Here is a 57671-nt window from a genome sequence, read left to right on the forward strand (position 1 = left end):
ATGAAGGACCTGCGTAAGGCATTGGGGACGAGCTAAAGCCGGACGGCTTGGTATCTCGGCTGGCTGTGATCGCGGTTGCCGGCCGCACCAGCCGAGCGAAGGCGACCGTCCGGCAGCACCGCCCGGTGTGCCAGTCCGTCGCCCGGGCGGCGCCGGTGCCTATTCCTGTTCGCCGATTCCGGCGTTGGGCCCACGGCCGCGGACCCGTTGGACGTTCACGAGTGACTCCTTGAGCTCGTCGAGCCAGTCCCCGGTGTGGCGTTGCACCAGTCGAACGCACCAGAGCAGGGCGTCGCTGCGGCTTCGTGCCACACCGCCCTCGACGAGCAGGTCGAGCACCTGCCGTTCGGGCTGACGCAGCCTGGTCATCACCGGCGCGGAGACGTTGCTGTAGAGCCCGCGGGTGCCGCCGCACTCCACGCCCCAGGACACCTTCCGCCCGAACTTCGCCTCGGCCTCCCGGGCCACCTCCATCCGATCCTCGCGGGTGCGCTCCCGGAACTCCGCTACGCGGCCCTCGACAGCGGCGCGCCGTTCCGTGTCGGACACGCCCTCGGCGAGCTCAGGCGCCTCGATCCGGCCGACCACGGTGATCTCCTCGCGATCGACCGTCACCTCCACCAGCTCCTGGAACAGGGCCACCGGCAGACGGCCGGTGAACCAGCCACGTACTTCTTCTGTAATCATGTAATCAACCATACCTCGCAACAGGCCAGCGATGCCCGATGAACTCCGATCTGGCTGAGAGAGCCGCCAAGCGCGGCCCGGACCCGGCTCGGCGACGTGGCGGTGCTCAACCAGGTCGTCACCGACGTCGACCGTCACGGCGACGACTGGTGGCTCAGAGAGCTGCTGGCCGCGTTGGCCGAGCACCAGGCCGGTAGGCGGCTGGACCGGGTACCGGGCTGACGGCCGTCACAGGCCGCCTGCTGAGCCGCGCTGGTGTGCGGTTGGCCGGTAGATGGCGAACAGCCGGGACACCTGACCGGGTCCAGCGTCGCCGGCGGCCTGGACCGGTGCGGCGCTCACTATCCGTCAGTCCCGGTAACGAGCGGGCGGCGGCACGGGCGCCGGGCGCTTCAGGTCCTTCAACAGGCGCTGGTTGTAGATCCTGGTCCAGGTGCCATCCTGTGCGGCCGCCGCGAGCACGCCGTTGACGAACCGGGTGAGTTCCGGGTGCGCCTTGCTTATGGCGGCGGCCACCGGCACGTCATCGGGTCCCTGACCGACGATTTCGGTCTCCGGGTCCTGCGCGGCCATTCCGGCCAGCACGATCTCGTCGTTCACCACGGCGTCGACGGAGCCGTTCTGCAACGCCACGAGGCATTCGGCGACGGTGGAGACCGGTACCGGGACGGGCTGTGACGGCGCGTCGACGACCCGTTGGATCGACGTGGTGCCGCTGGCCGCGCAGACCCGGCGGCCGCCGAGGTCCTCCAGCCCGCGGAAACCCGACCCGCGCTGGACAAGGACCGCTTTGGAGGTGCGGAAGTAGACGGACGAGAAGTCCACCTGCGTCAGCCGGTCGCAGGTGACGGTGATCGTCGCGGTGGTCATGTCGACCTTCCCGCTCCGCACCGAGGAGATCCGCTCGGCCGCGGTCAGGGCGTGGAACTTCACGTGCTCGTCCACGTCCACGGGGCCGAAGATCGCCGCCGCGACCAGCTTCGCGACGTCGATCTCGAAGCCCTCGAACTGGTTGGTGTCCGGAGTGAGCGAGTCGAAGGGCGGCGTGTCCGGCCGCACCCCGACCGTCAGGTATCCCCGCTTGGCGATCGTCTCGAGGTAGGAGTCGGGTGGTATCGCGCCGGGGCCCGGAAGGACAGCCGGTGGCCGCAGACTGGCGGTCAGGTCCCCGCACCCGGGCGACGCGGTGGATGCTCCGGGGACCACGAGTGCCGGCGTCGCCGGCGCCGTCATCGGTCGGGCGGCGTCCGGGAGCGGGCTCGACACGGTCCYGCACGCGGCCAGCGAGGCAATGACGAACAGGCCCGTCACGGCCGCCGCAATGGCCCCGGTCTTGGATCTGGACCGCGGACCCATCCCCGGAGCCGGCCTCCCGCCCCGCCATGCTCGTAACGGTCGTCGCCGAGGGCGGCGTGCGTTACTCGCGGTGACCGCTGCCACGATGGAGATCGTAGGTGGCCGCCCAGACGCCGTGACGCGAATGTCGGATGGAGGTCACGACACTGTCGCGGGCGCTGTCAGGTGGAAGCCGGTGCTGGACGTGGCGGGGCGGAGCGGTGCCGGTTCAGATGACCTGGACGGGGTCCTACTAGGCGAGGACTCCGACGTCGAGGAACCCGCGTTCGGGCCCCCGTACGAAGAACGACGGCCCGAAATCCACTCCGCGCAGCCGGAACTCCGGCGCCAGACGGAGCATGGCCTGCAGCGCCACCCTGGCCTCGAGGCGGGCCAGCGGGGCGCCAAGGCACAGGTGCGATCCGTAGCCGAATCCGTAGTGCGCCTGACGCTCGCGACGCACGTCGAACTCCTCGGGCCGCCGCCAACGGAGGGGGTCGCGGTTGGCAGCGGCGATCATCGCGTAGACCATCTCGCCCGGCTTGATCTCGGCGCCGGCGAAGTCGAGGTCTCGGACAGCTATGCGCGGGATCATCTGGACGGTGCTGCGCCAGCGCAGGACCTCCTCGATCGCCGCGGGCATGAGGCTGGGGTCGTTCGCGACGATCGCGCGCTGCTCCGGGTTCGCCTCGAAGGCGAGCAGCGCATTGGAAAGGAGCTTGGCGGTCGTGTCGTAGCCCGCGACCAGCAGGAGCACCGCCGCGGCGCGCACCTCGTCGTCGGACATCGCTCCGCCGTCACCCGAGGCCTTGATCATGGCGGTGAGCCAGTCATCCAGCTGCTCGCGCTTGTGGCGCTCGATCTCCTCGCGCAGGTACTGGTTCAGCTCGGTCGCGGCGGTTCGCAGCGCGGAGCGGGCCTGCTCGTCCTCATGGCCGTAGGACAGATTGGTCACGATGGTGTTCGACCAGCGCCGGAAGTCGCCGTGGCGCTCCTCGGGCACGCCGAGCATCTCGGCGACGATGATCGTCGGCACCATGGTGAAGTCGGCGATGAGGTCGTAGGTGTTGTCGCYGGCGGCCAGGGGCGCGAGCAGCTGCTCGACGACGGCCTCGACGCGCGTTTCCCACTGATCGGTCGCCCGCCGGGTGAACATCGGCGTCAGGCAGCTGCGCAGGCGCTGGTGAACCTCGAGGTCCGTTGTGATCATGGTCGGGGCTTCGAACCACGGTAGGACGCCTGGATCCCGCGGCATCGCCGAGAACCGCTCACCCACATCGGTCAGCACTTCCCGGCAGTCGTCGAACCCCGTCACCATCCAGCCATGGATCACCTCGTTCCACACCGCCCGGCCGACTCCGCGGACCTCCTCGTATAACGGCCACGGATCCTCAATCGCGGCCCGGTCGAAGAAGTTGACGTCAAGCTGCTTCCGGCCCATGTGAACGTCCTCCGCAGGTCGGTGGCACGGTGGTTCCCGCGCACGTACTGGGCGACTGCCCAGCGGAAGGAGACTACCTCTGAAGTGAGCGCTCATCTACTACCCGCGCGGGCGCGGGAAGCGAAGCCTCAGCGCCCGTAGAGGATCTGCATGTTCTCGTAGGCGAAGACCATGACGTCATTCGGGTGATCTACGGCCCCGTCCTGGTCCACGATCTCGTCCCAGTGGTCGACGACGTCCTCGGCGGTCGGTGRCTCCCTGGAGACCCACCCCTTCGCCGTGGTGATGGTGGACCGGGCGAACCGCCCGCCCCAGGCACCCAGGATCTGCCCGGTGCAGGGGCAGGTGCGGTGGGCGAGCACGGCCACCATCGGGCTGACCCGTTCGGGGAGGAAATTGGCCCGGATGTCGTCACCGCTGACGCCCGGGATCTGGTCCATGAACGGGGAGGACGCCCCGGCGATGAGGGCCCCGGGGTTGAGCAGGTTCGCCTTGATCCCATACTGCGCGCCCTCGAGGGCGATGGTCCGGAACATCCCGACCAGGGCGGCGTTGGCCGCGGCGTAGTTGACCTGGGTCGCCATGCCCTGCAGACCCGCGCCCGAGGTCACTCCGACCAGGCGCCCGCCGCCGGCCTGCTTCATGTGCAGATAGGCCGGATGGAAAACGAAGTACGCCGCACGCAGTTTGACGTCGATGACGGCGTCGAAATCAGCCAACGTCATCTCGTCGAACGGCTTCATCAGATAGATGGTCGCATTGGTGACCACCGTGTCCAGGCGTCCCCAGGTAGAAAGAGCCAGGTCGATGATGGCCTGGCCGCCTTCCTCGGTCGCCACCGAGTGGGTGTCGATCGCGGCCTCGCCGCCGCCAGCCCGGATCTCGTCAGCGACTTCCCGAGCGCCGTTGATGTCGTTGACCACGACCTTGGCGCCGCGCCCGGCCAGCTCGAGGGCGTGGGAGCGCCCCATCCCTCGCCCAGCCCCCGTGACGACAGCGACCTCTCCATCGAACCTCAGCGGCTCCGCCATGCTGCGCCCTCCGTCTCGGGTACGCGCAGAACCTAGTGAACGCACGCTCAGCTGGCAATCGGTCGACGTTCGGCCGCCTCCTCCGTGGCCCGCGGATCGGYCGCGAAAACCGGGCGAGCGAGCGAGGGAACGGCGGGGCGGCTCGTCCGCTGGCCGGTCGATGTGCCTTGCGGTGCAGGGATGCCAGGGGGATGACGGCTGCGCTGTGGTCCGCGCTTGGAGGGCGCCCCGGCGGCGACGCCGACATTCCGTGGACTCCGATCAACGTCGTGGCTCATCTTTGGACGTCTGTCGCGCCGTGAGGAGCCCCCAGTGTGTGCGGAGCCGCGATGGCCTGGCGATCAGGCGGCGAGGCGTCCTCCGACATTTCGCTGGATGTGAATGGTCGGCCGTGCCGGATGGAKCGGGTGAGGGTGACGGCGAGCACGATGATCGCGGCAGTGGCGTAGGAGCTGACCCGCAGCGTCCAGGCGTCACCGGGCAGGTCGGTGAACAGGGAGACGTACAAGGGATAGGCGGCCGCGGCGACGGCGAGCCATTCCAGCCGGCCGGCCAGGACGGCGAGCGCGGCCAGCAGGATGCCGTACCAGGGCTGGGCGGGGGTCGCCGTCAGGAAGGCGGCGCCGACAAGCCACAACGCGGCTCGCTCGACCGGCACGCGATCCGGGTCGGAGCGCAGCACGGCGGCTGTGACGGTGGCGAGCACGCCCACCGCGACGGCCTTCGCGGCGGTCCCGTGAATACCGACCCCGGCGAGCAGCAGGAACCGGCTGCCCTGGTCGTATCCCTCGACGTTCAGATACTGCGGGAGGAAGCCGAGGACGCCGGTGCCCACCGCGAGGACGTGCGGAAGGTAGGTCAGCCCGATGACCGCGCCAGCGGCGCACAGCAGGCCGAAGGGCCGGGTCCGGCGCCCCCGCCCCCACCGCACCAGCGCCGGGAGCAGCAGCACCGGGTAGAGCTTCACCGCGACCGCCGCCCCGAGCAGGGCGCCGGCCATCCACACCCGTCCCCGGCTCGGGCGTGTGGTCGTGGTCGGCGGCGCCGCCGCGTCAGGGCCGCCCGCCACGTCCGCGGGCATGGCCGCTGGGGTGGCGGCGGACGTGGCCGCGGGAACAGGAGCGCCGCGCGGCGTCAGGACGGCGACGGCGCCGAGCGCGAGCAGCGCGCCCAGAACGTCCACGTGCGCGTCGGAGCCGACGTCGAGACCGGCGAGTGGCGTCAGGGCGTAGAAGGCGGCGAGGCGCGGATCCCGTCCGCGCGCCGCCAGCATTCTCATGAGCAGGCCGACCAGGGCGAGGGAGGTGAGCGAGGCGTAGAGCTGCAGTTTGTGCTCGCGGGGTGGTCCGCGCAGGAGGTGCACCGCCGTGAAGTAGGCCTGGGCCACCGGCGGGTAGATGGTGTGTGCCCGCGGGTAGTTCAGCCGGGTGCAGCGCGGGCGGGGATGGTCGGCGGTGCACCCGGCCGAGTCGGGGAACAGCCAGTCGTCCCGGACCCCGGCGAGTTCCGGGGCGAGCGGGCCGTAGCGGTAGGGGTCGACGCCGGCGGCCTGCACGCGGCCGTCCCAGGCATAGCGGTAAAGATCGTCGGACAGCCGTGGGCCATGCGTGAGCGCCAAGCCCTGGACCGCGACGGTGGCGGCGAGCAGGAGAACGAGGGCCAGCCGGCGGGGAGCGGCGAGGACGAGCAGGGCGGCCGTGAGCAGGCCGAGCGCCCACCACAGCATGGTCAGGTACAGCAGGGCTGGGCGGCTCACGAGGTAGCCCGGCTGATGCAGCACCGCCGCCTGGACGGCGAGCACGCCCGCGAGTCCCGCGGCCGCCCCGGCCAGCGCCGCCAGGCGCCATGGGCGCCCAGGTTTCCGTGAGTGTCCGGGTTTCCGTGGGCGCCCCAGCTCCCCTGGACGCCCCAGCTCCCGCGGGCGTGCCCGCGCCGCCCGCTCGTCCGGCGGGGTGGGAATGCCCTGGCTTCCGGTGTCGGTCATGGCACTCGGCATGCGGCGAGCCTGGCAGGCATTTCGACCGGYACGGGCCCGCCGGGCCTGGATTTCTCCGTTCCGTAAGGCCTCGCGGACCGTTTTGCCGGGCGATCGGGACCTACGGTGCGTGAGTGCGCGTGCTGACCAGACGATTTCCCCATCCGCCCGCGATCCTGCGGCAGGGCCCGCTGCGTGAGGGCACTTTCTCGAGCCGACTGCATGATCCTCGGGTCGCCGCGCTCCTGGGCATCTGGCTCGGGATCGCGTTCGGGGTGTGCTTCCTGACCGGTCTGGTCTCGCATTTCATGCAGCACCCGCCGTCCTGGCTGGACTGGCCCGCCCGTCCGGTCTGGCTGTACCGGACGACGCAAGGTCTGCACGTGGCCACCGGGCTGGCCAGCGTCCCGCTGCTGCTCGCGAAACTCTGGACCGTTTACCCGAGGCTGTGGGAATGGCCGCCGGTGCGCTCGGCCGCGCACGCGCTGGAGCGGCTGACGATCGTRCCGCTCATCGCGGGCGCCGTCTTTCAGCTCGCCACCGGAATAGCGAACATCGCCCAGTGGTACCGCTTCCGGTTCTTTTTCACGGTCACTCATTACTGGGTCGCCTGGATCACGATCGGCGCGCTGCTGGTGCACGTCGCCGCGAAGCTCGCGGTGGTGCGGGCGAACGTCGGCCCGGGCCGGGCCGGCCGCGCGGGCCTCACCGACCGGCGCAGCGAGCCGGAGCCGCCGGGGGACGGGCTGTCCCGGCGCGGCCTCGGGATCGCCGTCGGCACCGCGGCCGGAGTCATCACGCTGACCACCGCCGGCCAGTTCGTACCCGGGCTGTCCCGGCTCGACCTGCTCGCGCCGCGGCGGCCCGACCTCGGCCCGCAGCGGCTGCCGGTCAACCGGACCGCGGCCGCCGCGAGGGTCACCGCGATCGCCCGCGACCCGAGCTACCGGCTGGAGGTCGTCGGCCCGCGCCCGTTCACCCTCAGCCTCGACGAGCTGCTCGCGTTCGACCATCACACGTCGAAGCTGCCGATCACCTGCGTGGAGGGGTGGGCCGCCGACGCGACCTGGCACGGCCCGCGACTGCGCGATCTGCTCGACACCGCGGGCATCCCACCCGGGGCGACGGTGCGGGTCGAGTCGCTCGAGGCGCGTGGCGGCTACCGCGCCAGCGAGGTGAACCCGTCGCACGCCCGGGACCCGCTGACGCTGCTCGCGACCGGGCTGAACGGTGCCGCGCTCGATCTCGACCACGGATACCCGGCCCGGCTCATCGCCCCCAACCGGCCTGGGGTGTTGCAGACCAAGTGGGTACACCGGGTTGTGATGCTGTGAAGGCGCCGGTGGCCGCGGTCGTGCGCGTCCTGCTCGCGACCGCGGGTCTGGTAGTGATCGGGTACGGCATCCACGGGCTGTTCACRATGACGCGGGCCACGCACCCGCCGCAGGCGGCCCGGTGGCTGATCGGCGGCGTTCTTGTGCACGACCTGGTCATCGTCCCGGTGACCGCCGTGGTGGGGCTCCTGCTGACCAGGTTCGTGCGCGCGCCRTACCGAGCGGTCGTGCAGGGCGCTCTGCTGGTCAGCGCGGCCGTCGCCCTGGCCTCCCTCCCGCTCTGGCGCGGCTACGGTGGCTCACCGGACAACCCGACGGTGAACCCGTTGCCCTACGGGCGGAACCTGGCGATCGTGCTCGGCGCCGTGTGGGCTGCCGCGGTGGCCCTGATCGCCATCCGGGTGATGCGCGCCCGGCGGGCACAGCGGGCGCGGGACGCCACGCCGGCCCCGGCCCCGGCCCCGGTCCGGGACCGGGACCCGGACCCGGACCCGGCCTGAACCCGGACCGCGCGCGGCATCCGGACCGCGCGCGGCATCCGGACCGCGCGCGGTATCGGGAGCGCCGGAGGCTCGCGGCTCATCAGAGATCTACGGCCGGCCCAAGGCGGCGAAGGGCCTGCCCCTACTGCTCCAGGTCTCCGTGAGGACCAGCCCGGCGGCCGAGGCGTGGTGGCGGATCTCCCCGGAGCCGACGAACGCCCAGGGGAAAGATCTCGACATCTGTCCGTCCGGCCCTTCAAGCCGGATGAGCAGCTGACCGGGCGGTGCCGGGTGGGCCTGCAGCTCGACGAGCACCCGACCAGCCGGGCCGAGCAGCTCGGCCGCGCGGGTGAGCAGCCGGCCCGGGTCTCCGCCGATCCCGATGTTGCCGTCGGCCAGCACCAGCGTCGACCAGCGTCCCTCCGCCGGAAGCGGGCCGAAGACGTCGCGGCGCAGGGCGGTCGCCCCGGCCCGGCGGGCGAGCCGCACCGCGAACGCCGCCACGTCGATGCCGAGGGTGGGCACCCCGCGAGCGGCGAGGGCGGCGGCCAGCCGGCCCGGGCCGCAGCCGACGTCGAGGGTCGGACCGGCGCAGCGGCGCAGCAGGGACGCGTCACCCGGAGCCAGGTCGCCGCGCCAGGCGAGCACCGGCAGCAGGTCCCGGCGCCCGTCGGGGTGGCTCACCCACAGCCGGCCGTCCGCGGACCGCAGGGCCGCCTCGTACACCGCGGTCGGTGACCGGCCCTCCGCGCCCCCCGTGGTCGGCGAGCCGCTCCGCGCGACCGGCAGGCTCGGGCCGCCGAGCCGATCGCCCGCCGTGACGGCCGGCCGGCGCCCGGTCGTGGTCGCGGCCACCGCCGTTGTCATCGCCGGACCAGCGGAGGTCATCGCCGCACCAGCGGACGGGCCGCGTCAGTCCCGGCCTCGCTGGTCCGAGCCTCACCGGTCAGGACGGTCCGCACGGCCGCCGCGAACCGCCCGTGGGGGACGAGCCGCGCGACCTCGTCGGCGTCGGCGGCCGTGTCGACGTCCCGCAGGACAGGTAGCGCCGCGACCCGCAGGCCGGCTTGGGCCAGCCGTTCCCGCTGGCGGGCGCCGGTGTCCGGCCGGGAGGTGGCGACCCCGCGCAGCAGGCGGCCGTCGGGGCGGCGCAGGCCGAGCGCCCACCACCCGCCGTCGGCGGCGGGGCCGAACACCGCGTCGGTGCGGGCCAGGGCGCGGCAGGCGTCGGCGAGCAGCGCCGGGGTCACCTGCGGGGTGTCCATGCCGATGAGGAGCGCCGGGCCGGCGGCGGCGTCGAACGCGGCGGCAAGCCGGGCGTCGAACGGTCCCCGGGCTTGCGGGACCGACTCGATCGGCGTCCGCAGCCACGGCCCGACCGCGCCGTCGAGCACGAGGACGGCTCTGACCGGACCGATGCCGGGAAGCCGGGTAAGGCGGCTGACGGCGGTCAACGTGTCCGCGAGGGCGGCCTCGGCCACGGCGGCGGCCTGAGCCGAGGTGAACGGCGGCGTCAGCCGGGTCTTCACCCGGCCGGGGACCGGTTCCTTCGCCATCACCAGCAGCGTCACCGCGGGAGCCGGCTCCCCGGGCCACCGAGGAGAGGTCATCGCAGGCTCGCCAGCGCGGCCGTCATGTCCCGCACCGTGCGGGCCGTGCCGAGCGGCGTCCCGGTCACCTTCGACCGGCCGACCCGGGGGTGGTAGTCGACGTCCGTCTCGACGATGCGCCAGCTGGCCTGGGCGGCGCGCAGCAGGAGCTCCAGCGGGTAGCCGAAGCGGCGGTCGGTGATCGGCAGGCCCAGCAGCTCCTCGCGCCGGGCGGCTCGCATCGGCCCCAGGTCGTGGACTCCGACGCCGCGACGGCGCAGCCGCTGGGCGACGATCGCGTTGCCGAGGCGGGCGTGCGGCGGCCAGGCCCGGGCGGAGGTTGGCCGGCGGCGTCCCAGGGCCAGGTCGGCGCGTCCGGCCGTCAGCTCGGCGACGAGCCGGGGAAGCTGCGCGGGGTCCAGGGACGCGTCGGCGTCGCATACGCAGACCACGTCGGCGTCCGCCGCGAGCAGGCCCGCCTGCACCGCCGCCCCATAGCCACGCCGCGGCACGTCGACGACCACGGCGCCCCGCTCGCGGGCCAGCCGCGCCGAACCGTCGCGGGAGCCGTTGTCGGCCACGACGGCGCGATATCCGGGCGGTATCCGGTCGAGGACCCAGGGCAGTGCCTCGGCCTCGTCCAGGCAGGGGAGYACGACGTCGACCGACACCGACCCCTGGTGACTTTGCGTGATCATGGTCGCGACTCTAGTGACTGTCCGCCAACATCGACCCTTACCGAACGAGGAAATCGGTGGGCAGACGACCATCACCCCGGGGCCGGCCCGGATCTGCTTACGAACCCGTGACGGCCTGCCCAGCGCCGTCCGTATCGGGCGCCGGCGACCTATGGTGGCGGTGTGCCCCGTGTCCTCGTGGTCGATGACGACGCCACCGTGGCCGAGGTCGTCGACCGTTACCTGCGCAACGCCGGATTCGACGTCGACCGGGCCGCGGACGGCCCCGCGGCACTGCGGGCGGCCGAGGCCACCGCCCCTGACCTCGTGGTCCTGGACCTGATGCTCCCCGGTCTCGACGGCATCGAGGTCTGCCGCCGGTTGCGGGAACGGGCTCCCGTCCCCGTGATCATGCTTACCGCCCGCGGCGAGGAGGCCGACCGCATCGCCGGCCTCGAGTGCGGCGCGGACGACTACGTGACCAAGCCGTTCTCCCCACGGGAGCTCACGCTGCGGGTGCGGTCCGTGCTGCGCCGGGCGAGCGAACCATCGCCGGCCGGGTCCGGAGTCCTGCGTGCCGGCACCCTCGTCATCGACGCGGCCGCCCGCACCGCCACCCGTCACGGCGTCCCGCTCGGGCTCACCGTCCGCGAGTTCGACCTGCTGGTGTTCCTGCTGCGCCACCCCGGCCGCGCCCTTACCCGCGCTGAGCTGCTGGAACAGGTCTGGGGCTGGACCTACGGCGACCCGTCGACCGTCACCGTGCACATCCGCCGGCTGCGGGAGAAGATCGAGGACGACCCGACGGCTCCTCGGCTGCTGGTCACCGTGTGGGGCGTCGGCTACCGGTATGACCCGCCGGGCGCGGCCGACCCGGATCCGGCGCGCGGGCCCCTCGCCACTGATGCGTAGCCCCGGCTGGCCGGCCAGAGGGCTGCTCGGACCGATCGGACCGATGGGTGGACCCCGCCGGTCGGCCAGAAGGGAGACGCTGTCATGAGCGCGGACCTGCAGGTCGTCGGCATCGCCCTGGCCTGCTCGGCGGTGGCCGCGCTGACCGGCGTCCCGCTGCTTCGCCTGCTGCGCGCCCGGCCGCTGTGGGCCACCGCGGGCGTGCTCTGCGTCGTTCCGATCCTGGCCGTCGCGGCCGGCGTGGCCGGCACCGCCCGCGCCATGTTCCTCTCGCACCACGACCTACGGGTCGTGCTGATCGTCGTCGCCGTCTCCGCGGTGGTCGCGACCGCGTCGGCGGTGCGCCTCGGCCGGCCGGTCGTCGCGGCCACAGGTTCACTGACCCGCGCGGCGGACACGCTGGGCGACCCGGTCTACCAGCGAGCCGACCGGATTCCGACGGCCGAGCTCACCGCCCTGGCGCGCACGCTCGACGCGACCCACGTACGCCTCGTCGAGGCGCGCGCACGCGAACGCGCGCTGGAAGCCAGCCGACGCGAGCTGGTGGCCTGGATCAGCCACGACCTGCGCACGCCGCTGGCCGGGATCCGGGCGACGGCGGAAGCACTMTCGGACGGCCTGGTCACGGACGCGGGGACGACGGCGCGTTACCACCGGCAGATGCTCGCCGACGCCGAGCGGCTGACTGGCATGGTCGACGACCTCTTCGAGCTCGCCCGGCTCCAGGCCGGAGCGCTCCAGCTGGCGTTGGAGAAGGTCTCCCTCGCCGACATCGTGTCCGACGCCGTCGCCACCGTCGATCCCATCGCCCGCGCCAGGAGGGTCGTCGTCACCGGCAACGCCGACGACGCCGTCTACGTCGACGCGGACGCCACCCAGGTCAGCCGGGCGCTGATCAACCTGCTGGTCAACGCCATCCGCCACACCCCCGACGACGGCACGGTCGAGGTCCAGGTCGGGCGGACGGGCGGCGCGTCGCGCGCCGGCGACGGCGGCGGAAACGGGGGCGCGGACGGCGGCGGGGACGGAGCGGCGGCTGGCGGCCGGGCGATCGTCGCGGTCGCCGACCGGTGCGGCGGCATCCCCACCGAAGACCTGCCCCGGGTGTTCGACCTCGGCTTCCGGGGAGAGACCGCGCGTACCCCCGGTGACGGTGGCGATCATCCTCATCAGCCGCGGGTACGGTCCGGCATCGGGCTGGCGATCGTGCGAGGCATCGTGGAGGCCCACGGCGGCGACGTCACCGTCCACAACCAGCACGGCGGCTGCCGCTTCGTCGTCGCCCTCCCGGCCGCCTGAGCCCGTCGGCCTGCGTGAGCCCCTCGGCCTGACCTCCTCCGGAGGAGCAGGCTTCCGCGGCTCGTAAGATCCGGCCGGCCCCAGCGCGGCTAGCGTCGCGGACATGCGGGTTCTTGTCACCGGCGGTGCCGGCTTCATCGGTTCCCATGTCGTCGACGCGCTGGTCGGCGAGGGACATTCCGTTCGGGTGTTCGACGCCCTGCTTCCAGCCGTGCACCGCACGAAACCCTCAGTCAACGATGCCGCCGAGTTCATCGTCGGCGACGTGACCGACCAGGCCGCCGTGGACTCGGCGCTCCGCGGAGTGGACGCCGTCTGCCACCAGGCCGCCATGGTCGGTCTCGGGGTCGATCTTGACGACCTGCCCGTCTACACCACCCACAACGACCTTGGCACCGCGGTCCTGCTCGCCGCGATGGCCCGCCGTGGCGTAGGGCGGCTCGTGCTGGCCAGCTCGATGGTCGTCTACGGCGAAGGCGGATACCGCTGCGCGGCCGACGGGCCGGTGCGCCCGGGCCCCCGGCGACCAGCCGACCTGGACAGGGGCAGGTTCGAACCGCCCTGCCCGCGCTGCGGCGAGCCGTTGCGATCGACGCCCGTCACCGAGGACGCGCCGCTGGATCCGAGAAGTGTCTACGCGGCCACCAAGGTCGCTCAGGAACACCTCGCCGCCGCCTGGGCCATGGCCACCGGCGGCACCGTCCTGGCGCTGCGCTACCACAACGTCTATGGCCCCCGGATGCCTCGGGACACGTTCTACGCCGGCGTCGCGTCAATCTTCCGAAGCGCCCTGGAGCGGGGCGAACCGCCCCGGGTGTTCGAGGACGGCGGCCAGCTCCGCGACTTCGTCCACGTCCACGACGTCGCCCGCGCCAACCTGGCGGCGCTTGAGCACGGTTCGACGCCCGGCCGACTCACGCCTGGCCAGCTGGTCCCGGCCAACGTCGGCTCCGGCCGACCCCACACGGTCGGCGAGATGGCGTCCGCGCTGGCCGCCGCCTTCGGCGGACCCGCGCCCATCGTCACCGGCCAGTACCGGGCTGGCGACGTCCGGCACATAGTCGCCTCGTCCGACCGCGCCCACGATCTCCTCGGCTACCAGGCCGCGGTCACCTTCACCGAGGGCATGACCGCCTTCGCCCATGACCCGCTACGCGGGTGAAGCCCGAAGCCCGAAGCCGGAAGCCCGAAGCCCGAAGCCGGAAGCCCGAAGCCCGAAGCCGGAAGCCGGAAGCCGGAAGCCGGAAGCCCGAAGCCGGAAGCCGAGCGACTTCGACGCGGAACCATCAGTCCGCGTTCCGTCGGTGGATGCTGACGGCGTATCCGGCAGTGCCGACGAGCCTCAGGGGCTCGTCGGCACTGCCGGGCACATCCCACGTCGCGAGCCGCCGCTCGAGCGTCAGGCCGGCGGCCTGGCACCAGGCGTCGTACTCCGCCAGACCGAACGGGGCTTCGGGGAGAGGTAGATGAGCCGTGTCGAGACCGAACCCGGCGACGAGCAGACCGTGAGGTGCGAGCCGTTGGGCAAGGCCGCGCATCACCGAGGCTTCCGTTCCCGGCGACACCAGGGGGATCACGTTTCCGGCCGCGACGATGAGGTCGAACGGCCCATCGGCGGCGACGGGAGCGTGGGATGGGTCAGGCCGGTCTCGTCCGGCCGAGCGGTCCAGGGCCGCGAGGTCCGCGTGAATCCAGGTGACCTGCGTCGAACGAGCCCTGGCGGTGTCGAGCATCGACGGGTCATTGTCCACGCCTACGCAGTGGTAGCCCGACTCGGCCAGCCGGATGGCGACTCGTCCCGTGCCGCATCCGGCATCGAGGACGCGGGAACCTGGGGGCACCAGAGCGGCGCACAGCCGCGCTTCGCCATGGACGTCGGTGCCCTGGGCCGCGAGCCGGTCAAACCGGTCCGCGTAAAGCTGGCCTGACCTGCCGCCTGTCAACGACGACCAGCGACTCGGTCCACCTGCGCCAGCGCCGTCCGAGTCCATCCCTCAGCTATACAGCAACCGAGCCCAGCCTCGCGCCGGAGCGTCCTGTTCTCGAGCACCGCGAGGCCAAGGCCGCGGATCAGTCCTGCGGCTCGCCCGCCGCCGTGGCCGAGCGCGCGGCGACGATCCGGCCGAGCTCCCGTTCGACCGTCGCGGTCATCAGGCCGGACTGATCCGCCGAAGCGGCGGATCACCGGGCGCCGGAGGTCGTCGCACTCGGCACCTTGAAAGATTTCTCGGCCCCATGAGCATCAGGCCGAGCGCTGGCGCGTCGTTTCTGAAGTGCGACCACCACCGCCTTCCCGGGCGCCGGACCCAGCCTCGGGAGCCAGYGCCGCCGCGGTCACCGTGCCCGGTTCGGCCCTGTCCGGAGATCCTCGGTCTGTGCGGACCGGGGACGACGCTCACGACGAGGTCGCGGCACTGTTCCTGGAGCACAGGCGCGGGCTGCTGCGGCTCGCGGTGCTGCTGCTCGACGACGAGCGCGTCGCCGAGGACGTCGTCCAGGACGCGTTCGCCGGGCTGCTGCGGCAGTGGCCGCGGCTGCGTGACCGGGACCGGGCGGCGGGCTATCTGCGCACGAGCGTCATCAATCGTTCCCGCAGTCAGTTGCGCCGTCGGCTGGTGGCCCGCCGCACCGGGTTGCGGTACGAGCCGCCAGCCGCCTCGGCGGAGGCGAACGCGCTGCTTGGCGAGGATCGTCGCGCCGTGCTGGCCGCGTTGCGCCGGTTGCCGCCGCGCCGTCAGGTCGTGCTGGTGCTGCGCTACTACTCCGAACTCTCCGATGACGAAATCGCCGAAACGCTGGGGATCTCCCCGCACACCGTCCGCTCGACCGCGAGCCGGGCCGCCCGCGCGCTCGGCGAGCTGCTTGGCGAGGAGGACTGGTGAGCATCACCGAGGACCGGCTCCGCGACGCGCTGACCGCCCGAGCCGAACCGATCACGGGCGACCAGCTGACCCTCAAGGCCGGCCGGCCCGCCCCGCCCGCTGCCGATGGCCCTGCTTCCGCCTCGAGGCGCCCGCGCTGGCTGCTCCCGGCGGTCGCCGCGGCCGTCGTCCTGCTGCTCGTCGCGAGCGCCGCCGTGCTGCCTCGCCTGGTCGGCGGCCGGTCAACACAGGCTCCGGCCCACACCTTCAACGCCACGCCGACAACCACGCCGGCGGCCGCGCCCTCCGCCTCGATGCCCGCGGGGCCGAGGGCACAAGGGACGATAGGCATACCCACGCTCCCGGCCCTTGTGCCCGCGTCCGACCTGCCTCCCTCAACCGCCCGCTACCTCGTCAGGCTGGACGGGGCGGCGAAGCCCTCGCTCGTGGTGGTCGACGCGACGACCAGCGCGGTCAGCGCGAAGCACGCACTACCGACCGGAGGCCGTCCGGCGACGGTCGCGGCTTCACCGGACCCGCTCACGTTCTACGTCGCCACCACGGATCCGTTTCTTTACCGGCTGACCCTGGACGCGGCTGGCCGGGTCAGGTCACTGACCAGGCTCGATTTTCGTTTTCCGGCCGGCGCGGACGAGAGCTGGCTCGCCGTCTCGCCGGACGGCCGCGATATCGCGGTCCCTATGCGGCTCCAGCCCGCGGCCCCGAGCACTCGCACGGCCGCGGTGATGGGCATCGACGTCGTGCGCATCGCCGACGGGCAGGTCGAGAAGTCGTTCACGAACAGCTACCCCGGTTATATGACGGATCTGAGCTGGGCGGCGGACGGACGGCAACTCGCCTACCAGGTCGACGGGATCCTCCAGCCGCCCAGACCCGTCCCGCCGGCGAGTCCGCCGACAGCGCACGCCGGGGTGTGGATCCTGGACGTCAGCGGGGCCGGTGACCTGTTTGCCCGCTCCCGCCAGGTGGTGAACGGCCAGTTGGCAGTCGGGAACTCGGTGATCCGGCCGATCCTCAGACCCGATGGCCGTTCCCTTTACGCGATCGGTGCTTCGTTGCCCGTAAAGCGCTCCAGCGAGTTCCCCCACATGCCCCACCAGACCTGGCTGCTTGAGATGTCCGCGCCCAGTGGCGGAGGAATGACGAGGGTCATCTTCGGCGTGTTGTCGGACCCGGGCACGGCCGGGGCAGGGCCGGTGCTTCACGAGCTGGCGCTCGACCCGGCCGGCCGGCAGGTGATCATGATCGAGGACTCCGACCTCGGCCATGCCTACCGCGTCGACGTCGCCACCGGCAAGGGTGCTCACCTCGCGATCGACGCGGTCCCGGGCAACCAGCGGGGAAAGAACCTCTTCGCCTGGTGAGGTCCGACCGGTGGTCGCGGCGGGGCGGGCTCGCCGGGCCGCGACCGCCGAGCCGCCGGCGGGCTACTCGACGGTGACGGACTTCGCGAGGTTGCGGGGGCGGTCGACGTCGTGGCCAAGCGTCACGGCGGCGTGGTAGGCGAGTAGCTGCAGGGGGATGCCGAGCAGGATCGGGTCCAGTTCGCGCTCGTTGCGCGGGACGACGAGCACCTCGTCGGCGGACGCCTTCAGCTCGAGGTCATGGCCCACGGCGAGGACCTGGCCGTCGCGTGCCTTCACCTCGGCGACCGTTCCCAGGTTCTTGTCCCGCAGCTCGTCGTCGGGGATGACCGCGACGACGGGCCGGTCGGGGGAGATCAGCGCGAGCGGGCCGTGCTTGAGCTCGGACGCCGGATAGGCCTCGGCGTGCAGGTACGCGACCTCCTTGAGCTTCAGCGCGCCCTCCGAGGCCACGACCGCGCCGCGGACCCGGCCGACGTACAGCATTCCGGGGTAGGAGGCCCAGCGGGCCGCGACGTCGCGGATCCGCTCCTCGGACGCGAGGATCTCGGTGATCTGGCCGGGCAGCGCCCGCAGTCCGGCGATCAGCCGCCGCCCGTCGGCGGGGGACAGGTCCCGCACCCGGCCCAGGTGCAGCGCGAGAAGCGCGAACGCGACCGCCGTCGCCGTGTAGGTCTTCGTGGACGTCACCGACACCTCCGGCCCGGCGTGCAGGTAGATGCCGCTGCCGCACTCCCGGGCGATCGCGCTGCCGACCTTGCCGACGACGCCGACGACCCGGCCGCCCTTGCGCTGGACCTCCTGGACCGCGGCGAGCGTGTCGTAGGTCTCCCCGGACTGGCTGACCGCGACATACAGCGTGTCCGGCTCGATGACCGGGTTGCGGTAGCGGAACTCGGCGGCCGGCTCGGCGACGGCGGGGATGCGGGCGACCTCCTCCACGAGCTGCGCGCCGAGCCGGCCCGCGAGGTAGGCGGAGCCACAGCCGAGGATGACGACCCGGCGGATCTCCCGGGTCTCCCGTGGGGAGAGGCCGAGGCCGCCGAGGTGCGCGGTGGCGAACCGGTCGTCGATCCGGCCGGTGAGAGCCCGTTCGACGGCGGCGGGCTGCTCGTGGATCTCCTTGTGCATCCAGTGCGGGTGCTGGCCGAGCTCGTAGGCCATCGGCTCGACGTCGACTACCTCGGGCACCCGGCTCGCCGGCGCCCCGTCACGGTGGACCTCGTAGCCGCCGGCGCGCAGGACCGCCAGGTCACCGTCCTGCAGGTGGACGACGCGGCGGGTATGGGTCACCAGCGCGGACAGGTCGGAGGCGGCCAGCACCTCGCGGTCCCCGACGCCGAGCAGCAGCGGGCTGCCGTTGCGGGCGACGACGATCTCGTCGGGCCGGGTCGCGTCCAGCACAGCGATGCCGTAGGTACCGGCGATCTGGCCGAGCGTGACCCGGACCGCGTCGGCGAGTCCCCGCTCACCCGCGGCGAGCTCTCGGGCGATCAGGTGCGCGAGCACCTCGGTGTCCGTGTCGGAGGCGAACACGACGCCCTCCGCGGTGAGCCGGGTACGCAGCTCCACGGCGTTCTCGACGATCCCGTTGTGCACGACGGCGACCCGGCCCGCGGTGTCGAGATGTGGGTGCGCGTTGGCGTCGCTGGGCACGCCGTGGGTCGCCCAGCGGGTATGCCCGACAGCGGTCGTCGCCGTCAGCCGTTTCGGCAGCCGCGCGGCGAGGTCGTCGACGCGGCCGGCCGCCTTGTGCACCGCCAGCCTGTCGCCGCGGTCCGGGATGGCGAGACCGGCCGAGTCGTAGCCGCGGTACTCCAACCGCCGCAGCCCGTCGACGACGAGAGGAACGGCCGGCCGGCGGCCGATGTAGGCGACGATCCCGCACATGTGATCTGTCCCTTCCAGGGTGCTGGCGGACGTCGAGACGTCCTGAGCAGGGAGGTTCTCAGCCGTACACGAGGCGACGCAGCTGCCGCGCGGTCAGGCCGTCGGACCGGAACCGCTGGTCGGCCAGCTCCCGGCCGATCTGCCCGAAGATCGCGTCGTTGGTCAGTCCGTGGCGCTTCAGCTCGCGGTGCCGGCGGCGGACCCAGCAGTCGGGCGTCTCGTCGTAGTAGGCGAGAACATCGGCGACGACCCGGGCCGCCTCGGCCGGGCTCAGGTCCGTCGTCTGGGCCACGTGAGCGACGAGGTCGGCGGGCAGCGACACGGGCATGCGAGCCACGATGCCGGCCCGGCGGACGTCAGAGCCAGTTTCCTGCCCGGAATCGGGCAGGAAGTCGACCGAACGGGAGTCCTTCTCGCGAGCCGAGGCCCAAGCGGGAGGCCTGGGAGGCTGCTTTCACGTGGGTTTGGCCTGCGGCTCGGCCCGCGCCAGCGCCTGTCGCGGGGCTTCGGCGGGCAGGAGCCGACCGGTCGAGGCAGCCCGTGCCGCGCTCCATGATCTGGTGCGATTTCGGGAGCTACAGCGCCGAGGAATCCACCAGATCATGAACGGCTCGCGCGGACCGGCTCAGGGTGGACCCGCGTCCCCGGAACGGGCCTGGGCCGGCCGCGATCCGCGCCGCCCGATGGCCAGAACCAGCGCGGCGGCCGCCGCGACCAGCGCCACCACGAGCGGGACCGGGGTGCCCGCCGTGCCTGTCACGCCCGCTGCCCCTGTCGCGCCGGCCGCACGTGTCGCGCCGGCCGCACGTGTCGCGCCGGCCGCACGTGTCGCGCCGGCCGCACGTGTCGCGCCGGCCAGGCCCACCGGTCCGCCTTCCGTCGGGGAGGCTGCCGACGGCACATCCACGTACATCCGGACTCCGGCCCTGTTGACCGTCCGCACCCCTTCGGCCGTCGCCTCGCCAGGTGTCGGGGACACCCCCGCGGACTCGGCCCAGACGGCGCCGTAGCGCTCTCCGGGCGGGGCGTCCGGAGGCACGGCGATGGTCACCTGGACCGTGACCGGACGACCCCGCGACAGGGACACCTCGGACCGGTCGAGCGTCGTCCAGCCGGACAGGTCGTTCGCGGTCCGCTCGGGAGCGAGCTGGAAGTGCCCATTGGCGACGGTGGCCGCGGCGGGGTACATGGACAGCGGCAGGAGCTCGGCGGCGTCGGTGGACACCTCCACCTCGCGGGTCACGACCGCCCCGGGCCGGATGGTCTCCACGATGTACCGCGCCGCGCGTGGCCCGCCGGCCGCGGCGTCCTCGCCGGGCCTCGCGGGTCGAGGAAGCAGCGCGATCCCGAACGACGCCGCCGACGTCGCGGGCTCTGTCGCGCGCTCCGTGGTGGGCCCCGTCATGAGCCCAGACGCCGCCGCTCCCGTCGTGGTGCCCGCGGCCGGTCCGGCTCCGGCCCCACCGGTCCCACCGGCCGCGCTGGCCGGGCTGGAGGGGCCGCCGCCGGCGAGCAGGACGGCGAGCAGGACGGCGAGCAGGACGAGAGGTACCGCGGCGGGGGCGCAGAGACGGACCGCGCGCCACCTCCGCGACACCCAACGGGCGTGTATCCGTGGTCCTTGTGCCACACCCACCACCTCCAGTAACAATCTGAAGTCATTGGTGGACGAAGCGTGAAGACGACGCGCCACGGCACCCCGACTTCTCCGGGGCGAAGACCRCGGTTCAGACCGGGGCTGGGGGCTGGAGGATGGTGCGGACGGCCAGAGAACCGACCGGGCCGCGTGGCGTGGCCGTGCCACGTGGCGTGACCGCGCGACACGGCGTGACCGTGCCACGTGGCGTGACCGTGCTGACCCACTCGGTGGCCTGATTCCCAGCTCCGGCCCCGCGGGGTCAGCCTGGGTCGCTCGGGGTGTCCCGTGCGCCCGGGACTGGCCGCTGTGTCGTGAAGAGCTGGTACGCGGGGCGCAGCGCCTCGCGGAGGTCACCGAACGGTTCCACCGCCAGCGGCCCGCACAGCTCCAGCAGGATGTCGGGGCGCGCCGCCGGCGCGTGTCGATCAGGTGTGGCGCCCCGGCGGTCGGCGGGGGCAGGTGATGACCAGAACGCGGAGACGGACCGGGGGAGCGGCTCCGCGCCCTGGCCGGCGAGGCCCGTGGCCGTCGCTGTCGCCGGGGTGTCCGTCGCACCGGGGAGGCCCGGTGCCGTCCGAGACCATCCCGGTCCCGCCGGCCAGGAAAACGTGTCGGTGCCGCGCCCTGGGCGGGTGGCGGGGTGTGGGCGAAGGCGTCGGATCTCTCCCAGGAGGGCGTCGCGCTCCCGGCCGCGCAGCGCGAGGAGCTCGAACGGGTCGAGGTCGATCGCGTCGGCGAGCTGGTGGCAGGACGCCACGAGGTGCGCGCATGGCCGCTGCCAGTCGGAGCACGTGCAGTCCATCGCGAGGTCGTCGGCGCGGGTGGGGAAGAGGGACAGCCCGAGCGCGGTGAAGGTCGGCTCGATGCCCGCCGGCATCGAGCCGGCCAGCAGCACGGCCGCGTATCGCGCCTCGGACGCGAGCGCGTCCTCGACGCGGCGCCAGTCGGCGTCGCCGAACGTCCGGACGGCGAGCCGGGCCTTGTGCAGGTCCTCGCCCTGGTCGCGGACCATCGCGACGACGAGGTTGCCCGATCGCCGCACACTCAGCACGGCCTCGGTGCGCACCAGGGCGCGGCCGGCACGCAGCGGGTCGGGCAGGCTCATGCCCTCGATCAGCGCGAGGAACCGGGACGACCACCAGGCCCGCCCGCCTCGGCCCCCGCGGCGCCCTCCGCCTCCGCCTCCGCCTCCGCCGGCGCCGCCTCCGCCTCCGCCGGCGCCGCCTCCGCCTCCTGGGCCGACGGCGCCCTCGCCAGCGTCCAGGTCAGTCATGGACGGCCTCGGGCGCCAGTGCGACCAGGTCCCGCAGCTCGTCGGTGGACAGTGAGGCCAGCCAGCTCTCACCACCGCCGACGATGGTTCGGGCCAGCGCCGCCTTGTCCGCGAGGATCCGGTCGATGCGCTCCTCGAGCGTGCCCATGCACAGCAGCGTCTGGACCCACACGTCGCGTCGCTGCCCGATGCGGTAGGCGCGGTCCGTCGCCTGCGCCTCCACCGCCGGGTTCCACCAGCGGTCGATGTGGATGACGTGGTTCGCCGCGGTCAGGTTCACGCCGGTGCCGCCCGCCTTGAGCGAGAGCAGGAACACGCCTGGTCCGTGCCGGGTCTGGAAGCGCTCGACGAGCGTGTCTCGCTCGGTGGCCCCCAGGCCGCCGTGCAGGAAGGAGACCTCCACCCCGAGCCGGGTGGACAGGTAGGGCGCGAGCATGGAGCCGAAGCGGGCGAACTGGGTGAAGCAGAGCGCTCGCTCGCCGCCGGCGACGACCTGCGCGAGCACCTCCTCCAGCCGGGCGAGCTTCCCGGATCGGCCGGGCAGGGCCGACCCGTCCCCGAGCAGGTGGGCCGGATGGTTGCAGACCTGCTTGAGCCGCGTCATCGCCGCGAGCACGACGCCGTTGCGGCGCACCGGGGACGAGGCGTCCCGCAGCCGCGCCATCATGTCGTCGACGACCGCCCGGTACAGCGAGGCCTGCTCCGTCGTCAGTGTGCACAGCTGGCGAAGCTCCACCTTCGCCGGCAGGTCACGCAGCACCGACGGGTCGGTCTTCACCCGGCGCAGCACGACCGGGCGGATCCGCCGGCGCAGCCGGGCGGTCGCGTCGGTGTCGCCGTAGCGCTCGATGGGCAYGGCATAGCGGGCGCGGAACGAGCTGGCCGAGCCGAGCAGGCCCGGGTTGACCACGTGCATGATCGACCAGAGGTCGCCGAGCCGGTTCTCCACCGGAGTGCCGGTCAGCGCGATCCGGTGGCGGGCGGTCAGCTGGCGGGCCGCAYGGGCCTGTGCGGTCGCCGAGTTCTTGATCTGCTGCGCCTCGTCCAGGACGAGCCGATCCCACGCGACCGGGCGGAGCTCGTCGACGTCGCGGGCGAGCTGTGTGTAGGTCGTGAGGACCAGGTCATGCCCGGCGGCGGCTTCGGCCATCGCCACGGCCCGCGGCTGGTGGGCCGCGTGGTGGATGTGGACTCTCAGGCCGGGGGCGACCCGTTCCGCCTCCCGCAGCCAGTTCCCGAGTACCGAGACCGGGCAGACGACGAGGGTCGGCGCGCGGCGGCTGGTCCCCTGGCCGGCGCCCCGGGTAAGCAGCTCCAGCGCCAGGACCTGGATGGTCTTGCCAAGCCCCATGTCGTCGGCGAGGAGCGCGCCGATCCCGAGCCGGTCGAGCAGCGCGAGCCAGGCCAGGCCGTGCGCCTGGTAGGGGCGCAGGCGCACGCCCAGGCCGGCGGGCGGCTCGACCAGCGGCGGCGCCGCGTCCGGATCGCGGTCCGTGCCCGGATCGCGGTCCGGGCCCGGCTGGCGGTCCCGGTCCGTGCCGGCGAGCAACGCGCCGAGCCAGCCGTCCGCGACCACCTCGACCTCCGCGCCGGTAGCGTCGCCGCCGCCCTGGCCGAGGCCGAGACCCGTGTGGGCGAGGACGTCCCGGACGGTCATCCGGCCGACGGACTGCCGGGCCAGGTCGAGTCCGGCCAGCGTGGCGGGATCCACCCGGGTCCACCGGCCCCGGACCTTGATGAGCTCGGCCTTGGCCGTCGCGAGGCGGTCGAGCTCGGCGCGGCTGAGCTCGACGTCGCCCAGGCTGACGGCCCAGCGGAAGTCGACGATCTGGCCGAGATCCGTCGTGATGTCACGCAGGATCGGCGTCACCGGGTTCACCGCGCGCACGGTGAGCCGGGGCGTCGGCCGGACCGGCCGCGCCCACCACGACGGCACGAGCACCCCGAAGCCCTCCTGTTCGAGGGCCCCGGTCAGGCCCAGGAACTCCTGGGCCTGTTCGAGGTTCAGGTCCAGCCCTGTCGGACGGGCCTCACGCAGCGCCCGGCCGAGCCCCGGCCACACGGCGACGGCCCGCCCGAGCCCGGCGAGCAGCGACTCCTCGGCGTCGGTGGCCCATGTCCCCGGCCCGGCGGGCCGGCGTCGCCAGACCTGGCCGGCGGCCACCTGGACACCGGGGTCCTCGACCGCCTGCAGCAGGAAGTCGACCCGCCAGGCCTCGTCGTCGCCCGGGGCCGTCCTCGACAGGGCGCCCGGTTCGCCCAACCGGAAGCACACCCGCACCGGCCATGCCCTGGTGCCGCCTGAGTGCCACGTCCCGACCTTCGCGGCGAGCTCGCGGGCCGCGGTGCCCACATCGCCACCGTCGTCGTCGTCGACGGTGGCGACGACGACGACGTCGGTGGTGGTGGCGGTGCTGGTGGTGGTGCCGACGGTGGCCATGAAGCGCGGGTCGCCGCCGAGGGCCCGCAGCCAGCCGGCCGCCGCGCCGCCCAGTGACGAGCGCCGTGCCCTCGACGCCCCCGGGTTCCTTGGCGCGAGGCGGGCCCGCCGGAGCCGGCCGCGGGCGTGGGTGTCCACGAGGCCGTCGAGCGTGGCGCCCAGCGCCTCGGCCGGATCGTTCCCATCGGCGGCGTCCTCGCCGGCGGCCCGGAACGCCGGCGGCATGGCGTCGGTCAGCTCGTCGAACCGTCCGACGTCCGGCCCGGTGAGAACCGGCCGCCAGCGTGCCAGCGGCTGCGCGCCGTCCCACCCGACGGCCGGAAGGACCCGGCCACGATCGACCAGATCCGCCGCGAACGCGTCGACGGCCAGCAGGAACAGCGCCGAGGCCCCGAGCTTGAACGACTCGCCCGACTCCCGAGGTGGGCCGAGCACCAGCGGGGCATCCAGGTGGATCGTGTCGACCAGCCAGCGGCGCAGGACCGGGCCGTGAGCGTCCGTCCCCTGCCCGCCGGACTCGGGCGCGGCGTCAGCCACCGTGGCCGCGAGCATGGCCGTGAGGTCCGGCGACGCCAGCGGCCCCGTGGCCGCGCTCGGCAGGAGCACGGCGAGCCGCCCGGCCGCGGCGGACCGGCCGGTGGCGAGCGGCGCCAGCCTCGAGGCCAGGGCCGCGAAGGGATGGGGCGACGGCCCGTCGTCGGTTCCTCGCGGCGCCTGTCCCCAGCGCCGCGTGTCCTCGGCCCACAGCCGGGCCCCGCCGGTGGTCGCGCGGACGCCGTGCACGACCAGCATCGCCCCTCCTAGGGGCCGTTACCCGGGATCGGGCATCTCCACAGGGCTCGCCCACGAGCTTACGTAGGCCTCGGAACTGGCGGTGGACCGACAGCGGGCCGACGGTCGGCACCGTCGAGGGCGGTGCCCCAGCCGTCGGCGGTGCCGCGGCGCCCGCCGCTGACGGCACCGCCCCGGTGGCGGTCCGGTGCTCCCGGGTGGAGCCTGTGCTTGGCCCCGAGGACGGCACGCACCGTCGCCGCGGATCCGCGCATGGGGGCGGCGGCGAGGCCGTCCGCGGGGGTGGACGCTGCCGCTGCCGTTCGGCGACGGCCGGCACGCGCCGATCGCCGCGGAGGACCAGGCCCGCGTGATCACCGCGATCCTGCGGGATCCCGCCCTGCACGCCGGCTCCGGCGTATTCGCGAGCTCACTGGTCGCTGCTGCCGGGCCGCTTTTCGGCTCGCGTGTTCAAGGTGTGGGAGCGCGACGCGGCTTGGGCATCCGGTCGGCTGTCCGAGCCTGGTCCGACGCCGACGCCGACGCCGACGCCGACGCCGACGCCGACGCCGACGCCGACGCCCCGGCTGGGTGGACCTTGCGGTCCGAGCCCGGCCGGGGCGTGGGATGGCGATGTGCGTCAGGTCAAGGGGACGGTGGGGCGGTGGGTCGGGTCCTCAGCGGTTGTTGAGGACCTTCTCGAAGAAGTCCCGGTAGCCGCGCAGCGCCTTGCGGAGGTCCTCCGTGGACGCTTCGCCGTGCGTGTGCCACGCGTCCCGCAGACCCGTGTGCTCGCGGTTGATCCGCTCGGTCAGCGACCGCACGGCGTCGTCGACCAGTCGGTCGGCCTTCTCGACGGCCTCCCGCGGATGGTCGACGAACTCCAGCAGCACCTGCCGCCAGGCTCCGGACTGCCCGGCGCCCGTGGCGCCCGTCGCGCCCGTCGCGTCCGTGGTGCCCTTGTCTGCCTGGTCGCTCCTGTCGGCGTCGACGTCCGCGTCGATGTCCGTGTCCGCGGCGGGGTTGGTGCCGGCGGCGGTGCCGGCGCTGACAGGGGAGTCGACGTCGGGGTCGTCCACGCGGGCGTCGGGGTCGTCGACGCGGGCGTCGGTGCCGAAGGGGTCCTTGCCGGCGATGCCGGGTTCAGCGGCGGCGTGGCCGTCGGCGGGCGTCTCGGCGTAGATGTCGTCAACGGGGGCGCCGGTGTCGAAGGGCTCCTTGAAGGCGGTCCCGGTATCGGCCGCGGTGCTGGCATCAACAGGCTTGGCGGTGTCGGTGCCGACGGAGGCGTCGGTGCCGAAGGGGTCCTTGGCGGCGGTGCCGGTGCCGGTGGTGTTGTGGACGCCGACGGGCGTGTCGGTGTCGGGGTCGTCGGCGTAGGCGCCGGTGCCGACGGGCGCCTTGACAGCGGTGTACGGGACGGTGCGGGCGCGGTCGTCGGCGTCGACAGGCGCGTCGGCGTCGACGACGTCAGCGTCGGTGCCGGGGGCCGAGGACTGCGGGGTCGGCACGACCCCCCCGTCCGGGGTCACGACCCGGTGCTCCGCGGTGGCGTCCGCCGGCACGGGCCGGTTCGCGGGTGCGGCCGTGGGCGTGGGCGTGGAGGCGTCCGGGGACGCCGCCTCGTCCGCGGCTGGACGTCGTTCGAACAGGCTCATATCGAGTCCTCCTCTGTTGGCGGGATCTTGGGTGGCGGGTCTCCCGGACGGGCGGGACCACACCGGTTGGGGCCGAGGTGCGGGGCCGGTCAGGCGCGGCGGCGGTCCGATCCGGACATGGCCGCGGTCCGGTCGCTGTCCTGCGCCTTCGCCCGCCGCGGCTTCGCGTGCGCCGAGTCATCCACGAGCCACGCGAACAGATCCCGGTAGTGGACGAAGGACGACCGCAGCTTCTCGGTGCCCCTGTCGTTGACCTGGCTGGACGCACCGGCCTGGGCCTCCCGGTAGGACCCGGCGAACTCGGGACGGTCGGCCGAGATCAGCTCGACGCGCTCGTCGAAGCCCACCTCCGGATAGCCGCGGCTGCGCATCACGTCCGCGATGAGCAGATCCGCCTGCCGGGTGGCCTCCGCCGGGTCGTCCACGAACTGGGTCTGCAGCGCGTCCCAGCGGGCGACGTAGTCGGCTCGCTCGCGGTCCTCGAGGGGGCGGATGTGGAACTCGTCGCGGCGGCGCGCGATTTCCGCGAGTTTGAGTTCGGCGGTCCGCCGGTCACCGCTCTGCTCGACCGCGCGGTCGTATTCCGGACCGAACCGGCGGCGCAGCATAAGCGTGCCGCCCCCGCGCTGGCCGATACGGTGGATGAGCACGAACGCGACCACAGCCAGCGCAACCACACATAGCGCCAAAATGGTCCATCCCAATGCCGACATGGCGCAACCTCCGTGCGATCGCTGTCTGCCTGTTCCGTTTCGTCTGCTACGTCCGCTGCGGTACCCGGGAGCATCGGGGGTAAACACCGCGGATCGGTCGGCGGGCGACGGGGCGGGCCGCCCGATACCGTTCGTCCGGCACCGCGCTTCGCGAATATGCTGGTCACGGRCCTGCCCGTCGCGTCCCAGCCCGCGAGCCGAAAATGCGGCAGCCCGTCCAGAGGAGCCCTGGGCCGGGCATTCCAAAACGGTTCAGCACATGGACGCGCGGCCGAGGCGGCCTGATCCGACGGGACGGTGCGCGTGACCCGTCACGCCAGGGCGCGGCAGGAGAACAAGCGAACCAGGGAATCAACCCAAATCCGCGATGCCCTGCCCTGGCTCAATGCGACGGCGCCCCTTCGAAGAGTTGGCCCCGAGTTCGCCGCGCCGTCTGGCCACAACACCTTCATGGTTCCGTGCGCCTCGACTCCGCCTGATGGCGACATTGCCGGGTCAGGCCTGGTGATGGCGTGGACCAGCCCCCGATGCCGACGTGGTGACGGCCTCAAAGGCGCCGAGCCCCTAAATCCGCCCTGGGAGTCGCACACACTGCTACTTCACACGGTCTCCAGCCGCACGTCCCGCTCGGGCAGGCCGTCGACGGCTGGCATCCACGACACCCGGCGACGCCTCTCGCGCGGCAGGCTCCGCCGCGCGGCAGGCTCCGCCGCGCGGCAGGCTCCGCCGCGCGGCAGGCTCCGCCGCGCGGCAGGCTCCGCCGCGCGGCAGGCTCCGCCACGCGGCAGGCTCCGCCGCGCCGCGGGCTTGATCGCGGTTTCAGCCCGTGGTGGCCGCGGCCGCCGCGGCCGTTCGACGACAACCAGAGGGCGAGACCGGCGATCATTCGGGGTCATGGCGCCGAGGCATCCGTGGCGCCGAGGCATCCATGGCGCCCGCCGAGGCGCCGGCTGTCAGGCCAGTCCGGGCGCCGGCGCGGTGATCGGGCGGCGGATCCGGGCCGGCGATGGGGCCGGGGACGGCACCGGGACCGGGGCCGGATCGCGGAGCCAGTCCACGGTGAGCCGGTAGCCGGTCGCGATCAGGTTCCGGGTGCCGCGGAAGTCGAACGGGTTGACGGTCGCCGAGCCGGGCGTGGGCAGCAGGTAGACGGTCCCGCGGACGGCGGACATGTCGGCCCAGGCGGCGTTGCCAAGGATCTGGTTGACCGCGCGCAGTGCCAGCGCGAACGCGCCGCGTGGGACGAGCTCGGGGGTGGCGGCGCTCGGGGTCGGGCCGACCGAGGGCAGCACGTAGGTCGTCGTCGCCCCCAGACTCTCGGCCTGCCGGACCGGCGTGTCGGCGCTCACTCCGCCGTCGATGAGCCGCCGCCCCTCGATGGTGACCGGCGGGAAGACGCCCGGGTAGGCCGAGGTCGCCAGCAGCGCCTCGACGGCGTCGCCGTCCGAGAGCACGACCGGGTGCCCGGTCGCCAGGTCGGTGGTGACGACGTGGGCCGCGATGACCGTCTGCTCGAGCAGGGGCACCACCAGCCCGCTCTCCAGCAGGTGGCGCAGCCCGGCGCTGGAGGCCAGCCCGTCCTGCCGGCCGATCAGGCCGCCCACCAGCGCGCGGGGGGACAGCGGCGCCACGTCCTTGCGGCGCATCGCCGCCCACACCGCGGCGACCCGTTCGATGCCCGCCACGGTGGGATCGCTGGCGTACGCGACGGCGTTGAGCGCGCCGGCCGAGGCGCCCACGACGAGATCCGGGACGACGCCCGCCTCGGTCAGGGCCCGCAGCATGCCGACCTGGGCCGCGGCGAGGCTGCCCCCGCCCTGCAGGACGAACGCGACCCTGCCTTCGCCGGCCCCGTCCGGTTTGCCTGGGTCCCCGGCGTCCTCCGGCCTGCCCGAGTCCCCGCCGCCGCCGCCCCGCGGGCCGGCCGCCGGGCGGATGTCATCCTGCGGCTGGACCCGGGGCGGGGGCGACTGGAACAGCTGAGACGGCTGAGGGGGAAGCAGCGGCGCGGTCATCGGACCTCCCGGACGTGTCCAGTCGCCTCAAGGGCCCGCTGCCCACCTGGAGGGCACCGCCGCCCGAAAGCCAATGTCAGGCTATGACATTCCCCTCAACGTCGTCACCACCATGCGTTATGCCACATTACAGAAAGGGTGTGGCAGGGCACGTTCGGTAGTCTGTTCCGCCTTTCGGGGGGTAGTCCCAGGTGTACCGGCGCGCTCTCGCCGTCGGGCTGTGCCGGCGCTGGTCGCGGTGTCGGGTACGGACCGATATCGTCCGGGTTCATGCAGAATTCGTTCTGCTCGTACTGCGGTACGAGGTACGGGGCCGACGCGACGTGGCCCCGGGTGTGCGCCGCCTGCGGTGAGACGACGTGGCGCAACCCGACTCCGGTCGCGGTGGCGCTGCTGCCCGTCGTCATGCCCGAGGGCACGCGCGGTCTGGTGGTGGTGCGCCGCGACATCGACCCCGGACGCGGTGAGCTGGGGCTGCCCGGTGGCTTCATGGAGGTCGGCGAGGTCTGGCGCGAGGCCACGGTCCGGGAGCTGCGCGAGGAGACCGGGATCCTCGCGGACGCGGACGACGTCCGGCTGTTCGACGTGCACAGTGGCCGGGACGGCGGGGTCCTGCTGGTGTTCGGCCTGCTGCCGGAGCGGCCGTGGGCCGAGCTGCCGCCGGTGACGGCCACGGACGAGACCACGGAGTGGCTGGTGCTCACGGAGCCGCGCCCGCTCGTGTTCCCCACGCACACCGACGCGATGGCGGCCTACTTCGCCCGGCTCGACGGGCACGCGACGGTCGCCACCACCTGACCGGCGTCGAGGTCAGCGTCGCCGTGGGCGGCGCTGACCTCGGCGCCGACCTCGGCGTCAGTGTTCGCCGGGCTGGTGGCCCTGAACCGTCGACGCCTGGGGAACTGACAGGGCCGCCGGCTGATCGGGCCCTCCCTAGACTGAGTACGTGCCGATCGTCCTGACCGTCCTCGACCGCGTGCGCTGGCGCGGTCAGCCGGTGGTCGGCGAGCGGCCGCAGGCGTTGCTGGCCGCTCTCGTCGTCGGCGGCGGCCAGGCGGTGCCGAGCGATCGGCTGGCCGAGGCGGTCTGGGGCGAGAACGGACCGGGAAACGCGGGCAAGGCGCTGCAGGTCCTGATCTCGCGGACGCGCGCCCAGTGCGGGCCGGACGCCGTCGTCCGGGACGGTGACGGTTACCGGCTTGGCGTCCCCGTCGACCAGGTGGACGCCTTGCGACTGCGCGACCTGACCCTGCGCGCACGGCGCCTGCTCGCGGCCGGTGACGTGCTCGCGGCCCGCGCGGCCGCGGCCGAGGCCATGGCGCTGACGGAGGCGCGGACGGCGGCCCAGGACGGGGACGACCACCCGCTGGCGGAGCTGCGCCGGGACGCCGCGGCGCACCGGGCGGAGCTCGCCGGGCTGCTGGGCCGCGCGCTGAGCCTGAGCGGAGAGCACACGTCCGCGCTGCCGCGCCTGGGTGAGGCGTTCGACCGGGATCCCTCGGACGAGGCGGTGCTCGTCTGCCTGCTGCGAAGCGAGGCGGCGGTGCGGGGCGCCGGCGCGGCGCTCGACCGGTACGAGAGATACCGGGCCGAGCTTCGTGACCGGCTCGGCGTCAACCCGGGCTCCGGGCTCGAGCGGGTGCACCAGGAGCTGCTCCGCCTCGACGAGCCGGTGCGCGCGGGCCTGCACTACGACACAAGCGCGCTGATCGGGCGCGCGGACGACCTCAGACAGCTCGCGGCGCTCGTCCACACGTCCCGGGTGGTCTCGATCGTCGGCCCTGGCGGGCTGGGCAAGACCCGGCTGGCCCATGTGCTCGGCCGGTCGGTCGAGCTGCCGGTCGTGCATTTCGTCGGGCTGGTCGGAGTCACCTCGCCGGAGGACCTGATCGGCGAGGTCGGCTCGGCGCTGGGGGTGCGCGACTCGGTGCACGGCCGCCGGACGTTGACGCCCCAGCAGCTCGCCGACGTGCGCGGGCGGATCGCCCAGCATCTCAGCGCGGCGCCCAGCCTGCTGATCCTCGACAACTGCGAGCATCTCGTCGACGCCGTGGCCGACCTGGTCGCGTTCCTCGTCGCCACCACCAGCGACCTGCGCGTGGTCACCACGTCGCGCGCGCCGCTCGCGATCAGCGCGGAACGCGTCTACCCGCTCGGCTCGCTGCGCGAGACCGAGTCCGTCGAGCTCTTCCGGCAGCGAGCCGTCGCGGCCCGGCCCGACGTCCAGCTTCCCGACGACGCGGTGACCGACATCGTGACCCGGCTGGACGGTCTCCCGCTGGCCATCGAGCTCGCCGCCGCGAAGGCGCGGATGATGTCCGTGGAAGAGATCCGCCGGCGGCTGGAGGACAGGTTCGCCCTGCTGCGCGGCGGGGTCAGGAACGCCCCCGACCGGCATCGCACCCTGCTCGCCGTCATCGACTGGTCCTGGAACCTGCTGGCGGAGCGGGAGCGGCGCGCGCTGCGCTGGCTCGCGGTCTTCCAGGACAGTGTCACCCTCGCCGCGGCCGAGGAGGTGCTCGGCGCGGACGCGCTGGGCGCGGTCCAGGCGCTGGTGGACCAGTCCCTGCTGACGGTCGCCGAGACGAGCGCCGGCGTGCGGTACCGGATGCTGGAGACGGTGCGCGAGTTCGGCCGGATGCGTCTCGCCCAGGCCGGCGAGCAGGAGGCCGCGCAGGCGGCCCGGCGCGCGTGGGCGATCCGCTACGCGAGCGTCGCGGCGCGGGACCTGTTCGGCCCGGAGCAGCTCGCGGGCATCGACGCGCTCGCCGCGGAGGAGACCAACCTGGCGGACGCGCTGCGCCAGGCGCTGGCCGGCGCCGACCCGGAGGCCGTGGTCCAGGTGCTGTGTGGCCTGGGCGGGCTGTGGTCGGTCAGGGGTGAGCACACCAGGATGGCGGCGTTGGCGGGCACCGTCGCCGAGACCGTCGCCGGCTGGTCGCCACCGGCGGAGCTGGCCGACCCCACCCGCGCGGCCATGGTGATCGTGATGCAGAACGCCATGATCGGGCCGGCGAGCCAGGCGCTCGGGCCGGTTCGTGATCTGCTGGTGCGGCTGGGGGTGGACGAGAAGGGCGACACCCGGATCAACGCCATGGTCACGGTGCTGCTCGCGCATGACCCGGCCCACGCCGGGGCTCTGGAGACGCGGCTGGACGAGCTGGCTGACTCCCCGAACCCGTCCGTCGCGATCGCGGCCCTGCAATGGCGCAGCTATCTGCTCGAGAACGCAGGCGACCCCATGGGCGCGATCAACGCGGCCGAACGCGCGCTGGCCCTGATGCGGGATGCGTTCGACGGCCCTTGGGTCGTGGCGGTGCTGAACGCTCATCTGGCCGGACTGCACATGCAGCTGGGTCATCCGGACCTGGCCGTGCCGCGCGCCCTCGCGGCTTTACCGGTACTCCAACGGCTCGGCGCGCTCGACGACCTGCTCCAACTTCACTCGGTCCTCGCGCTGTGCGCCCTGGCCACCGGGCGTCTCGACGAGGCTGAGGAGCACCTCGACCGGATGGACCGGCTCAAGGAGGCCGACACCGTCCTCGGTGGTCTGTTCGCCTTCGGGACCGTCACGGGAGAGCTCGCGCTGGCGAAGGGAGATCCGGTCGCCGGGCTCGCGGCGTTCCGCGCGGCCRCCACGCGCCTGCGCGCGTTCACCTTCCCCGGCCAGACGGCGACGGGGGACGAGCCCTGGATGCTGTTCGGCGACGCGAGCCTGCTGACCGCGCTCGCCTATCACGCGACGGCCGACGACGAGGCCGAGGGCGCGCAGCTGTGCCGCCTGTTCCGGGTCAGGACGTCCCGGGCCCTGGGCCTTGGGGACCCGTTCCTCGACTACCCGGTCTGCGGCATGGCGCTGTTCGCGCTCGGCGCCTGGGGCCTGCTCCGGTCGGCGGTGCCCCCGGCCGAGGCGGTGCGGCTGCTCGTGCTCGCCGAGCGGTTCGCCTACAACCGGATGATGCCGACGATGGCCTGGGAGAAGATCGCGGCCTGCGCCGAGGAACGGGCGCCCGGCCAGGTCGCGGCGCTGCGGGCCGAGTACGGCGACCGGCGCGGGCCGGATCTGGCCGACGAGGCRCTCCGCGTCGTCGACCAGATCGGCTGAGCCCCGAACTCGCGACCGTTCTAAAGGTGCCGCTTGTAGAGCTTGACGGACAGCGGCGCGAACACCGCGATGACGATCACACAGGCGATCAGCGTCCAGCCCGCCTCGGCGGACACGTGCGCGTGGTTGGCCAGGTCCCGGTCCGCGGAGACCAGGTGGGAGACCGGGTTGACCTTGACGAACGCGGCCAGCCAGCCCGGCAGGGTGTCGATGGGCACGAACGCGTTCGACAGGAACGTCAACGGGAACATGATCATCATGGAGATGCCCTGGACGCTCTGCGCGCTGCGCGCGACGGTGCCGAGGCAGGTGAACACCCAGGCCAGCGACCAGCCGGTGACGACCGCGAGCAGGATCGCGCCGACCACGCCGAGCACACCACCGCCGGGTCGGTAGCCGAGCGCCAGGCCCATCCCGAAGGTGATCGTCGCGGCGATCGTGTAGCGGAGCAGGTCGGCGACCATCGGCCCCGCGAGCGGCGCGATCCGGGCCATCGGCAGCGACCGGAACCGGTCGAAGACGCCCTTGTCGATGTCCTCGCGCAGCTGGGTGCCGGTGGCCATGCTGGTCGTYAGGACCGTCTGCGCGAGGATGCCGGGGATCATCAGCGGCAGGTAGCCCTTCACGCTGCCGGAGATCGCCCCGCCGAAGATGTAGGCGAACATCGCCGTGAACAGGATCGGCTGCAGGGTCACGTCGAAGAACTGTTCCGGGTTGCGCCGCATCTTCTTGGTGGCGCGCCAGGCCATGGTCATGATCTGGCGGAACGTGTCCGCCGCGCTGGGCCGGCTCTGGGCGCGGGCGACCGCCGCCCCGGAGTCGATGGTGATCGTGGTCATCGGGCCACCTCCTGGGGGGTCTCCTTGTGCATCTGCCCGGGCACGCTCGCGTCCGCCTGCTTGTTCTCGTCCTCGTCCTCGCCGGTGTCGTGGCCGGTGAGCGCGAGGAAGACCTCGTCGAGCGTCGGCTTGTCGACGCCCACCGAGGAGAGGTGGACGCCCGCCTGGCGCAGCCCGATCAGCACGTCGGCCACCCGGTCGGCCGTCTCGAGCGCGACGTTGAGCTGACCGGACTCCGGGGTCAGGACCGGCTCCTCGCCGAGCTGGCGGCGCACCACGTCGGCGGCCAGGGAGAAGTCGGCGCCGGGGGCGAGGCGCAGCTGCAGCGTCAGGTTGCCCACCGAGGTCTTCAGCTCGTCCGGGGTGCCCTCGGCCACCTTGCGGCCACGGTCGATCACCGCGATCCGGCCGGCGAGCTGGTCGGCCTCGTCGAGGTACTGCGTGGTCAGCAGGACGGTGCACCCGCTGGCGACCAGGTCGCGGATGGTCTCCCACATCTGCCCGCGCGTGCGGGGGTCGAGGCCGGTGGTCGGCTCGTCGAGGAAGATCAGCGGAGGCCGGGTGATCAGGCTCGCGGCCAGGTCGAGCCGCCGCCGCATGCCACCCGAGAACTGTGAGATCCGCTTGTCCGCGGCGTCCGTGAGGCCGAACTGCTCGAGCAGCTGGGCGGCGGTGTCCCGGGACCGGCGCGAGCTCAGGCCCTGCAGGCGCCCGAACATCCACAGGTTCTCGGTGGCGGTGAGGTTCTCGTCGACGGAGGCGTACTGGCCGGTGACGCCGATCAGCTGCCGTACCCGGTGCGGCTCCCGGCGGACGTCGACGCCGAAGATGGACGCCTCGCCCTCGTCGATCTTGAGCAGCGTCGCCAGCATCTTCAGCATGGTCGTCTTGCCGGCCCCGTTGGGACCGAGCACGCCGAAGATCTCGCCCTCCCCGATGTCAAGATCGATGCCGTCGACGGCTCGGACATCGCCGAACGCCTTGACCAGACCACGCGCGTTGACCGCGGCTGTCATGGAGTGCTCCTTCCGGACCGTTCTCTGGTGGCCGGCCCTGGGAACGACTCTGTGGGCGACCGGTTTCACCGTGACCTCAGCACGGTTTCACGGACGTCCGACCGTTTCACCGACGCCTGCTCGGTTTCACGGCTGCCCGGCCGGTTTCACGGAAGCCTGGCCGGGCGTGCGGCCACGGCCGGTCCGGCCTGCTCCGCTGGTCCGGCCGCCTGCGCTGGTCCGGCCGCCTGCGCTGGTCCGGCCGCCTGCGCCGAGGGGCCTTGGGCGGCTTGCGTCCGCCGCTCCGGTGCGGTGGCGGCGACGAGCAGGAATGCCACCGCGGCGAGCAGGGCGGCCGCGGCCGGTATCGCCGAGGCGCCGGCCAGGTCGAGGGTCACCCCGCCGAGGGCCGCGCCGAGCGCGGATCCGAGGTAGATGGCGGACCCGTTGAGGCCGAGCGCGACGGTGGCGACATCCGGGGCGACGACGAACAGCCTGTGCTGCTGCGGCGTGATGGTCAGCCCGCCGAAGGCCCCGACCGCGAAGACGAGGGCCAGAGTCGGCACGTACCAGGAATGCGCCGGGACCAGCAGGCCATCCAGCACGGCGACACCGCCGACGCCGACCAGCAGCACCGGCAGCGCGCCGCGGCTGTCGACCACGCTTCCCACCAGTCGGTTGCCGAGGACGGCGCCCAGCCCGGAAGCCAGCAGGACCACGACCAGCCGGCCACCCGTGCCGGACCCGCCGAGGACCGCGGGAAGGTAGGAGATCAGCACGAAGGCCGGCGCGACCACGGCGACCGTCCCGGCCAGGACCGCGAGTACCGCGGGCCGCGTCAGCACGCCCAGCCGGGTGCGCATCGACGTCGGTGGGACGTGCGCCCTCGGCAGTCTCGGCACGGCGAACGCGGTGAGCGCCGCGAGCGCGGCGATGGTCCAGAGCACCACCCGCCATCCCCACCACTGCCCGATCAGCACGCCGAACGGAACTCCCAGCACCGTGGACAGCGAGGTTCCCGCGGTGACGGCGGCCAGAGCGCGGCCGCGCCGCTGCGCGCTGGCCAGCAGGCCGGCCATGACGTAGGCGTTGGACTGGAAGGCGGCGGCGCCGACGGCCGCGACGACCCGGCCGGCCGCCATGACGGCGAACGAGGTGGCGAGCGCCTGGCCCGCCATGCCGAGCAGGAACAGCGCGAGCCCCCCACCGAGCAGGACGCGCCGGTCCCAGCGGCCGGTAAGGGTCGCGATGATCGGCGACCCCAGCGCGTAGGTGACGGAGAAGATCGTGGTGAGCTGGCCCGCCGTGGACACGCTCACGGACAGATCGGTGGCGATCCCGGGGAGCAGGCCGCTCAGCACGAACCCGTCAACGCCCAGCACGAAGGCCCCGGCCGCCAGCACGCCGAGCTGCCAGCCCCGCAGCCCCTCGCTGGGCATCGCCGTACTTCCATTCGATGCTTGTCGAATCGTCACAGTGTGAGGCTAGGGGTAACGTTCGACGGATGTCAAAGTATTTGGATCGGCGGTACTGGGGTCGGCGCGTCAGCCGACCGAGCGGCTGACCGGGGCGGCCCACCGTGCCTCGACAGCTTCCGCAGCCAAGCCGCGACTCGCTTGACCTGATCACGATCCTGGCCGCGCTGGCCGATCCGGTCCGGCTCACGCTGATGCGGGCGATGTACACGCGGCCGGGCGCGGATGACTGTGCCGCCGTCGCCGACGGGATCGAGGTCGGCGCGCCGACGATCTCCCACCACTACCGCGTGCTGCGCGAGGCGGGACTGACCACGACCACCGTCGAGGGACGCCGTCGGGTCGTCACGATCCGCCGCGAGGATCTCGAGGCGCGGTTCCCGGGTCTGCTCGCCGCCGTCCTGGCTCCGGAGCCGGCCGACCAGCCCGCTCGCGCCTGAGGCGGCCAGGCTGCCCGAACTGTCCCGGCAAGTGGCTTGACTAGGTTGCTAGCATGCTAGCATTGACCTCGTGGGTGACGAGGACGTCAAGCAGTTCAACGTGTATCTGCCGGTCGGGCTGATCAAGCAGGTCAAGCACCATGCCATCGAATCGGGCCTGTCCCTGTCGGCACTGGTCGCTGAGGCGTTGCGTGCCTATCTCGACGACGCCCCGAGGTCACGACAGCAATCGTCTGGAACGGAGACCTGAACATGACGACCGAAGGAATCGAAGCCGTGTTCCTGGAGACCCACAACTGGGGAAAGGCGGCGGGGTTCTTCCAGACGCTGGGCTTCGAGCTCGAGTTCTCGACTGACCACAACTCCGGCCAGCTCCGCAACGGCGACRGCCCCTACGTCTTCATCGCGGAAATCCCCGCGGACCGGGAGCCCCAGATGCAGGTGGTGCTGAAGGTGCCCGCCGCGGAGACGTTCCGTCCCGACCCCGCCATCGAGGTGGTCGMGCCGTTCGAGGAGACCCATTTCGGGACCGCCATGATGACCGTCCGGGATCCCGACGGGCGGCTGTGGAGCCTCCAGGCGCCGGCCGGGAAGTGACGCGCCCGGAGAAGGGAGAATGGACGCGCCCGGAGAAGGGAGAGATGGACGGCATGGCGGACATCCCCATGGAGGAGCCGGACGGCACCGCGGTGCGGACCGCGCTCTGGCGGGCTATGCACGTCCAGGTCGACGCGCCGCCGCACGTGCTCGCCGACGAGGTCGGCCTGCGGCTGGTGGCTCCCGGCGACGGCTGGCGCGCCCGCCCCGACATGGACCCGCTGGCCACCAGGGGGTTCCGGGCCTCCATGGTGGCTCGTGCCCGCTTCATCGAGGACCTGGTCGCCGAGCGGGCTCGTCACGGTGTCTCCCAGTACGTCATCCTGGGCGCCGGCCTCGACACCTTCGCCCAGCGCGAGCCGGCGGCCGCGAGCCGCCTGACGGTGTTCGAGGTCGACCGGCCCGGTCCTCAGGGCTGGAAGCGCCGGCGCCTGATCGAGCTCGGCCATGGCATCCCCGACTGGCTGCGGCTGGTGCCGGTCGACTTCGAGGCGGACGGGGACTGGCTGAGGCAGCTGTCGGCCGCCGGCTTCGATCCCGCGCGGCCGGCGGTCGTCGTCTCCACCGGCGTCACCATGTATCTCACCCGGCAGGCGACGGCGGCGACCCTGCGCCAGATCGCCGAGCTCGCCCCAGGCTCGACCTTCGCCATGACGTTCCTGCTGCCGATCGACCTGGTCGACAAGGCCGATCGCGCCGGGCTCGAGGCCTCGAAGAAGGGCGCGCAGGGTTCGGGAACGCCGTTCRTGAGCTTCTACGCGCCGGACGCGATGCTGGCGCTGGCGCGCGAGGCGGGCTTCGGGGACGTCCAGCACGTGGCGGGAGCCGAGCTCGCGAGGCGTTACTTCGCCGACCGGACCGACGGCCTGCGCCCATCGAGTGGCGAGGACCTGCTGGTGGCCAGTACCTGACCCCGGCGGCCACGCCGCGACGGCCGGTGAGACGCTTTGCGCCGACCATCTTCTCGCGTGGCCCAGATCCGGTGCGATCGTCCGAATGCCGACGCGGCGTCGAGCTCCTCAGCCTCGCGTAAGCCGTACATGATCTGGTGTGATCCTCGGCGCCACAGCTCCCAGGATCACACCAGATCATGAAATGCGCCATCGCCATCGCCATCGTTGTCGCTGTCGCTGTCGCTGTCGCTGAACCGTCTATCCTGAACCTTCAGGGCCGGATCGTCAGGGGACTGCCGTCGTCGGCGGCGATGGCTCGCCGTCGCCCGGCGGGTCGCCGGGTTGGGTGTCAGGTTCGCTCGGCGAGAGTGTCGGCGACGAGGGCATTGGCGTGGCCGTGGCCAAGGCTGTGTTCCGCCTTGAGCCAGTTGACCAGTTCCATGTGCCGCGTGAGTTCGCTCGCCCGAATGATCGTCTTCCATTCGGCGATCGGCCGGCCGTACTTCTTCTCGATCGATGGGAAATAGGACGCCGGTCCCTTGACCCTGGCGGCGGTGGTTTCGGTAGCCATCGGGTAACTCCCGCTCCTGTGCGGGCGCCCGGCTGGCAATCCGCCGGCACGTTCACCTACTCAGACCGGCTGACCCGCCCGGACTCATCGGTCGTCCGCGCCTCGATCATCACCCGGCCGGTTCCTGTTTGGGGCGCCTCAGCCCTGCCTGGGGTGCGTCAGCGAGTTGGTGATCTCCGTCAGATCCCGGATGAGCCGCTGTGCGCTCGCCACGTCGATGCCGTACAGCGGGAAGACGCGCTCGGGTATACCGGCGGCCTTCGCGCGCATCGCCTGGCCGGTCTCGGTGAGGGTGATGAGGACGCGGCGTTCGTCCTCGGGATCGCGGGCCCGGTCGGCCAGGCCGACGTCCTCCAGCCGCTTGAGCAGGGGAGTGAGGGTGCCGCTGTCGAGGTGCAGCCGTGCCCCGATGTCGCCGACCGTGAGCGGTTCGGTCGCTTCCCAGAGCACGAGCATGGTCAGGTACTGCGGGTAGGTGAGGCCGAGCTCGGCGAGGAGCGGGCCGTAGCCGCGGATCGAGGCACGGCTGGCGCTGTACAGCGCGAAGCAGAGCTGGTTCGCGAGCTCCAGCTGGGGTAGGCGATCCGCCATGGTCAGACGGTAGCAGGCTTCTCTTGCGTCTTTGAATTGTGCGCAATATTATTGCACACTGTAGATACGAGATGCTCTGTAGATCGGGAAGGGAGCTGGACCAGATGGACGCTCTTTACACGGCGACCGCCACCGCGTCGGGCGACGGTCGTAACGGTCACACCGAGAGCGACGACGGCCTGCTCGCGCTTGACGTCCGGATCCCGAAGGAGATGGGCGGGCCTGGTGGTGCGACCAATCCCGAACAGCTGTTCGCCGCGGGCTACGCCGCCTGCTTCCACTCGGCTCTCAAGCTCGTCGGCACAGCGGAGTCGGCCGACCTCACGGGCTCCGAGGTCTCGACCAGCGTGTCCCTCGGAGCCCTGCCGCAGGGCGGGTTCGGCCTGGCCGTCGCGATCGTCGTACATGCGCCCAACCTCGACCTCGAGACCACGGCGGCGCTCATTCGCAAGGCGCACGACGTGTGCCCCTACTCGAACGCGATCAAGGGCAACGTGGAGGTCACACTCGACGCCGTCTGACGCGTTCGGCCCCCAGTAGCCCGTGCGGGCTGCGCGTGAACCCGCCGGCTGAGGCGAGCCCGTCGGCCAGGGCGAGCCCGCGGGCCACGGCCAGCACGGGATCTCGGCTCGATCGGAGCCGCGGCCGGGCGGTCCATGGCTGCGCGCCCGCTCGCCCGCGCGTTGACGACCGGTCCGAGGGCCCCGCTCGTCGCATGGGCCAGCGCCGGGTTGCCCGGGCGCCTGGAAGCGCGAACGGTGGGAACATGGTGCTTTCGGGAAGGTTGGTGAGTGAGCCGAGCTCGCCGCCGCGGCGAGAGTGGGTCGGGCCTGGTCCGGCCGCCGGCGGCGCGGCCGGCGGTCCGGCGCTGTCCCGCCGCGTTTTTCTTGTCGTCGCGGCGCTTCTCGGCTGTGCCGGCACGGCGACTTTCGCGGTCAGCGCCGCGCTGTCCGGGACCGCCCGGCTGTGGGCGATGTACCTGACGCCGTGTGTGGAGTACCTGCTCGTCGCCGGCTGGGCGACCTGGCGCGGGCTGCGTGCCCGCCCGCCGGTCAGCGGGAGTCCTGGAACGCGTCCCCGCGGCGGCGACCGCTGGGCCGCCGAGCGTAGGTGGCGCCTGCTGATCGCCGCGATGATGGCGCTCGCGGCGGCCAGCAGGACGATCTCGCTGGTGGACCTGGCATCCAACGGGCCCTCCTGGCCGGGGCCGCTGCCCGCGGTCATCCTGCTCGTGGTCGCGCCGCCGCTCGGCATCGCGGGACTGCTGCTCATCCCCACCGAACCCGCGCACCCGGCGCTGGCGGCGCGCCCCGTCCAGATGAGCCTTCCAGGCAGGGCCGGCGCGGCGGTGCCCGGAGGAGGCGGCCGGCGAGCCCACAAGTGGACGGCTCAGCTCGTTCTGGACACCCTGCTCATCGTCGGCTCGATCGCCCTCGTCGTCTCGGTGGGGCCGCTCGCGGGGCTCATCCACGGCGACCACCTGCCCGGCGAGGGTGCCTGGCTGGCCGCCGCGCAGGTCGTCATGCTGGCCCTGGAGATGGTGCTGGTCATCCTGCTCGCGGCCTTCCGCAGACCGCGCAACGTGCCGGCGGTGACGCTCCTGGCGGTCGGCCTGATCTCCGTGTCGATCTCACACGCGGTCATGAGCTACCTCAGCGCGACCGGCGCCGAGCCCGGGCCGCGGGCCTTCCTCGGCTACATCTTCGGCCCGCTCCTGTTCGCGCTCGCCACGGCCGCGCCCGAGGACCTCTTCCGGGCCGCCCGCCGCCGCCCCGTCGCCTCGGCGGCTCGGCCGTCCCCGCGAACCGCGGCGGGCGGCGCTCGTGTCCCGCCTCCGGCGGCCCTGCCGGAACGGCTGGCGCTGTGGGCGCACGTCTTCCTGCCCTATGTCCCGCTGGGCGCGGCGGCCGGGGTCGTGGTCGGCCTGCTCGCGGTGGGCAGGACCCTGGACACGGTGGCGGTGGCGCTCGCGGTCGTCCTCGTGGTGATCGTCCTCGTCCGCCAGCTGCTCACCGTCGCGCAGAACACCCGGCTCCTGGCCAGCGTCGAGGTCAGCCAGCGTGAGCTGTCCTACCAGGCCTGGCGCGACGCGCTGACGGGCCTGGCCAACCGCGCGGCGTTCGCCGACCTGCTGGCCGCGCGCGTCGCCGCCAGAAACAGTGCCCTACCGCTCGTGGCGGGGGCGTCACCGGATCATGACCGTCCGTGGGACGGGCGGACGGCGAGGCGTGGCGGCGCGGAGCCGGCACGCCTCGCCCCCGCCGAGGCCGAGGCGCCTGCCACACCCGCCGCGTCCGCCGGCGACGGCTCCCCGGGGCAGCTGGCGGTGTTGTTCTGCGACCTCGACGACTTCAAGGACGTCAACGACTCGCTGGGGCACGCCGCCGGTGACGAGCTGCTGACCGCGGTGGCGCGCCGCCTGCGGGCGAGTGTGCGCGACGAGGATGTCGCCGCGCGGATCGGTGGCGACGAGTTCGCGATCCTGTTGGGCGGGCCAACGGCGGACGCCGCCGGCGCGGTGGCCACGGCCGAGGACGGCACCACGCCCGTGACGGACACCGAGGGCGCCCTGGGAGACGACGCCGCCCGGGACGACCTGCCCGTGCGGGTGGCGCGGCGGGTCGTCTCGGCGATGAGCCGGCCGTTCGAGATCGATGGCCGACGCTGTCGGGTGCACGCGAGCGTCGGGCTGGCCGTCGAGGACGGTCCCGGACCGGTCGACGCCGAGGACCTGCTACGCCGCGCCGACGCGGCGATGTACACGGCCAAGCGTGGGGGCAAGGGCCGGCTGGTCGTCGCCCGCTCGCCCGGACGGTGACGACGCGGGCGACGACGTTCCCGGGGCTAACCGGTGGAACCGGCCCGGCGGTAGGCGAGGCCGGCCGCGTTCGGGTTGCCCTGCTCGTCGTACAGGCCGGTGAGGCTGCCCGGCGTCGCGGGAAGGGCGAACCAGGCATACCGGCTCAGGAACGGAAGGCCTTCCAGCATCGTCGTCGAGGCGGTCACGAAATCCGCCTGCTGCTGCGTCGAGGGTGCTTTGGCGGTGCCGGTGGAGAAGTCCAGCAACGCGTACTCGGTCAGCCAGATCGGCAGGTGGTATCGGTTGTAGACGGCCTGCAGATATGTCCTGAGCTGGTCAACCGCGCGGGACGTGTTGAAGTCACCGCCGTACCAGTGCAGCGTGATGAAGTCGACCCGGTAGCCGCGCTGCTTCGCCCCGGTCATGAACCGGTCCAGCCAGCCACCCTGGTCGGCTCCGCCATAGGCAACGGCCGGGCTGCCGAGCCGCTTACCGGTCGCCTRCAGCTGCGGCCAGAGGTTCAGCGCCGCGTCGACCGTCATGTTCGCCTGGCCGCCCAGGTCCGGCTCGTTGAAGCCCAGCAGGGTGTCGCCCTGGGCGGAGGCCTGCCCGAGATTGGCCGCGGTGACCGACCCCGCACCCCAGATCATGGGGACGAACTGGGCCCCCGATGGCGCCTTCGCGCTTCCCGGAGTAGCCGCCCAGTTGTAGTACCAGGTCACTCCCACATCGTTCAGCGCCTTCTGCAGGCCGCCGAAGTTCCAGATACTGATGCCCTTCTTACCCGAGCCCGCGGCGGGCGGTGGGGGCGGCGGGGCGGCGGGCGACGAGCTCGGGGCCGCGGTGGTCGGTCTCACCGACGCGGTCGGGGACGACGCGGGCCCGGACGGCGACGATGAGCCCGTGGTCGCCGGAGCCGACGCGGTCGGGGGCCGCGAGGTGTTGGACGCCGTCGGGACGGTTCCCGGGCCGCCGGGGGCGACCGTCGTACCCGGGCCCGACGCACCGGGTGTCCCAGAGCTGGGCAGGCATCCCGCGACGGCGATGGCGGTGGCCGCGATGACGGCGCTCAACCCCAGGCGGGCCCCGCCTCCGCGCTTCGACCAGCGCTGACGAGGCCGCGTGCGCGTCCCGCGCGCCGCCGCGGGGCGGACTCGGGCGTCCGTCGTCGTTTCCTGGGCGCAGTCTTCCCTGGTGCCGTCCGCGGCGAGCTCCGGACAGGGGCCGGACCCGTCGTTTTCCTGCATAGCCTCTCCTCACCTTGGTGACGAACTGGCTGTGCATCCGGCCGATCCCAGGCCCCGGGGGCGATGCCCCCTTCGGCGCGAACACCACAAAGCGGTCAAGCGCGCCCATTCTTCCATGGTCAGCGGGGCGGTTGACGGCCGGCCACCGCCGCCCGGAGACCCCAGGCGGGCCGGTGCGGCGCTCCTCGTAGGGTCGGTGGCGGTAACGGCCCGAACCGGGATAGACGGTAGGTAACGATGCGAGTGCTGGTGGCGACACTTCCCGAGCTGAGCCACGCCCTTCCGGCGGTGCCGTTGTGCTGGGCGTTGCGAGCCGCCGGCGCCGACGTTCTGGTGGCGAGCGGCGGAGACGTGGTCAAGGTCGCCGGCGCGGGTCTTCCGGTGGCCGATCTCCTGCCTGGCCGTGGCATCGCTGACTTCCTCCGGGCCTTCGACCTGGCCGCACTGACCGGTCCGAACGACGCTCCGCCCGCGGACCCGCTCACCCACCAGGGGGCGACCACTCACCAGAAGCCCGCCGAGACACCGCCGGCTCGGCCGGAGCCCGCCATGCCTCCGCGGGTGTCCATGCGGGATGAGCTGGCCGAGGCTCCGTCGTACGCCGGTTTCCTGCCGCGCGTCAGCCAGATGCTGCCCGAGGCGGACATCGCCGAGCTTTTCGAGATGATGCACGGCTTCGTCGCGCTCGCCGAGCGGTGGCGGCCTGACGTGATCGTCTACGGGCCGATGACCGTCGGCGCGCTGGCCGCCGCCGCGAAACTGGGCGTCCCCGCCGTCGAGCATGGCTTCGGTTTCCTGCGCACCGCCGGCATCGACGGTCTGCTGCGCACCCTCGGCGCCGACGTGTTCGACCGGCACGGGGTGGACCTGCCGGCCGACCGGTACGCGATCGACGTCGCGCCGCCCAGCATGCTGGCCGAGGAACCGCAGGGCTGGTCCATGCGCTACATCCCCTACAACGGCGGCGCCACGGTGCCCGACTGGCTCTCCGAGCCGCCGGCCCGCCCGCGGATCGCCGTGACGCTCGGCAATCTGATTCCCGAACTGTCGCGGTCCGGCGGGAACGGCGTCGTCGGGCGGATCCTCGACCGGGCAGGCAGCGTCGACGCCGAGTTCGTGCTGGCGCTGGGCGCCTTGGAACCGGGCGTACTCGGGAAGCTCCCGGACAACGTGCGAGCCATCGGCTACACGCCGCTGACCCAGCTGCTGCCCACCTGCGCGGCGGTCATCCATCACGGCGGTGCTGGCACCTGCATGGGCGCGCTCGACGTCGGTATCCCGCAGCTGGTCATCCCGCACCTGTTCGACCACCAGCACACCGCCGACCTGGTGGTGAAGCGCGGCGTGGGCATGGCGCTCGACCTGTCGGCCGACCCCGACCTGCCGGTCAGTGTCCTGGACGCGCTGGTGGCGGACGAGCAGCTGCGTACCCGTGCCCGGGAGGTCCAGGCGGAGATGCACGCCATGCCGACCCCCGTCGAGGTGGCGAAGCGGCTGTTCGAGCTCGTCTCCGCCTGACCTGGGTGCCGCCACGGGGGCGGTCCCCGTGGCGGCACCTCCAGATGAGGTGGGCCGGCGACTCACTCGCGGATGCCTGGAGCTTGTCGAAGTCGAGCGTCCCGGCGGCCTTCTCCAGGATCTCCTCGGGCTTGCGCACATCGGCCTCGAGGTAGACCGTGGCTCCTTCAGGCGTACTGGTCAGCAGCGTGCGGGCCTGAATGAGCACCAGGGGGTCTTTGTCGACGTAGACGATCCGGCTCTCGGGCGCGATCCGCTGGGCGACCCCATGAGTGTTGTTCTCGGTCGGCAGCCCGGTACCGATGTCGAGGAACTGACGGATTCCCGCCTCCTCGACGAGGAAACGCACCACCCGGACCAGCGCCCTCCGTGACTCCCCGGCGATGGCGACGATTCCGGGATACGCGGTGATCGCGGCCTCGGCGACCTCCCGGTCCGCCGGGAAATTATCCGTGCCGCCCACCCGGTAATTCCAGATCCTGGCGCCGTGCGGGATGTTCGGGCTGTGGCCAGGGTCGGCCTCGGCTGGCGTCGGCTCGTCGGTGCTCATGAGCGACTTCTGCGCTGGCAGGACGTACCGACGGATCGGGTACGCCTGGATGGGCCGTGCGTGCCCGGAAGGTGACTGTACCGACGCGCGGAACGCCGCTTCCATGTCCGAAAGCGCATGGGCGGTCGACGGTGTGTGGCCCGTTCGGGGGTCACTCCACGGGTCTTCCGGCACTTGCGTGCGCCGCCTTGTTCGCGCTCACGCTCCGCCGGTCGTGGATACACGCAGAGTATTCAGGGTGTGAGCGGTGAAGTTGCGCAATGAAACCGTACCGAAACCGCGTCGCCTATTTCTTGTCCCGGCCGGACCAGTACGTTCACGCGATCGGGCAAGACTCCTGTCGGACGTGACCCCGGCTATGCTGTGAACGCCGCACCACTTCCGGCACTTCTGGTGGACCGGCGACAACGGGGGAGCGGCGACGCCCCGATAATCTGACATCCGACTTTCGGGCGAGCGAATCGAGGGAACCAGGCGTGGCTGTTCCGGGGGGCGGCGGACCGACCGTGCGTCGTATCCTGCTCGGCTCCCAGCTGCGGCGGCTCCGGGAGAGCAAGGGGATCGGCCGCGAGGAGGCTGGCTACCACATCCGCGCCTCCGAGTCGAAGATAAGCCGGCTGGAGCTGGGCCGAGTCAGTTTCAAGAAACGTGACATCGAGGACCTGCTCACGCTGTACGGCGTGACTGGCGACGACGATCGCGCGCAGGTGCTGGCGCTGGTCCACGCGGCCAACGAACAGGGCTGGTGGCAGCCCTACTCCGATGTCCTCCCCACCTGGTTCCAGCCTTATATCGGCCTGGAGGAGTCGGCCTCGCTCATCCGGACCTACGAGCTTCAGTTCGTTCCCGGCCTGCTCCAGACCGAGGGCTACGCGCGCGCGGTCATCGCCGGCGGCAACAGGGGGGCTTCCCGAGAGGTCATCGACGGGCGGGTCGACGTTCGGATGAACCGACAGAAACTGCTGACCAGGCCGGACGCCCCCCGCGTGTGGGCAGTGATCGATGAGGCCGCGCTGCGCCGGCCCATCGGCGGCTCAAAGGTCGCGCGGGCGCAGATCGAGCATCTTCTCGACCTGACGGACCACGCGCAGCTGACCCTGCAGGTGGTGCCGTTCGCCGTCGGCAGCCACGCGGCCGACGGCGGAGCCTTCAGTATCCTGCGCTTCCCCGACGCCGACATGACCGACGTCGTCTACCTGGAGCGGCTGTCCGGCGCCGTCTACCTGGACAAGCGCGAGGACGTGGACCGGTACGCGATCGCGATGAACCGGCTGAGCCTCGACAGCTGCACCCCGGAGAAGACGGTCGACGTACTCCGTACGATCGCCGCCGCCCTCTAGCCGACACTTCACTGTCGAGGAGGCTGACATCGAGGACGTCGTCCGCCGGATCTACGCCGCCCGCCGCTGACGGTGCGCTGTCTCCGCGGCGACCTTCATGATCGTCGCGGACGTGTTGTCGCGGTGGCGATGTGACCGGATCCGCGACCGCGGCGACACGGTGGTGGTGACCTACCGGTCGCGGGCTGGCGGGTGAACGTGGGCAGGCCGCCCCGGCAGGTGGATCTGACGCACCGTCAGATCCGGCGTGCCAGACTTCGGAACCGACCGGCTGGCGCGGTGGAAGGTGGCGACCTCATGTCCCAGGTACCGACGCACGGCGAGGAGTCAACTGAGTCAACCGGGCCGGCGGCGCCAACGGAGCCGGCGGAGGCGAAGCCGGTTCTGTCGCTCGGGCTTCCCCCCAACGCCCGGGTGGTCGAGTACGCCAGGCTGGCTGAACGGCTGGGCTATCACCGGTTGTGGCTGTTCGACTCGCCCGCGCTGTACGGCGACCTGTGGATGGCGCTCGGCCGAGTCGCCGAGGCGACCGAGCGCATCGGGCTCGGGACCGGGGTGGCGGTGCCCAGCCTGCGTCACCCGATGGTCACCGCGGCCGCCATCGGCACGGTAGAGGAGCTCGCCCCCGGCCGCCTCACCTGCGCGTTCGGCACTGGCTTCACGGCCAGGGTGGCGCTGGGACGTCCCGCGATGAAGTGGGCGGATCTCGCTCGCTACGTCCGCCAGGTGCGTGCCCTGCTCGCGGGCGAGGTCACCGAGATCGACGGGGCRCCGGCGCAGATGCTGCACCCCCCGGGCTGGGGGCCGTCCCGTCCGCTGACCACACCGCTGTGGGCCGCGCCAATGGGACCCAGGGGTTTCGCGACCGCGCGGGACCTCGACGTCGACGGCGTCATCTTCCCTGGCATCCCCGACGTACCGCTCACCGAGTGGAAGTCGCGGGCGCTGCTCGCGCACGGAACCATCCTGCGCCCCGGTGAGGACCACACCAGCGCCCGGCTCGTCGAGGCCGTCGGGCCGTGGTTCGCGACCAGCTTCCACGGCGCCTGGGAGCTTTACCCACATGTCCTCGACAGCCTCCCCGGCGGTCTGGAGTGGCGAGCGGCAATGGAGGCCAGCCGGCCCGTCGCCGAGCGTCATCTCGCCGTGCACGAGGGCCACGTCGTCACCCTCACCCAGGCCGACAGCGCCGGCATCGCCGCCGCCGGCCCGGCTATCCTGGGCACTGGTTGGACCGGTGACGCCGCCTCCATCCGGGCGCGGACGCGCGAGGCGGGCGCCGCGGGGGTCACCGAGGTGGTCTACACGCCGTCCGGCCCCGACATCCTGGCCGAGATCGAGGCGTTCGCCGCCGCGGTCAGGACCTGAACGGGTGTCGGGTCTGTTCGGTAGCGTTCATGCGCGTGACGGACGAGCGTGAGGTTCTGGACTGGCGGACCTTCGGTGTCGCCTCCAGGGAACTGGCCCAGCTGGTCGCGGACGACGGGTTCCGGCCGGACCTGATCCTGGCGATCGCGCGTGGCGGCCTGTTCGTGGCGGGTGCTCTCGGCTACGCGCTGTCGGTGAAGAACCTGCACGTGATGAACGTCGAGTTCTACAACGGCATCGGCGCCACCCTGGACATGCCGGTGATGCTGCCGCCCGTGCCGAGCACGGTCGACTTCTCCGCGAAGAAGGTGCTGATCGCCGACGACGTGGCGGACAGCGGCAGGACCCTCGTGCTGGTCCGGGACTTCATCCAGGACCAGGTGGCCGAGGTCCGGTCGGCCGTGGTCTACGAGAAGTCCCGGTCGCTGGTCAAGTGCGAGTACGTCTGGCGGCGCACAGACCGGTGGATCAACTTCCCGTGGAGCACCCAGCCCCCGATCGTGGATCCGTGAGCACGGTGGCCGGAACCTGCCGGCCCGGGAACGCGCCGGCTCCGAACGTGCCGGCTCGGAATCCCCGCGTCTGATCGCGGCGCCGCGGCCCTGGTACCGACGCGCGGGTGACGCGCGAACGACGCCGGTCGTCGGCGGGTTGCGCGATCGCGCCGGCGCTCGTGAGGATGGCCGGAGGGTGACCGCCCAGGTCGCCGAGCGTCGTTCCACATGGAGGGCCCCGTGCGTCAGCTGCCGCTCGTGCCGCGTCACCGATGGGTGGCGGCCCTCGTGCTCGCGGCCGTCGCCGGGCTGTCGTCGTGCGACAGCCCCGCCAGTTCCGCTGGCGGCAACCCTGGGGGCGACACCGGCGGCAACACGGCTGGTGGCGACACGTCGCCGGCCGGCGGGCAGACCGGCACGGCGACAGCGGCCCCCGAGCCCAGCCCGAGCCAGACAACCGCCGTCGGCCGGTGCGGGACGGCGGACCTCGCCGCCGCGCTCTCCGCGCCCCCGCCCGCCGGGACGTCGCCGACCACCGTGCACGTGATGTTCCGGAACACCTCCTCGGCCCGGTGCGGCCTGGAGGGATATCCAGGTGTGCAGCTGCGGGAGACCGGCGGTGACACGTGGGATCTCGTGCGGTCCCCGCTCGTCGCCTCCACACTGATCGTTCTGGCTCCCGGTGAGCAGGCGCACGCGACGCTCACCTACCTTCCGGCGAGCTCCCCCGGCGGCCCTGGCAATCCCGTCTTCACCCCGGCCACCGTCGCCCTGACGCCGCCCGATGAGCGGACCCAGCTCGTGGTCCCGTGGAAGGGCGGGCCGCTCGTGCGCCAGGACGGCGCCACCCATCCCGGCACCTATATCTCGGCGCTCGAACCCGGCGCCTGATCGCGGACCGGGACCGGCGGCGCCGGCCGGCATGCCGCGAACCGCCGCGGGTGTGAGCTGATCGCACGGTCCCGGCGCCGCTGAGCCACTCGTCACAGGACATCGCCCAGCCCTTCTCGTGACCATGCTTGCGATATATCGTGAGCGTGTCGTCCATTGGACGCGGACGGCTGAGCGATGGAGGTCGTCGATGGCAGAGCAGGGAAGCACGCCGGGCGCACTCGGCGGCGCGGTGCCGGGAAGACCACCCGGGCCGGGCCGGCGGCGCCCACCGCCGCGCCCCGTCGAGGTGGTGTCCGTCGCCCGCCTGGCGCCGTGGCTCCTGTCGGTGTCGCTCGGTGGCGACGCCCTCGCCGGGTTCGCGGTCGACGCACCCACCTCGCACATCAAGGTGTTCATCCCGCCGCCGGGCGAGGAGTTGGCGCTGCCCACTCCCGGGCCCGAAGGGCTCGTCTGGCAGACGGACGCGCCGCGGCCGGTGGTGCGTACCTACACCCCGCGCCGGTTCGACCCGGCCACCGGCACACTCGAGGTGCAGTTCGCCCTGCACGGCCCCGGGCCCGCCGCGTCGTGGGCCGAGGCGGCGAAGGCGGGTGACCAGGTGGCCGTCGCCGGGCCCGGGGGCCGCTTCCGGCTCGACCCGGGAGCGGAGCGCTGGTGGATCGCCGGTGATGAGAGCGCCGTTCCGGCCGTCGCCACCCTGCTGGAGGCGCTCCCGCCCACGGCCAGGGCCGAGGTGCATCTCGAGGTCGCGGACGCCGCCGACGCGATCCCGTTGCCAGGACCGGCGCGGACCTCGGTCACCTGGCATCAGCGCCGGGACGCGGCGGCCTACGGCGCCGAGCTCGTCGAGGCCGCGGCCGGTTTCTCCTTCACCGCCGGCACCAACGCCTGGGCCGCCTGCGAGGCGGGAGCGGTTCGTCGCATCCGCCAGCACCTGCTGACCGAGAAGCGGGTCCCAGCGGCCGCCCTGACGACCCGCGGCTACTGGCGGCTCGGAACCATGAACCATCCCGACCACGACTACGGCGACGACTGACCGACCGCCTGGTGCCGCGGGCCCGCCGGCGGGCCTCAGGCCTCGGGTCTCGGTCCGTCGTATCGGCGCGGGCCGTGCTCCCCGGCGTGGCGACCGGTCAGCGCGGGTGGAGATCGTCGGGCTGGGCGGCGAGGTCCTCGGCGCGTGGGGCGTGCGCGGGGTCCATGAGGTGCTGGGCGACGACGCCGGTGAGCAGCGCCTGGTAGAGCACCCCCACGCGTAGCGCCCGTTCCGGCTCCGCCGCCGGGTCTATCCCCGCGAACAGCGCCGCCAGTCCTTCGCGCGCGGCGGTCTGCGAACCGGCGAAATGCTCCGCCAGGTCGGGCCGGCGGCGGATCTCGGTGACGAGCTCGRACTGCACGGCCCACAGGGTCGGGTTGGCGTGCACGGAGGCGATGACGCGCCGCCAGATCGCGACTCGCCGCGCCTCGGCCGGCAACGCGCCGTTGTCGCCGGTGCCTGTGCCGTCGCCGTCGCCGACCAGGGTGCGTTCGAGTTCCTCGCTCCACCRCTGGACCGCCTGGAAGAGGGCGGAGCTCAGCAGCGCCTCGGTCGAGCCGAAGTGGTAGCCGATGGCGGCGAGGCTCACGCCCGCGGCCGAGGCGATGTCCCGCGCCGTCGTGCGGGCGTAGCCCTTCTCGTAGAGGCAGGCCAGCGCTCCGTCCAGCAGCTTCTCCCGGTTTCCCACGCGCCCACCGTACGTCTAAGACGAACGTCTAGTACATATGTGTTGTACATTTGTGTAAGACATATGTACAGTTGGTCGTGCGGGGACGACGACGRCCGGAGGAGCAGACGATGCGGAACCAGGTGACCGGTTCTCAGGCGGTGGCGGTGCGGGACGACCACTACGCGACGATCAACGGCGTCGAGCAGTGGCTGCAGATCCGCGGCGAGGACCGGGCCAACCCGGTGCTGCTCGTGGTCCACGGCGGCCCGGGCTCGCCCTATTCGGTGTTCACCCCGCTGCTGCGTGAGTGGGAGCGGACGTTCACGGTGGTGCAGTGGGACCGTCGCGGCTGCGGCCGGACTCGCCGCCGCGGCGGCGAGTCCAAGCCCGCGCGGCTGTCGTTCGAGCAGCTGGCGGCCGACGGGATCGAGGTCGCCGAGTATCTGCGCCGGCGTCTCGACAGGGAGAAGATCGTGCTGATGGCCGGCTCGATGGGAACCCTCGTCGGCCTGCCGATGGCTCTGCGGCGCCCCGATCTGTTCTCGGCGTACGTCGGCACCGACCTCTATGTGGACATGGTGGCCAACGAGCGCCTCGGGTGGCACGACACCCTCGAACGGCTGCGGGCGGCGGGGAACCGTCGCGGCGTCACCGCGCTGGAGCGGATCGGCGACGATCCGGCCCGTTGGACGGTCAAGCAGTGGGGCGCACGGATGCAGTGGTCGATGGCGACCGACCCGGTCAGCCCCAACGTGATCTTCAAAATGATCTTCCCGCTGTTGCTGCGCAACCCGGACTACTCGCTCGTCGACGCCTGGAACTGGCTGCGCGGATTCCGTGAGGTTCGCGACGCGATGTTCGAGGAGTTCATGCGGTTCGACGCGCGCCAGCTCGGCACGTCGTTCGAGGTGCCCTTCCACCTCATCCAGGGCGCCGAGGACGTGGTGACGCTGACCGCGCCGGCTGTCAGTTACTTCGAGCAGGTGCGGGCGCCGGCGAAGAAGTTGGTCCTCCTCGACGGCGCCAGCCACTTCTGCGCCTTCACCCATCCGGCCGCGTTCCTGGACGCGCTGGCTGACGTCCCCACCGCCTGACCGCTCGGAGCGCGGCCGACGGGCCGCCCGGTATCGGCCGAACTGGGCCGGTATAGCGTGACCGGCGAGAACCGGTCACCGTGTGGAGTTACCCGTGATTGATGGCCACAGCTCGTTCGAGCGGGTCGGGGTGGTGGATTCAGCACCGTCTACCGCGCCTACGGTCCGACTGATCTTTCCGGGTCTCGATCTGGACGGGTTCTGGGACGACAACGAGTACGCGGTTCGCGAGTACATGGACGCATCCCCGTCGGCTGCGGTGATCGCATCCGTTGAGACGGGGCTCGGTTTCCGGCTGCCCGCCTCGTACGTGGCCCTGATGCGGGCGCACAACGGCGGGATGCCTCGTCGCACCTGCTGCCCCGCACCGAATCCGACCACCTGGGCCGAGGACCACGTCGCCATACACGGGATCATGGGAATCGGCCGAGAGAAGTCGTACTCGCTCGCGGGCGCGCGCGGTAGCCGGTTCTGGATCGACGAGTGGGGCTACCCCGCCATCGGGGTGTACTTCGCTGACTGCCCATCGGCCGGGCATGACATGATCGCGTTCGACTATCGCGACAGCGGGCCTGATGGCGAGCCGCGCGTGGTCCACGTCGACCAGGAGGACGACTATCGGATCACGGTGCTGGCCCCGGACTTCGTGAGCTTCATCCGGGCCCTGYGGCCACAAGAGGACTACGACGTCGAGACCTGAGGACGCGCCGGACTGGCGTGTGCCGGTTGTCGCATCAGGCAACGCGAAAGGCCGCCAGGTCCGGTGCGGGTCACGGCATCTCGGGTTCTTCGGCCGGTCCGTGGCACGGCCGTTCTGAAACGGGCGAACGTCGCCGGACGCGGTACTAACGGTCGGCGAACGGGGCTGAACAGRCCGCGCAGGTCGAGGCGGGGCCGGCGGCGGCCGTTCGGAGCCGCCGTGACGGTGGGCGGCCGTCGCGGATCTGACTGAGCACGGGTGTGCCGATCTCGTTGATGACGACGCGGGTGCCGTCGTGGCGGCGGGCGCGGGTCCAGCTGTCGATCAGCTGGTAGGCGGCATGGTCGAGGTAGTCGACGGCCAGGTCGAGCTGGACCGGCGCGGCGGCGGGCAGCCGGGCGAGCTGGCGTGCCAGCCGGGGCAGCGACGGGAAGGCCAGCGTCCCCTCGATGACCACCCGCCACGGCGAGCCCGCGCCGGCGGGCGGGTGGAYATGAACGGGCGCGACGAGCGCGCGGCGCAGCGTCTGCAGCACGGCCAGGCCCACGCCGAGCGCCACTCCTTCCAGGAGGTTGAGGACCACGACGCCGCCCGCGGTGACCAGGTAGACGGCGAGGTCCCCATGCCGGGACAGGACCCGGACGCCGGCGAGGTCGACGAGTTTCACGCCGATCACGACGAGCAGCCCGGCGAGGACCGCCAGCGGGATCTGGCGTAGCAGCGGCGCGAGCAGCAGGGCGAACCCGGCCATCCACAGTCCGTGCAGGATGGTCGAGGCACGGGTCCGGGCGCCGGCGCGGACGTTGGTGGCGCTGCGGACGATCACACCGGTGACCGGCAGTCCGCCCGCGAGTCCCGACACGGTGTTCGCGGCGCCCTGCGCGACCAGCTCCCGGTCCAGGTTCCCGCGCGGACCGCCGTGCATGTTGTCCACGGCGACGGCTGACAGCAGGGACTCGATACTGGCGATCAGCGTGACGGTGAGGATGGCGGTCGCGATGCCCGTCACCGCGCCGCCGGGCAGCTCCGGCAGGGCGAGCGAGCCGAGAACATCATGAGGCAGCGCGACCCGGGGCACGTCGGACGCCAGCGACGCCACGGTGGTGAGGGTCACCGCCGCCAGCGGCGCGGGCACGCTCGCGAGCGGGCGCGGCAGCCGCGGCCACGCCAGCATCAGGACGATGGTCGCCAGGCCGAGCACGGCCGCCACCGGGACGTGGACGGTCCCGAACTGACGGCCAAGCTCGATGATGTTGTCGAGGGCCGAGGACCTCGCGGCGCCGCCGAGCACGACGTGGACCTGGCCGACGACGATCGTGATCCCAATGCCCGCGAGCATCCCCTGCACCACGGCAGGCGAGATCGCGAGCACCCCGCGGGCGACCCGGCTGACGCCGAGAAGCACCTGCAGGACGCCCGCGACGGCGGTGACGAAACACGCCGCCCGCCAGCCGTAGGTCGCGACCACTGTGGCGACTACCGAGGTGAGGCCCGCCGCCGGGCCCGAGACCTGCAGAGGCACGCCGCCCAGCGCGCCCGCCACGACGCCGCCGACCACGGCGGCGATGACTCCGGCGGCCACCGGCGCCCCGGAGGCGACGGCGATGCCCAACGAGAGGGGCAGGGCGACCAGGAAGACCACCAGCGACGCCTCGACGTCGGCCCGCCACCGGGGCCGCGCGTCACGTCGGTCCAGCGAGACTCCAGGCCGGGTCCTTTTCGCCCTGCTCAGGTCTCTCGGGCTTCCCGGATTTCTCAGGCTGCTCGTGTCGCTCGTGTCGGGCGCGGGGGACTCGTCGGGCACGTGCGGACTCCAGTCGTAGGCCGGCCGCAGACACCACGACAACGAGTAGCTGTAAAGCTACGTTCCGAGATCGAGTGGGTCGACGGTGGTCGCGATGTGGGCGCCCAGTGGTCGAGCGTCGACCACCCGTCTCTCACAACCCGGCTCCAGAGGCCCGCTGCGCGCTCGGGGGTAGGTGGCTCGGTAAGGCAGGTTTGGGAGATAGCGGGTCCAATCGGCTTCGGTGAGGTCGGCTGGGGGACTGAGTTGGCCGGGGGGACCGACGTGGGGAGCACCACCGCGGCACTTCCCACAAGGGTGTCGATGTCGCTCTGATCCGGTTTGCTACCGTTACACCTGTTCCTAGGGAGGGGTGCCCGAGGGAGTGCTCTGATGACCTCTGTCTCCAGAAGTCTCACCGGCGTCATGGCCGCCGTCGGCTTGGCCGCGGTCCTCACCGCCTGCAAGCCAAGCTCGTTCCCGCCGCCATCCGGCGGTGGAGACCCACGGCCGACAGCCACCGCCAGCCCGGCCACCTCGTCCCCGGCCGCGAGCCCGTCCACCACCAGCTCGCCCACGGCCGTGCCGACGTCGTCACCCGCCCCCCCGCCGCCGGCCCCGACGACGACCCCGCCGAGGACGGTTCCCACGACGCGGCCGCCGACACGGCCGCCGACGACGCCGGCCCCGCGGCCGACGACCACGGCCCCGCCGCCGCCCGCCGGGGGGACGCAGACGGACGAGGTCGTCCGGCTCACCAACGTCGAACGGTCCAAGGCGGGCTGCGGCCCGCTAGCCGTCGACGCCCGCCTCACCGCCGCCGCGCAGGGCCACTCGGCCGACATGGCGCAGAAGAACTACTTCAGCCACACAAGCCTTGACGGACGCTCGTTCGCCGACCGGATCCGCGCGACCGGCTTCCCGGGAACCTCCATCGCGGAGAACATCGCCGCCGGCGGGACGACAGCGGCGCAGACCGTCGAGATGTGGATGAACAGCGAGGGGCACCGCGCGAACATCCTCAACTGCTCCTACACCCACATCGGCGTCGGCTACGCCGAGGGCGGCTCCTACCGGTACTACTGGACGCAGGACTTCGGCCGCCTCTGACACTCCGGGCTCCACGTTCCACAGGCCCCCTCGCCGGCCGTCCGCGTGCACAGCCGCGGCCGGCCGGCGAGGCCGGGCGGACAGCACCGCCAGCGGACAGGACCGCCGGGTCACGGCACCGCGGACTCAGGGCGCGAATGCCGTCAGATCAAGCCGCCGCAGCCGGTCAGGATCGGCGAACACGTCGATCTCGACGATCCGACCGCCGCGCACCGTGAAGCCGAGGATCGCGGTCGGCGTCAGGCCGGCCGGGATGACCACGATTCCCGGGACCCCGTTCACCAGCGCCCGCCGCCCGAACGGAGCCATCGGCGCGAACGTCGACACCGCCGCGGCGACCTCCCGGGCACCGCGGACCTCGCCCGACGTGCCCAGCCGGCCGCCGGCGTCGGCACGCAGCACGACGTCGGGATCCAGCACGGCGAGCAGGCCGTCGAGGTCGCCGTCGCGCGCCGCGGCCTGGAACGCGTCGACGAGCTCCCGGTGCCGGGCGCGGTCGACGTCCGACGTCACGCCGGCGCCCCGCACCCGACGCCGGGCGCGGCTGGCGAGCTGCGTCGCGGCGGCCGGTGAGCGCTGGACGACCCTGCCGACCTCGTCGAACGGCACCCCGAACAGGTCGTGCAGCACGAACGCGATGCGCTCCGCGGGGGTGAGGGTGTCGAGCACCACCAGCAGCGCGAGCCCGATGGCATCGGCGAGCAGCGCCTCCTGCTCGGGGTCGGCGGCGTCCTCGCGGCTGACCAGGGGCTCGGGCAGGTGGACCCCGAACTGCTCCTCCCGGCGAGCGCGGCGCGTCCGGAGCATGTCCAGGCAGATCCGCGCGACCACCGTCGTCAGCCAGCCCGGCAGGTTCACCACGTCCCCGCGGTCGGCCCTGGTGAGCCGCAGCCACGCTTCCTGCACCGCGTCATCCGCGTCGCTGAGGGAACCCAGCATGCGGTAGGCGACCGCCCGGAGGCGTGGCCGATGGGTCTCGAACTGTTCGGTGAACGGGTCGCCGCCGCCGTCGGTCATGGTTCCCCCTCTGGATCCGTCATACCGATGACGAACCGCGTTCGGCGGATCTGACGCGTCTGGAGCAACGATGAAACTGACGATCTTCGCGGCCACGGGTGGCATCGGGCGCCATCTTCTCGAGCAGGCGACGGCGG

The 57671-nt window shown here is 72.6% G+C and carries 53 protein-coding genes and 1 pseudogene (1 of these 54 running past the window's edge); 27 read left to right on the forward strand and 27 right to left on the reverse strand.

Translation table 11 applies throughout. From position 1 onward, the window contains the following. Positions 1-159 precede the first annotated feature (159 nt). Positions 160-687 carry a hypothetical protein gene (locus BL253_RS30580; RefSeq protein WP_076818684.1) on the reverse strand — a complete coding sequence of 176 codons (528 nt, stop codon included), beginning with the start codon at positions 685-687 and terminating at the stop codon, positions 160-162. A 96-nt stretch (positions 688-783) separates the two neighbouring features. Here BL253_RS30580 and BL253_RS44905 point away from each other — a divergent pair, with 96 nt between their 5' ends. After that, a complete protein-coding gene (locus BL253_RS44905) occupies positions 784-909 on the forward strand; it encodes a hypothetical protein (protein ID WP_274535227.1) in 126 nt (41 codons plus the stop codon). A gap of 126 nt (positions 910-1035) precedes the next feature. On the opposite strand, the gene BL253_RS30585 is transcribed toward BL253_RS44905, so the two are convergent. The 4 genes from BL253_RS30585 to BL253_RS30600 form a co-directional block, all read right to left on the reverse strand. Further along, positions 1036-1998 (reverse strand): glutamate ABC transporter substrate-binding protein, encoded by a 963-nt coding sequence (locus BL253_RS30585; RefSeq protein ID WP_241835290.1) that lies wholly within the window; start codon positions 1996-1998, stop codon positions 1036-1038. A gap of 277 nt (positions 1999-2275) precedes the next feature. Next, positions 2276-3463: a cytochrome P450 gene (locus tag BL253_RS30590; protein WP_076820786.1), complete on the reverse strand. Its 1188-nt coding sequence runs from the start codon at positions 3461-3463 to the stop codon at positions 2276-2278. Between the two features lie 128 nt (positions 3464-3591). Further along, on the reverse strand, positions 3592-4494 hold the full coding sequence (locus BL253_RS30595) for an SDR family NAD(P)-dependent oxidoreductase (RefSeq protein ID WP_081438860.1): 903 nt from the start codon (positions 4492-4494) through the stop codon (positions 3592-3594). 274 nt (positions 4495-4768) lie between these two features. Continuing rightward, a complete protein-coding gene (locus BL253_RS30600; RefSeq protein WP_241835291.1) occupies positions 4769-6478 on the reverse strand; it encodes a hypothetical protein in 1710 nt (569 codons plus the stop codon). A 125-nt stretch (positions 6479-6603) separates the two neighbouring features. Here BL253_RS30600 and BL253_RS30605 point away from each other — a divergent pair, with 125 nt between their 5' ends. Both BL253_RS30605 and BL253_RS30610 read left to right on the forward strand, forming a co-directional pair. Next, the gene (locus BL253_RS30605; protein ID WP_076820788.1) at positions 6604-7803 is read left to right on the forward strand and encodes a molybdopterin-dependent oxidoreductase; all 1200 of its coding nucleotides are present in this window, start codon (positions 6604-6606) and stop codon (positions 7801-7803) included. 8 nt (positions 7804-7811) lie between these two features. Then, positions 7812-8303 (forward strand): hypothetical protein, encoded by a 492-nt coding sequence (locus tag BL253_RS30610; protein WP_241835292.1) that lies wholly within the window; start codon positions 7812-7814, stop codon positions 8301-8303. A gap of 90 nt (positions 8304-8393) precedes the next feature. On the opposite strand, the gene BL253_RS30615 is transcribed toward BL253_RS30610, so the two are convergent. Genes BL253_RS30615 through BL253_RS30625 form a run of 3 tightly spaced genes read right to left on the reverse strand, consistent with a single transcriptional unit; the run spans position 8394 to position 10572 of the window. Further along, entirely contained in the window at positions 8394-9173 is a 780-nt protein-coding gene (locus BL253_RS30615; RefSeq protein ID WP_241835293.1) for a methyltransferase domain-containing protein, read from the reverse strand. Next, positions 9170-9895, reverse strand: coding sequence for a TIGR04282 family arsenosugar biosynthesis glycosyltransferase (locus BL253_RS30620; protein ID WP_076820789.1), 726 nt, complete (start codon positions 9893-9895; stop codon positions 9170-9172). Before BL253_RS30620 ends, BL253_RS30615 begins: the two co-directional genes overlap by 4 nt. Then, a complete protein-coding gene (locus tag BL253_RS30625; RefSeq protein ID WP_076820790.1) occupies positions 9892-10572 on the reverse strand; it encodes a glycosyltransferase family 2 protein in 681 nt (226 codons plus the stop codon). The genes BL253_RS30620 and BL253_RS30625 overlap by 4 nt, the downstream gene beginning before the upstream one ends. Before the next feature lie 162 nt (positions 10573-10734). Here BL253_RS30625 and BL253_RS30630 point away from each other — a divergent pair, with 162 nt between their 5' ends. The 3 genes from BL253_RS30630 to BL253_RS30640 all read left to right on the forward strand — a co-directional run bounded on the left by BL253_RS30630 (position 10735) and on the right by BL253_RS30640 (position 13924). After that, positions 10735-11463, forward strand: a complete 729-nt coding sequence (locus BL253_RS30630; RefSeq protein ID WP_076820791.1) for a response regulator transcription factor — start codon at positions 10735-10737, stop codon at positions 11461-11463. Between the two features lie 84 nt (positions 11464-11547). After that, positions 11548-12762, forward strand: a complete 1215-nt coding sequence (locus BL253_RS30635; RefSeq protein WP_076820792.1) for a sensor histidine kinase — start codon at positions 11548-11550, stop codon at positions 12760-12762. 103 nt (positions 12763-12865) lie between these two features. Next, positions 12866-13924 carry an NAD-dependent epimerase/dehydratase family protein gene (locus tag BL253_RS30640; protein WP_076820793.1) on the forward strand — a complete coding sequence of 353 codons (1059 nt, stop codon included), beginning with the start codon at positions 12866-12868 and terminating at the stop codon, positions 13922-13924. A 124-nt stretch (positions 13925-14048) separates the two neighbouring features. Here BL253_RS30640 and BL253_RS30645 read toward each other — a convergent pair whose 3' ends face one another. After that, positions 14049-14705, reverse strand: a complete 657-nt coding sequence (locus tag BL253_RS30645; RefSeq protein ID WP_241835294.1) for a class I SAM-dependent DNA methyltransferase — start codon at positions 14703-14705, stop codon at positions 14049-14051. Positions 14706-15137: 432 nt separating this feature from the next. On the opposite strand from BL253_RS30645, the gene BL253_RS30650 reads away from it, so the two are divergent. Together BL253_RS30650 and BL253_RS30655 are read left to right on the forward strand one after the other, a co-directional pair. Next, on the forward strand, positions 15138-15644 hold the full coding sequence (locus BL253_RS30650) for a SigE family RNA polymerase sigma factor (protein ID WP_241835295.1): 507 nt from the start codon (positions 15138-15140) through the stop codon (positions 15642-15644). Next, positions 15641-17008, forward strand: coding sequence for a hypothetical protein (locus tag BL253_RS30655; RefSeq protein WP_076820795.1), 1368 nt, complete (start codon positions 15641-15643; stop codon positions 17006-17008). Before BL253_RS30650 ends, BL253_RS30655 begins: the two co-directional genes overlap by 4 nt. Before the next feature lie 63 nt (positions 17009-17071). Here the strand turns inward: BL253_RS30655 and glmS are convergent, their stop codons facing one another. The 8 genes from glmS to BL253_RS30700 form a co-directional block, all read right to left on the reverse strand. Further along, positions 17072-18898: a glutamine--fructose-6-phosphate transaminase (isomerizing) gene (gene glmS, locus BL253_RS30660; RefSeq protein ID WP_076820796.1), complete on the reverse strand. Its 1827-nt coding sequence runs from the start codon at positions 18896-18898 to the stop codon at positions 17072-17074. A gap of 58 nt (positions 18899-18956) precedes the next feature. Continuing rightward, positions 18957-19226: a hypothetical protein gene (locus BL253_RS30665; protein ID WP_076820797.1), complete on the reverse strand. Its 270-nt coding sequence runs from the start codon at positions 19224-19226 to the stop codon at positions 18957-18959. 297 nt (positions 19227-19523) lie between these two features. Continuing rightward, positions 19524-20528 (reverse strand): hypothetical protein, encoded by a 1005-nt coding sequence (locus tag BL253_RS42545; protein ID WP_158230452.1) that lies wholly within the window; start codon positions 20526-20528, stop codon positions 19524-19526. Between the two features lie 268 nt (positions 20529-20796). Continuing rightward, on the reverse strand, positions 20797-21810 hold the full coding sequence (locus BL253_RS30675; RefSeq protein WP_076820799.1) for an SWIM zinc finger family protein: 1014 nt from the start codon (positions 21808-21810) through the stop codon (positions 20797-20799). Further along, positions 21803-25042 carry a DEAD/DEAH box helicase gene (locus tag BL253_RS30680; protein WP_076820800.1) on the reverse strand — a complete coding sequence of 1080 codons (3240 nt, stop codon included), beginning with the start codon at positions 25040-25042 and terminating at the stop codon, positions 21803-21805. Before BL253_RS30680 ends, BL253_RS30675 begins: the two co-directional genes overlap by 8 nt. A 656-nt stretch (positions 25043-25698) precedes the next feature. Beyond that, positions 25699-26679, reverse strand: a complete 981-nt coding sequence (locus tag BL253_RS30690; RefSeq protein ID WP_076820802.1) for a hypothetical protein — start codon at positions 26677-26679, stop codon at positions 25699-25701. An 89-nt stretch (positions 26680-26768) separates the two neighbouring features. After that, positions 26769-27356: a hypothetical protein gene (locus BL253_RS30695; RefSeq protein WP_241835296.1), complete on the reverse strand. Its 588-nt coding sequence runs from the start codon at positions 27354-27356 to the stop codon at positions 26769-26771. 989 nt (positions 27357-28345) lie between these two features. Further along, positions 28346-29407, reverse strand: coding sequence for a patatin-like phospholipase family protein (locus tag BL253_RS30700; protein ID WP_076820804.1), 1062 nt, complete (start codon positions 29405-29407; stop codon positions 28346-28348). A 270-nt stretch (positions 29408-29677) separates the two neighbouring features. On the opposite strand from BL253_RS30700, the gene BL253_RS30705 reads away from it, so the two are divergent. Both BL253_RS30705 and BL253_RS30710 read left to right on the forward strand, forming a co-directional pair. Next, the gene (locus tag BL253_RS30705) at positions 29678-30205 is read left to right on the forward strand and encodes an NUDIX domain-containing protein (protein ID WP_076820805.1); all 528 of its coding nucleotides are present in this window, start codon (positions 29678-29680) and stop codon (positions 30203-30205) included. 148 nt (positions 30206-30353) lie between these two features. Next, positions 30354-33512 (forward strand): ATP-binding protein, encoded by a 3159-nt coding sequence (locus tag BL253_RS30710; RefSeq protein WP_076820806.1) that lies wholly within the window; start codon positions 30354-30356, stop codon positions 33510-33512. 20 nt (positions 33513-33532) lie between these two features. Here the strand turns inward: BL253_RS30710 and BL253_RS30715 are convergent, their stop codons facing one another. The 3 genes from BL253_RS30715 to BL253_RS30725 all read right to left on the reverse strand — a co-directional run bounded on the left by BL253_RS30715 (position 33533) and on the right by BL253_RS30725 (position 36785). Further along, positions 33533-34351 (reverse strand): ABC transporter permease, encoded by an 819-nt coding sequence (locus tag BL253_RS30715; protein WP_076820807.1) that lies wholly within the window; start codon positions 34349-34351, stop codon positions 33533-33535. Then, the gene (locus tag BL253_RS30720) at positions 34348-35367 is read right to left on the reverse strand and encodes an ATP-binding cassette domain-containing protein (RefSeq protein ID WP_076820808.1); all 1020 of its coding nucleotides are present in this window, start codon (positions 35365-35367) and stop codon (positions 34348-34350) included. The genes BL253_RS30715 and BL253_RS30720 overlap by 4 nt, the downstream gene beginning before the upstream one ends. Before the next feature lie 146 nt (positions 35368-35513). Beyond that, positions 35514-36785 (reverse strand): MFS transporter, encoded by a 1272-nt coding sequence (locus tag BL253_RS30725; protein ID WP_198946464.1) that lies wholly within the window; start codon positions 36783-36785, stop codon positions 35514-35516. Positions 36786-36925: 140 nt separating this feature from the next. Here BL253_RS30725 and BL253_RS30730 point away from each other — a divergent pair, with 140 nt between their 5' ends. The 4 genes from BL253_RS30730 to BL253_RS30745 all read left to right on the forward strand — a co-directional run bounded on the left by BL253_RS30730 (position 36926) and on the right by BL253_RS30745 (position 38769). Beyond that, on the forward strand, positions 36926-37261 hold the full coding sequence (locus BL253_RS30730; protein WP_076820810.1) for an ArsR/SmtB family transcription factor: 336 nt from the start codon (positions 36926-36928) through the stop codon (positions 37259-37261). A gap of 70 nt (positions 37262-37331) precedes the next feature. Further along, positions 37332-37511 carry a ribbon-helix-helix domain-containing protein gene (locus BL253_RS30735; protein WP_076820811.1) on the forward strand — a complete coding sequence of 60 codons (180 nt, stop codon included), beginning with the start codon at positions 37332-37334 and terminating at the stop codon, positions 37509-37511. A gap of 2 nt (positions 37512-37513) precedes the next feature. Continuing rightward, positions 37514-37858: a VOC family protein gene (locus BL253_RS30740; RefSeq protein WP_076820812.1), complete on the forward strand. Its 345-nt coding sequence runs from the start codon at positions 37514-37516 to the stop codon at positions 37856-37858. A 53-nt stretch (positions 37859-37911) separates the two neighbouring features. Beyond that, complete coding sequence (locus tag BL253_RS30745; RefSeq protein ID WP_076820830.1) at positions 37912-38769, forward strand: class I SAM-dependent methyltransferase; 858 nt, start codon at positions 37912-37914, stop codon at positions 38767-38769. Positions 38770-39100: 331 nt separating this feature from the next. On the opposite strand, the gene BL253_RS30750 is transcribed toward BL253_RS30745, so the two are convergent. Together BL253_RS30750 and BL253_RS30755 are read right to left on the reverse strand one after the other, a co-directional pair. Beyond that, positions 39101-39322 carry a DUF4287 domain-containing protein gene (locus BL253_RS30750; RefSeq protein WP_076820813.1) on the reverse strand — a complete coding sequence of 74 codons (222 nt, stop codon included), beginning with the start codon at positions 39320-39322 and terminating at the stop codon, positions 39101-39103. A gap of 138 nt (positions 39323-39460) precedes the next feature. After that, positions 39461-39913 (reverse strand): MarR family winged helix-turn-helix transcriptional regulator, encoded by a 453-nt coding sequence (locus BL253_RS30755; protein WP_076820814.1) that lies wholly within the window; start codon positions 39911-39913, stop codon positions 39461-39463. 104 nt (positions 39914-40017) lie between these two features. Here BL253_RS30755 and BL253_RS30760 point away from each other — a divergent pair, with 104 nt between their 5' ends. Both BL253_RS30760 and BL253_RS43070 read left to right on the forward strand, forming a co-directional pair. Beyond that, positions 40018-40434, forward strand: coding sequence for an organic hydroperoxide resistance protein (locus BL253_RS30760; RefSeq protein ID WP_076820815.1), 417 nt, complete (start codon positions 40018-40020; stop codon positions 40432-40434). Between the two features lie 266 nt (positions 40435-40700). Next, complete coding sequence (locus BL253_RS43070) at positions 40701-42731, forward strand: GGDEF domain-containing protein (RefSeq protein WP_076820816.1); 2031 nt, start codon at positions 40701-40703, stop codon at positions 42729-42731. A gap of 26 nt (positions 42732-42757) precedes the next feature. On the opposite strand, the gene BL253_RS44175 is transcribed toward BL253_RS43070, so the two are convergent. Continuing rightward, positions 42758-43435: a glycoside hydrolase family protein gene (locus BL253_RS44175; RefSeq protein ID WP_241835297.1), complete on the reverse strand. Its 678-nt coding sequence runs from the start codon at positions 43433-43435 to the stop codon at positions 42758-42760. A gap of 49 nt (positions 43436-43484) precedes the next feature. Here BL253_RS44175 and BL253_RS44180 point away from each other — a divergent pair, with 49 nt between their 5' ends. Continuing rightward, positions 43485-43826: a hypothetical protein gene (locus BL253_RS44180; protein ID WP_241835298.1), complete on the forward strand. Its 342-nt coding sequence runs from the start codon at positions 43485-43487 to the stop codon at positions 43824-43826. Positions 43827-44626: 800 nt separating this feature from the next. Beyond that, positions 44627-45406: pseudogene (locus BL253_RS44185) on the forward strand (nucleotide disphospho-sugar-binding domain-containing protein); the annotation flags it as partial. Here the strand turns inward: BL253_RS44185 and BL253_RS30780 are convergent. Next, positions 45348-46028, reverse strand: coding sequence for an SAM-dependent methyltransferase (locus BL253_RS30780; protein ID WP_241835299.1), 681 nt, complete (start codon positions 46026-46028; stop codon positions 45348-45350). The pseudogene BL253_RS44185 and the gene BL253_RS30780 sit on opposite strands and share 59 nt — an antisense overlap. A gap of 476 nt (positions 46029-46504) precedes the next feature. Between BL253_RS30780 and BL253_RS30785 the strand changes: the two genes are divergently transcribed. The 5 genes from BL253_RS30785 to BL253_RS30805 all read left to right on the forward strand — a co-directional run bounded on the left by BL253_RS30785 (position 46505) and on the right by BL253_RS30805 (position 51160). Further along, positions 46505-47368, forward strand: coding sequence for a helix-turn-helix domain-containing protein (locus BL253_RS30785; RefSeq protein WP_076820819.1), 864 nt, complete (start codon positions 46505-46507; stop codon positions 47366-47368). A gap of 297 nt (positions 47369-47665) precedes the next feature. Next, positions 47666-48736 (forward strand): LLM class flavin-dependent oxidoreductase, encoded by a 1071-nt coding sequence (locus tag BL253_RS30790; protein WP_081438867.1) that lies wholly within the window; start codon positions 47666-47668, stop codon positions 48734-48736. A gap of 29 nt (positions 48737-48765) precedes the next feature. After that, positions 48766-49248, forward strand: a complete 483-nt coding sequence (locus BL253_RS30795) for a phosphoribosyltransferase (RefSeq protein WP_241835300.1) — start codon at positions 48766-48768, stop codon at positions 49246-49248. A 222-nt stretch (positions 49249-49470) separates the two neighbouring features. Continuing rightward, a complete protein-coding gene (locus BL253_RS30800) occupies positions 49471-50121 on the forward strand; it encodes a DUF4232 domain-containing protein (RefSeq protein WP_076820833.1) in 651 nt (216 codons plus the stop codon). A 190-nt stretch (positions 50122-50311) separates the two neighbouring features. Further along, positions 50312-51160: a siderophore-interacting protein gene (locus BL253_RS30805; RefSeq protein WP_076820820.1), complete on the forward strand. Its 849-nt coding sequence runs from the start codon at positions 50312-50314 to the stop codon at positions 51158-51160. A 97-nt stretch (positions 51161-51257) separates the two neighbouring features. On the opposite strand, the gene BL253_RS30810 is transcribed toward BL253_RS30805, so the two are convergent. Beyond that, complete coding sequence (locus tag BL253_RS30810; RefSeq protein WP_076820821.1) at positions 51258-51848, reverse strand: TetR/AcrR family transcriptional regulator; 591 nt, start codon at positions 51846-51848, stop codon at positions 51258-51260. Positions 51849-51958: 110 nt separating this feature from the next. Between BL253_RS30810 and BL253_RS30815 the strand changes: the two genes are divergently transcribed. Further along, entirely contained in the window at positions 51959-52924 is a 966-nt protein-coding gene (locus tag BL253_RS30815) for an alpha/beta fold hydrolase (protein WP_076820822.1), read from the forward strand. A gap of 94 nt (positions 52925-53018) precedes the next feature. Beyond that, positions 53019-53624, forward strand: coding sequence for an SMI1/KNR4 family protein (locus BL253_RS30820; protein ID WP_198946465.1), 606 nt, complete (start codon positions 53019-53021; stop codon positions 53622-53624). 145 nt (positions 53625-53769) lie between these two features. Here the strand turns inward: BL253_RS30820 and BL253_RS30825 are convergent, their stop codons facing one another. Further along, complete coding sequence (locus BL253_RS30825) at positions 53770-55428, reverse strand: SulP family inorganic anion transporter (protein ID WP_076820823.1); 1659 nt, start codon at positions 55426-55428, stop codon at positions 53770-53772. Between the two features lie 372 nt (positions 55429-55800). Here BL253_RS30825 and BL253_RS30830 point away from each other — a divergent pair, with 372 nt between their 5' ends. Next, complete coding sequence (locus BL253_RS30830; RefSeq protein ID WP_076820824.1) at positions 55801-56517, forward strand: CAP domain-containing protein; 717 nt, start codon at positions 55801-55803, stop codon at positions 56515-56517. Positions 56518-56643: 126 nt separating this feature from the next. Here BL253_RS30830 and sigJ read toward each other — a convergent pair whose 3' ends face one another. Beyond that, the gene (sigJ, locus tag BL253_RS30835) at positions 56644-57534 is read right to left on the reverse strand and encodes an RNA polymerase sigma factor SigJ (RefSeq protein WP_076820825.1); all 891 of its coding nucleotides are present in this window, start codon (positions 57532-57534) and stop codon (positions 56644-56646) included. Between the two features lie 70 nt (positions 57535-57604). On the opposite strand from sigJ, the gene BL253_RS30840 reads away from it, so the two are divergent. Then, on the forward strand, positions 57605-57671 hold the 5' end (the start) of the coding sequence (locus tag BL253_RS30840) for an NAD(P)-dependent oxidoreductase (RefSeq protein ID WP_076820826.1). Its footprint extends 602 nt past the window's final position; only the first 67 of its 669 coding nucleotides appear in the window; it begins with the start codon at positions 57605-57607; the stop codon falls past the right edge of the window.

Source organism: Pseudofrankia asymbiotica, from assembly GCF_001983105.1.
GTDB classification, from domain to species: domain Bacteria; phylum Actinomycetota; class Actinomycetes; order Frankiales; family Frankiaceae; genus Pseudofrankia; species Pseudofrankia asymbiotica.

Bases quoted from the DNA above. Each gene is read 5' to 3' on its own strand.
- BL253_RS30580 (WP_076818684.1), bottom strand. From the start codon at position 687: ATGATTACAGAAGAAGTACGTGGCTGGTTCACCGGCCGTCTGCCGGTG.
- BL253_RS30615 (WP_241835293.1), bottom strand. From the start codon at position 9,173: ATGACCTCCGCTGGTCCGGCGATGACAACGGCGGTGGCCGCGACCACG.
- BL253_RS30620 (WP_076820789.1), bottom strand. From the start codon at position 9,895: ATGACCTCTCCTCGGTGGCCCGGGGAGCCGGCTCCCGCGGTGACGCTG.
- BL253_RS30640 (WP_076820793.1), top strand. From the start codon at position 12,866: ATGCGGGTTCTTGTCACCGGCGGTGCCGGCTTCATCGGTTCCCATGTC.
- glmS (WP_076820796.1), bottom strand. From the start codon at position 18,898: ATGTGCGGGATCGTCGCCTACATCGGCCGCCGGCCGGCCGTTCCTCTC.
- BL253_RS30665 (WP_076820797.1), bottom strand. From the start codon at position 19,226: ATGCCCGTGTCGCTGCCCGCCGACCTCGTCGCTCACGTGGCCCAGACG.
- BL253_RS30675 (WP_076820799.1), bottom strand. From the start codon at position 21,810: ATGACTGACCTGGACGCTGGCGAGGGCGCCGTCGGCCCAGGAGGCGGA.
- BL253_RS30690 (WP_076820802.1), bottom strand. From the start codon at position 26,679: ATGAGCCTGTTCGAACGACGTCCAGCCGCGGACGAGGCGGCGTCCCCG.
- BL253_RS30700 (WP_076820804.1), bottom strand. From the start codon at position 29,407: ATGACCGCGCCGCTGCTTCCCCCTCAGCCGTCTCAGCTGTTCCAGTCG.
- BL253_RS30705 (WP_076820805.1), top strand. From the start codon at position 29,678: ATGCAGAATTCGTTCTGCTCGTACTGCGGTACGAGGTACGGGGCCGAC.
- BL253_RS30720 (WP_076820808.1), bottom strand. From the start codon at position 35,367: ATGACAGCCGCGGTCAACGCGCGTGGTCTGGTCAAGGCGTTCGGCGAT.
- BL253_RS30725 (WP_198946464.1), bottom strand. From the start codon at position 36,785: ATGCCCAGCGAGGGGCTGCGGGGCTGGCAGCTCGGCGTGCTGGCGGCC.
- BL253_RS30750 (WP_076820813.1), bottom strand. From the start codon at position 39,322: ATGGCTACCGAAACCACCGCCGCCAGGGTCAAGGGACCGGCGTCCTAT.
- BL253_RS30755 (WP_076820814.1), bottom strand. From the start codon at position 39,913: ATGGCGGATCGCCTACCCCAGCTGGAGCTCGCGAACCAGCTCTGCTTC.
- BL253_RS30760 (WP_076820815.1), top strand. From the start codon at position 40,018: ATGGACGCTCTTTACACGGCGACCGCCACCGCGTCGGGCGACGGTCGT.
- BL253_RS44180 (WP_241835298.1), top strand. From the start codon at position 43,485: ATGCCCTTCTTACCCGAGCCCGCGGCGGGCGGTGGGGGCGGCGGGGCG.
- BL253_RS30780 (WP_241835299.1), bottom strand. From the start codon at position 46,028: ATGAGCACCGACGAGCCGACGCCAGCCGAGGCCGACCCTGGCCACAGC.
- BL253_RS30795 (WP_241835300.1), top strand. From the start codon at position 48,766: ATGCGCGTGACGGACGAGCGTGAGGTTCTGGACTGGCGGACCTTCGGT.
- BL253_RS30805 (WP_076820820.1), top strand. From the start codon at position 50,312: ATGGCAGAGCAGGGAAGCACGCCGGGCGCACTCGGCGGCGCGGTGCCG.
- BL253_RS30815 (WP_076820822.1), top strand. From the start codon at position 51,959: ATGCGGAACCAGGTGACCGGTTCTCAGGCGGTGGCGGTGCGGGACGAC.
- BL253_RS30830 (WP_076820824.1), top strand. From the start codon at position 55,801: ATGACCTCTGTCTCCAGAAGTCTCACCGGCGTCATGGCCGCCGTCGGC.
- sigJ (WP_076820825.1), bottom strand. From the start codon at position 57,534: ATGACCGACGGCGGCGGCGACCCGTTCACCGAACAGTTCGAGACCCAT.